We start from the raw sequence: 49114 nt of genomic DNA, 5'->3' as shown, positions 1-49114 counted from the left end.
CAGAACCCGAAACGCCACTCACGACCCCGGCGACCGGAGGCGAAGGCTCCTTTCACCGCGTCAGACGCGGCGAAGGGAGCCTTCACCCCACCGCCAGCCCGCGAACAGAACTCGCAGGACGGCACTAGGCAACCTGTGCCCGGAGAGCGTTCAGTGCGCGTGGTGGCCGCCGTGACCCTCGTGCTGCGCGTGGACCTTCGCGTGCCCCAGCCCGCGCCCGATCATCCACTTGTTCACCGGCACCGTCAGCACGAACGCGACGGCCAGCGCGAACGCCAGCGCGCCCCAGAACAGCAGGCTCGCGAGCCCGGCCTCCATGGCACCCGGCACCACCAGCATGACTCCGTTGTCGACGATCTCCATGACCGCGATCGACACGGTGTCGGCCGCCAGCGCCACCTTCAGCGCGGTGCCGAACGGAAGGCCCGACTTCAGCACGCCGCGCATGGTCAGCGCGTAACCGAAGACGAAAGCGAGCGCCACCGCGAGGATGATCGTCGCCACGTTGCCGAGGCCGAGCGCCGTGCCGATCACCATGCCGAGGACCTCACCGATCGCACAGCCGGTAAGGCAGTGCAGGGTCGCCGACGCCGCCATCGACCAGCTTGCTCCATGCCTCGTCTCGTTCATGCGAACACCATACCCCCCACCCGTATAAACGGCCCAGTGACCCGCGTCTCGCGGTCGCTCACCGTCACCCCCGTAGGCCGACCCGGTAATCAGCCCAGGTCGATGAACTCACTTCCGTAACCCTTTGCGCTCATCCGGTTGACCGGGGTAACCGAAGACCCCTAGTTTCGCCGGAGGTCTCCACCGCGCGTAGACCGATCGGCTGGTTCAGGTAGTTCCGTGACTATGGGGTGGAGATGCGAGGGCCGACGAAGACGCTCGTCGTTGCCACTGTGCTCGCTTGGGGCATGGTGTTCGGGCTGACCGGCTGTGGCGGTGGTGAAGGGCCGGCGGAGACGGCGGCGAAGCCGATCCGGATCGCGTTCGTACCGAAGGTCGCGGGCATCCCCTACTTCGAGGCGATGAACACCGGCGGGCAGGCCGCGGCCAAGCAGCTCGGTGTCGAATGGACCTCGATCGGCCCGGTCACGGTGGACCCGGCTGCGCAGGTCTCGATCGTGCGCGGCCTCGTCGACCAGCAGGTGGACGTCATCGCGATCGCGCCGAACGATCCGAGAGCGATCGCCCCCGCGATCACCGAGGCGCGGGCCAAGGGCGTCCATGTGATCACTTCGGACACCGACGCGCCCGGCACCGATCGCGAACTCTTCGTCAACCAGGCGACCCCGGAGGGCATCGGCAAGGCGCTCACCGACGCCCTGATGAAGAAGATGGGGAACGCGGGCAAGTACGCGATCGTCTCCTGCGGCGAGACCGCCGAGAACCTCAACGCGTGGATCGCCGTTCAGCGCGCGTATACCGCTACGCAGTACCCCCATGCGCAGCTCGTCGAGACGGTCTACGCCGGCGAGGACAAGGACAACGCCACCGCGCTGGCCAAGGGGCTGATGGCCAAGTACCCCGACCTCACCGGCCTGGTCGGCGAATGCACGTCCTCCGCGCCAGGGGTCGCCGAGGCGGTGCGGTCGCAGCAGAAGATCGGCCGGGTCTTCACCGTCGGCGTCGGGACGCCGCAGGCGATCAAGCCGTACCTGCTGGACGGTTCCGCGTCGCTGTCGGTGCTGTGGAACGTCGAATCGCTCGGCTACCTCACCGCGTGGGCAGGCAAGCAGATCGCCGAGGGCAAACGGCTCAGCCCGTCGAACAAGGTCAACCTCGAACTCCCCGCGATCAAGTACGAGGAAGCGACGAAGACCGTACTCCTCGGCGACCCGCTGCTCATCACGCGCGAGAACGTCGACCAGTTCAAGTACTGACTCACCGGCCCCGCCGGACGGCACCCGCCGCCGCGCCGCCACCGACGATCAGCACCAGAGCGGTCAATCCCCACCGCCGCTTCTCCTTCGTACGGGCAAGCGAATCGGTCTCCGCCGCTTCCTCCTTCCGTTCCCTGGGCGCGGCGGTACGAGACGGCTTGGGCACGGAAGCGGGCGGCGGGACCGCCTGAGGCGCCGGAGCGGGCGCTGGACTCGACGACGGCGTCGGAGAAGGACTCGAACTCGGCGACGAAGGCGAACTGGGCGAAGGCGTAGACGAGGGGCTGGGGGACGGAGTCGAAGAAGGCGTCGAGGTCCGAGGGGGAGTCGGCGCGGGCGTCGGAGTCGGTTGGGGCGGCTCGGGTTTCGGCGGCTCGGGCGCGGTGAGGCAGCCCGCGGCGTCCGAACCCGCCAGCGGCGGCCCCGAACGCACCACGGTCACCTGCCCGCCGCGATCGAGGCGGTAAAGCACGCTGCGCCCGCCGATCCGGTTCGCCATGGCGTACAGGGCGCCGTCGCGGCCGAGCACGACCGAGCCGTAGACGTCGGCGGGCGGGAAACGCGCGTCTTCGGCTTCGCGGACTTTGCCGGACGCCGGATCGATGGTGATCACGGCGCCCTTTCCGCGCCAGGTGGTGGACACGCCGTAGAGCAATCCGTTGTGGTACGCGAAATCGTTGACATCGTGAGCGAGCGTGATCGGCCGCAGGAACACCGTCCTGATCACCCGCAGGTAGCGCTCCCCCGACGACAAGTCCACTGTGTACAGTGTGCCGTTCCTGAGCAGGTACCAGGAGTTCCCGCCGATCGCGCCGGCGGTCACCCCGGCGACGGGGCTCCACACCGGCAGCCGGTTCCCGGCACGGGTGATCGGCCCGAGGTCCTGGGTCTTCCCGTCACGGTCGATCGTCACCGCGTGCGCGCCCCGGCCGAGTCCTTCCGCGACACCGAATACCAGGTTCCGCGTCGCGGAGTAGCCGAGCGCGTTGAGCCGGTAGCCCGGCTCGGTCACACGTGAAGTGGTGCCCGATCCGGCGTCGAGCCAGCGCAGCTTCGACTTCCCGTGCGAGCCGGTCTCCGCCTGCACCACCAGGCAGGGCTCGGCGGCGCGCGCGGCCATCGGGGCCAGCAAGGCCGATGCCCCCACCAGGCCGGCGACGGCCACCGTCGCCGCCGTCCGCGTCACCCGGTCCACAGTGCGCACCGGTTCAGGCGATCCTCGCCAGGGCGGAGGTGAACGCGTCCGGCGGGATCCGCACCCCACCGCCGAACGGGTTCTGGAGCTGGTAGATCGCGAACAGCAGCAACGTGACCGTGCCAGCCAGGGTGGACACGATCACCAGGTGCGCGGCCAGCCGGGTACCGCCGAACAGGTTGGGCAACAGCGCCGAGACGAGGCTGCCGAGAATGAGCGCGAACCAGACGACGCCGCCGACCCGGCCGCCGACGACCGCGTTGAGCCGGTCCTGCCGGGCTTCGTAGACCTGCCAGAGCTGGGTGGACGCCTCGGCCTTGCGCTCACGGACCCAGTCGTCGTCGGAGGGGGCCTTGTCCACCGCCTTGCGCAGGTTGTCGAGCTGCGTCCAGCCGAGATCGGGGAGGCTCGTCTGTCCCCCGGCCATCAGCGGCCACTCCTTCCTTTCGACCGTGGTGATGTACTCCGCGCTCAGCCTCCGCACTTCGTCCTTGACCTCGGTCCCCAGCGAATCGGCGGCCCAGACGGCGGCGACCAGGCTGTCCGCCTCGTGGTACGAGCCCTCGCGCGCCGCGCTCGCGGAGTCGAAGAGCGAGATGAGGATGAACGCGACCAGGACGGCGTGCAGCCCGCCGACGATGGTGAACACCTGGCCGGCGGCGTCGTTGTTGTCGGGCCGTCCCTCGTCCCAGCCGAACCTGCGGACGAGGTAGCCGACGAGGCCCGCGAGGGCCGCCGCGCCGACGACCCAGGCGATGCCGGTCAGGTAAATACCCATTCGCGTCCTTCCGACGGAGACTGCTGAAGCTAGTTCACCCTTACACAAGCGAAAAGACCGGTTGAATCAATTCATACCAGTGGCGGAAGAGCCCTAGCTGATCATCACCGGCTCGGCCGAATTTCTCAGCACTCGAAACAATTTCCGACACACGCCGGAAAGGCGCGTCACCGGTCGGAGAGTATGGCTTCACGACCGAGTGAGCAGCCACCACGAGACGTCACCGACCTCGCCGTAGACCGACATTTCAAGCAGCTCCGAGGCTCGAACGGCCGCCTCCAGCTCACGCGTCCGGGGCAGTCGGGCAAACAGGTGAACCTCTCCGTAGACCCGATCGAGTTGTTTGTCCGGGCATTACCCCTTGCTATGTTGACTTTGCCACTACCCCACTCCAATGGGTATCCACGAATTGCGAAGAACAGCAGTTCACCGGGTCGACAGGAAAGGGAGTCCGTTGACGACCATCGAGACCCGTACCGGAGCCCGGCCTGCCGGTGAAGTGCTGACCTGGAGCCGGATTCTGCTCGACCCGGCCCTGCGCGAGGCCGTCGACGGCCTGCCCGAATCGATGCGGCTGATCGCCGGCTACCACTTCGGCTGGTGGGACGAACACGGACGTCCGTCCACTTCGGACAGCGGGAAGGCCTTGCGGCCCGCGCTGGCGCTGCTGTCGGCACAGGCGGTCGGCGGGCACGCCGAGATCGCCGTCCCGGTGGGTGTCGCGGTGGAGCTGGTGCACAACTTCTCACTGCTGCACGACGACGTGATGGATTCCGACACCACCCGGCGGCACCGCCCGACGGCCTGGACCGTTTTCGGCACCGGCGCGGCGATCCTCGCCGGGGACGCCCTGCTGTGCCGGGCCTTCGAGGTGCTGGCCCCGTTCGGGCAGACGGCGCTGCGAGTGCTCAGCACCGCCGTGATCGACCTGCTGGAGGGCCAGAGCGCCGATCTGAAGTTCGAGGAACGCGGTGACGTCGACACCGCCGAATGCGTACGGATGGCCGAAGGGAAGACCGGCGCGTTGCTCGGGGCGTCGTGCACGCTCGGGGCGCTGGCCGGGGAAGGGAGGCAGGATCAGATCGACCGGCTGACCGAGTACGGGAGGGCACTCGGGCTGGCGTTCCAGCACATCGACGATCTGCTCGGGATCTGGGGAGATCCGGCGGTGACCGGCAAACCGGTCCACTCGGATCTGTCCAACCGGAAGAAGTCCCTGCCGGTGGTGGCCGCGCTCCACTCGGGGACGAACGCCGGGCGAGAACTGGATGCCTTGTACCGCAAGGAAAACCTCGACGCCGCGGAATTGCCCCACGCGGCCGAGCTGGTGGAACGGGCGGGCGGCCGGGCTTGGAGTCAGGAGCAGGCCGACGCGCTCCTGACCGGCGCGCTGCACCATCTCGCCGTCTCGAACCCGGTGCCCCGCCCAGGCGCCGAGCTCGCGGCCCTCGCGAAACTGGTGGTACGGCGACGGTATTGAAGGCGGGCGCGGTAAGGCAGGGGTGGGTGGGATGAGCCCACCCCTGTCCCTCTGGTCAGCGGCCGGGGCGGGTCAGCCCCCGGTCGCCCGCGCCGCGGCTGAGGACGACTTCGTCGGTGGCCTTGAGCGCTTCCGCGCCGGCGTTCCCGCCCTGCCCCGCGGTCAGGTCGAGCAGGCGGATGGGCGGGCCGAGCTGGACCAGCGTCGGGACGTATTCGGCCTTGTCGACCTTCCAGCGTTCGCCGTCGCGCACGAACCGGAACCGCGCGGCCGCGCCCTGTTCGGTCGAACCCTTCGGCTCCGAATGGCGGGCGACGCTGTTGCCGAGGCCGTAGGCGACCCACTTGCCGTTGATCTGTTCGAAGGGCTGCACGACATGCGCGTGATGGCCGATGATCAGGTCGATCGAGTCGTCGCCGAGGAGTTTCTTCGCCAGTGAGCGCTGTTCGGCGGTCGGGTCGTGCTGGTATTCGGTGCCCCAGTGCAGGCTCGCCAGGACGACCTGCGCGCCCGCCTTCCGCGCGGCCTTGGCCTCGGCGATCACGTCTTCGGCGTCGATCTGGTTGACCAGCCACGGTTTGCCGGCGGGCACCTTGATCCCGTTGAACCCGTACGAGTAGGAGAGCTGGGCGACCTTGACGCCGTTGACGTCGACGATCAGCGGCTTCTTCGCCTCTTCGGCCGAACGCGCCGAACCGGTGTGCTTGATCCCGGCCTCGTCGAGTTCGTCGAGGGTCCTGGTCGCGCCGTCCACGCCCTGGTCGATCGTGTGGTTGGACGCCGTCGAGCAGTTGTCGTACCCGGTGTCCTTGAGCGCGCCGGCGAGCTCGGGCGGCGCGCTGAACGACGGGTAGCCGCTGTACGGCCCGCCCTTCGGCGCGAGCGGGGTCTCGAGATGGCAGATGCCGAGGTCGGCGCCGGAGATCAGCGGTTTGATCCCGGCCAGCAGGGGCCGGTAGTCGATCTTGCCGCCGCCGTCCGCCTTCGCCTGCTCGGTCAGCGCGGGGTGGATCAGCACGTCGCCGGTCGCGACCACGGTGAACGACCCGTCCGGCGCCCGGCTCGCCACCGGCGCCTCGGACGGGGCGGGCGGCTGAGGCTGTTCCGGAGCGCTGCTACACCCCGCGAGGAGGAGGGCGGCGCCGAGGAGGGCGGTGGTCTGGCGGGCACGCGAGCTGAACATCTGTTCCCTCGATCGGGTGAAGGTCCCTCCATCCTGCCTTACGGCCGGTCACTGGACAGCGTCACGCCTGATCGCGGAGTATCGCTGCCATGTCCGCGCACTCCCGGTGGGGCCTGATCGGTTTCGTCGTCGTCGCGTTCTGGGTCACCGCCGCGTGCGGTTCGTCGCCCGACCGGACGACGGCGGACGACACCGCCGGGGCGATCGCGAAGGCGATGACCGACGGCGCCAATCGCGCGCTTCTGGCCTTGACCTGCCCACGCACGCCGGACAAGCCCGCCGCTCCGGACGAGCTGGTCTCCGGCGAAACGCCGGTCGCCGTCGGCAGTGTCGACCAGAAGGGGCAGGCCGCCATGGCGGTCCTGAACGACCAGCGGAACGAGAAACGCGCGTACGGCGTGCTGCTGATCGAAGGCGACGACGGGAACTGGTGCATCTTCGGCTTCCGCAACTGCCCGCGCGACGTGAAGGTGACCAGCGCGAACTTCGTGACGGTCTGCCGCGGCTGACTCGGGACGATCCGTTGTGATCGAACGCCGCACTCACGTGATCAGAGACGTAACTCGCGTGCTCAGAGGCCGCACACCGTGATCGCCCTCCAATCACGCGAGTTCGCTCTTCGATCACGCGAGTTACGCGTTCGAGCACACGTCCCTCAAGCCAGGCAGTCGCCGGGCTCTCCCCGGCGCAGCGCCGGGTCCTCCTGCGGGAAGGTCCGCGCCACCCCCGGCCCGCTGGTGCGCGTCTCGAACCGGACGGTCACCCGTCCGTGGCCCGCGCCCTGCACCCACCCGGTTCCGTACGACTCGTGCACGACGTCGTCCCCTGGCCGCCAGCTCGACGACACCACCGGCGCCGGCGCCGGGGCGCGCTCGACCACGGGCGTCTCGGCGGCCGGGACCGACAGGGTGAACAGTGGATCCTGATGCGGCACCGAAAGCCCGGAGAACGCCACCCCGGCCAGGCGCACCCCGCCGAACTCGGTCGGATCGATCAGCAGCCGTTCCGCCATCGCCGCGAGCTGGTCGAACTCGTCGGTGGGCGAGGCCATCGTCTCCGACCGCGTCACGGTGCTGAAATCGGTGTGCCGCAGCTTCACCACCACCGTCCGCGCGACCCGTTCGGCGTTGACGAGGCGCCGGTGCGCGTGCACGGCGAGGTCGCGGACCTCGCGGCGCAGGCTCACCAAGTCGATCAGGTCACGGTCGAACGTCGTCTCCGCGCTGACCTGCTTGAGCTCCGCGCGGTCGGACACCGGCCGGTCGTCGACACCGGTGGCCAGCCGCCGCAGGTCACGCCCGACCACACTGCCCAAAGTGGACACCGCGTCGGCGTCGGAGAGCGCGGTCAGCTGGCCGAGCGTCCGGACTCCGATCGCCCGCAGTTTCCCTTCCGCCACCGGCCCGATCCCCCACAGCACCCTGGTCGGCAGCGGCGCGAGGAAGTCGCGTTCGGTGCCCTGGTCGACGACGAGCAGCCCGTCCGGTTTCGCCAGATCCGACGCGACCTTCGCGACCTGCTTTCCCGACGCCGCCCCGATCGACGCCACCAGGCCGATTTCCGACCGGATGTGCTCCCGCAGGCGCGTACCGAACTCCCGCACCTCGTCCGAGGAGGCACCGGCCAGTGAAGGCGGTTCCGCGAAGGCCTCGTCGAGGGAGATCCGTTCCAGCACGGGCGCGTACTTCGCGACGAGGTCGAACACCTGGGTGCTCAGCAATTCGTACAGTTTGAACCGCGGCGGCAGGATGACCCCGCTGGGCGGCAGCAGCCGACGGGCCTGCGACATCGGCATCGCCGATTTGATCCCGTGTTCGCGTGCCTGGTAGCTCGCCCCGGCGACCACGCCGCGCGGCCCCGCCCCGCCGACCAGCACCGGGCGGTGCGCGAGAGTCGGCCGGGTCAGCTGTTCACAGGATGCGTAGAACGCGTCCATGTCGAGGTGGATGACCCACCGGTCATGCCCGCCCATCGCCTGGCACCTCGAGAAGACGATGCAGGGCCTTCGTGTACTCCTCGAACGCGGCCCGGCCACGGGTGGTCAGCTCGACCAGTGTCACCGGCGTGCGGTGCTCGAACGCCTTCGTGATCTCGACGTAGCCGGCGTCCTCGAGTTTGCGCAGATGCGTCGACAGGTTGCCCGGTGTCATGTCCAGCAGTTGCTGCAGCCTCGGGAAAGTGATGCGGTCCCCCGGCCCCAGGCTCGACAGCGCCACGGTGACCCGCAGCCGCGCCTGCGCGTGGATCACCGGGTCGAGCTGGGGCAGCCCGTCTTCGCTCATCGCGCTCGCACCAGGAAGACCAGCGACGCCACCAGGAAGCCACCGCCACCCGCGAGGCTCAGCACGAGGAAGTTGTGCGGTCCCCCCGCCAGCACGCTCGCCGCGCCGCACGCGATGATCCACACGCCGAGGCCGTACTGCAGTCTGCTCTGCCACAGCATGCCGCCGGCGAGGTACATCAGGCCGGTCAGCATGAGCGAGGTCCCGGACCACAGCAACGGGATCAGGTCGGTGTCGAGGCCGAGGCGGATCAGCGCGGTGTTCACCACGGCCAGCCCGCCGAACGCGATCATCCAGCTCCACCCGTACATCGCCCCGACGAGCCGGGACGGCCCGCGCACCCCGCGGCCGGTCCGGATGCCGTAGATCGCGGAATACACCATGGCACCGGCGAAACCGGCGACGGTGATCGCCCCGGCGGCCCACAGCGGCATCAGCGCGGTCGGCGGGGCGGAGAGGTAGATCAGCCCGAAACCGAACAGCCACACCAGTCCCCAGACGGCGAGCAGCACCGCCGGATTCGGGCCGATCTCGCGCCGGGTCTTCTCCGCCTGCGTGGCGATGAGCGCGAGCGACTCCTCGGGCGTCATCGGCCGCTCGTCGCCGTCCCGTTCATCCTCCACCACTTCGGAAAACTAACACGCGTTCACAGTCTCGCCGTGTCGAGCCGGAACCTCGCCATCACCACGAGCGCGGGGATCACGAGCCAGGCCGCGAGCACCCCCACGGCGGTCAGCGTGCCCGGACCGCCGAGCACCGGCGCGCGGCCGATCTCGCCGAGCCAGTATGTCGGCATGAGCTGCCCGGCGGTGTTCATCCAGCCGGGCAGGACCTGCAGCGGGATCCACAATCCGCCGAACATGCCCAGCGGCAGCATCAGCGCGCCGGTCACCGCCTGGACGGTGTCGCCCTTGCCGAACAGGCCGATCATCAGGCCCAGCACGGCGAAGGGCAGCGTCCCGAGCCAGAGCGTGCCGAAGATCGTCAGCCACTGGCCGGTTTCGAGGCGGATACCGCGGATCATCCCGGCCGCGAAGATCACCAGCAGGACGGGCAACGCGACGAACAATCCCGCCGACACCTTGACCATCAGATAACCCGGCGCCCGCATCGGCGTCAGCCGCAGGGTGCGTTGCCAGCCGTCGGTGCGCTCGGTGGCGACGCGGGTGCCGGTGAACAGCGCGGCGGTCATGGCGCCGTACGCGGCCATGTTCACCATGGTCACCGTCGCGGTCGAGATCCCAGGAGCGATGTCGCGGGCGCCGAAGATCCCGCCGAACAACAGGAACATCGCCAGTGGCATACCGATGGTGAACAACGCGAACTGCGGGCTGCGGACGATGCGCTTGATCTCCAGCGCCAGGTAGTTGAGGTTCATCGCAACGCTCCTTCAGCCACGTCCGTGGTCAGCGCGACGAAGGCTTCTTCCAGTCCCACGGCGGTGATTTCGATGTTCGAGGCGAGCGGGAACTCGCGCAGCAGGCCGCGGATGGCGGCGTCGGAATCGGCACAGCTCAGCTCGGCGTGCCCGGCGCGCAGCATCGCGCGCGACACCCCGGGCAACGTGGCGAGCGTGGCTTCGGTGGCATTCGGGACGACGGCACGCAGCACGCGTCCGGCGACCGCGGCCCGCACCTCGCCGACCGGACCGTCCGCGACCACCCGGCCGTGCCGCATCAGCACGACACGGTCCGCGTAGTCCTCGGCTTCGGCGAGGTAGTGCGTTGCGAAGAGGACCGTGCGGCCCGTGTCGGTGTACTCGCGCATCGACGCCCAAAACCGGCGCCGTCCGTCGACGTCCATGGCGGCGGTCGGCTCGTCGAGCACGAGCAGGCCCGGATCGCCGACCAGCGCGAGCGCGAACCGCACTCGCTGCTGCTCGCCGCCGGACAGCTTCCCGCAGCGGCGATTCGCGTATTCGGTGACGCCGGCGCGTTCGAGCACCTCACCGACCGGCAGCGCGTTCCGGTGCAGCGAGGCGAACAGGCCGACGAGTTCGGTGACCGTCGCGTCCCTCAGCAGCGTCCCGTTCTGCGCCATCGCGCCGACCATCCCCCGGTCCATCGCCTCGGCCGCGCTGAGCCCGGCGACCCGGACCTGACCGGCGTCCGGCCTGCTCAGACCCAGCAGCATGTCGATGGTGGTCGATTTGCCCGCGCCGTTCGGCCCGAGCAGCGCCACCACCTCCCCCGGTGCGGCCCGCACGCTGACGTCGTCGACGGCCAGGACGTCGCCGAAGCGCTTGACCAGCCCCTGGAGGCTGAACGCGTCCGCCATGACTTTCCCCCTTCGAGCACTCTGAAACACAAAGCTCACATCCACTTTGTAACACAAAGTCCCCTGCCGTGGAAACCCGGAGTCGGATGGCTTGCGCTCGTCGAAGACCTGCTTCACCGCGGCCTGGGTCTTGCCGAGGTGATAGACGCCGTCATGCGAAGCGACCCAGCCGAACCAGATGTCGAGGTTGACGTCGAACGCCACATCCTGGTTCAGATTGGCCTCGTACCAGACGGTGCGAGGGTCCACAGTGGAATCGAGGACCATCCGGCGGACGTGCCGTGGGAACAACGTCCCGTAGACCTGGCCGAGGTAAGTGCCGTAGGAGTACGCCGAGCGACTTGCGGATACTTTCCATGTCCTTGACCGTGTCGGTCGTCTTGATGTTCTCCAGCAGCGCGCGGCTGTTCTTCTCCGCGCACGCGTCGGCGCAGGACTTCGAACACTGCAACCAGGTCTGCTCCAGCTGCCGCGTCGTCGGCACGTAGTTCGGCCGGTTGTAGTCCATGTAGTTCGGGACGCAGGAGAGCGCGGGCTTGCTGGAGCCGACGCCGCGCGGGTCGAAACGACCCAGTCGTAAGCGTCGCCGGCGTGGTTCGGCACGCGCGTCCCGCGGGGTCGCGAGCAGCAGCCCGGAGCCGCCGGGGTTGGTGAGCATGACGCCCTGGTACCGCGCGTCGGGCGTCTTGTGCTTGACGCGGCTGAGCACGAGCTGGATCTTCTCGCCGCACGGCCGCGAATAGTCCAGTGGGACGGGCAGGTAGCCGCATTCGGCACCGGCCTTGATCAAGGTCTCGTCGGTACAGGCGCCCCGGTCGATCGTCTCGGCGGGCCGCGTCTCTTCCGCCGCGACGTCGGGCGCGGTCACCGCGCCCGGCGTATCCACGTCCATGACGTGCGGAAGCCTTCCGGCGAAGGTCCTACCAACGGCGGGTCCCGATCGCGGCGAACCGGGCAACCCGTTAATCCCTTGGGCGGTCTCGCGGGGTCCGTTAGGCTGTCGATCATGATCTACTTCATCCGCATGCGCACCGCCTGAGACGGCGTGACCGCAGGGCCTCCCGCGATCGGGAGGCCCCCTTTCTGCGCGCCGTCTGACGTTCGTTCACGAATTCAGACAGGACATCATGCAGAACAAGCACATCGCCATGATCGGCAGCACCGCGCCGAGTCACATCTATCCGTCGCTGGCGATCATCCGTGAGCTGGTCGCTCGCGGGCACCGGGTCACCTACGCCGTGGGCGAGCCGCTCACCGGGTTGATCGAGCCGACCGGGGCCGAGGTCGTCGCGCACCCGTCGATCCTCCCGCTCGGCGACCAGGCGGCGTGGCCGGAGGATCCGGCGTCGCAGATGCGGGTCTTCCTCGACGAGGGCATCCAGGCGATGCCGGTGCTCACCGATTTCTACGACGAGAACCGCCCGGACCTGCTGCTCTACGACATCGGAGGGCTCCCGGCTCCGCTGCTGGCCAGGCGTTACGGCGTTCCGGCGGTACAGCTTTCGCCGACCTATGTCGCCTGGGAAGGCTACGAGGAGGACATGGGCGAGATGCTGACCGCGATCCGGACCTCACCGTCCGGAAAGGACTATTTCGCCACGTTCACCCGATGGCTGAACGAGAACGGCATCGAGGCCGACGCCTGGGACTGGATCTCCCATCCACCCCAGGTGCTCGCGCTGCTGCCGAAGGCGATGCAGCCGAACGTCGAACGGGTGCCGTCCACGGTCCGGTTCGTCGGCCCGGCGCTGGACCCGGAACGCCTCGCCGACCGGAGCTGGGCCCCGCCGCCGAGCGGCAGGAAGGTCCTGCTGATGTCGCTCGGCACGGCGTTCACCGACCAGCTCGACCTGTTCCGCGCTTGTGTGGACGGGTTCCGTGATTCGGACTGGCACGTGGTCATCTCGATCGGTCAGACCGATCCGGCCGCGCTCGGGCCGCTGCCGGGGCACATCGAGGTCCACCCGTTCGTGCCGCAACTCGCGGTGCTGGAGGCCGCGTCGGCGTTCATCACGCACGCCGGCATGGGCGGCAGCACGGAATCGCTGTGGTACGGCGTGCCGACCGTCGCGATCCCGCTGGCCACCGACGGTTTCGGCAACGCCGCGAAACTGGCGGAACTCGGCGTCGGTGAGCAGCTTCCGGCCGACGAGGTGACGGCCTCGACGTTGCGGGCCGCCGTCGAGCGGGTCGCCGGATCGCCTTCGGTGGCGGCGCGGCTCGCCGAGGTGCGGGCCGAGACGCGCGGGAACGGCGGCATCGACAAGGCCGCCGACGCCGTGGAGTCCTTCCTCGCCTAGCCCCCGAACGCTATGAAAGGTCCTTTCCTTGCAAAATTTGCAAGGAAAGGACCTTTCATAGCACGCGCGAGAGCCTCAGGTGCCCCGGATCTCGTTCAGGTAGTTGTAGATCGTGTACCGCGTGACGTCGAGTTCCCCGGCGAGGTGGTCCACGGAGTCCTTGATGAGGAAGAACCCCGCCTCGTCCAGTTCACGGACGACGGCCGCCTTGTGCCGCTTCTTCATCAGGTCCACCGGGATCCCGGCCTTCGCCACGGCGCGCCCGACCAGGAACCGCTGCAGGCTGTCGACGTCCGGCGGGAACGTCTCGGGTTCGTGCCCGTCGGCCTTCGGCGCGCCGTCGGACAGCCGGTTGACGCACAGGCAGCCGATCGCGACCCCGTCGACGTCCCGCAGGAACAGCGTCGACGAGCGGATCGCCCGGCCGTCGGGGCCGTGGGTCTCGTAATTCGTCAGGTCCTGCGTTGTCCCGCGACGGACCAGGCCCAGCAGCAGATCCGTCATCGGCCCGCCGACCGTCCGGCCGGTGAGGTCACCCGCGATGGCGACGATCGAGTCGGGCAGCCTGCTCAGGTCGTGCAGCAGGACTTCGTTGCCCGGCCCCAGCATCGCCGCGAGCGCGTGCACCGCCGGGACGAGCGCGGTGAGCAGATCCCCCGAAGCCGCCGATGCGACGACAGGCGCCTCTAGAACGCGAGCCGGCTTCTTCAGCCGTTCCAACGCCGAACGCACCTGTTCCGCCGCACTCGCCGGAGTCGACGCGTGCGGCGACAGCCGGACGTGTTCGGGTCGCACGGTCGCGGCGATCCCGGCGCTCGCCAGCGCGGAACCCACCTGTTCGGCCGCGTGCCCCGGCAGGGTGAAGGCGAGGATCCCCGCCCGCCGGTCGACGGCCGAAACTACTTCCCCGCCAACGGATTTCACGGCCTCTTCGAGTTCGTCGACCCGTTCGGCGATCCGTCCGGCGATGGCTCCGACGCCCGCTTCCTCGACCAGCTCCAGCGCGGCCGCGAACGCACCCGACGTGATCGGGCTCAGATTGGAGATCGACCACGAGGCCGCGGTGTCGTCGGCCGGATGGATCTCGTCGTCGAACAGTCCCGGATCGCGGGCGCCGGTCCAGCCGGACAGGATCGGCTCCATCCGCTCCAGCGCGCGGTCGGACAGCACGGCGAAACCGGTGCCCCAGCCCGCCCGCAGCCACTTCTGCCCGCCGACGACGAGCACGTCCGCGACCTCCCACGGCGCCTCGGTCACCCCGAAGCCCTGGATCCCGTCGACCACGAGCAGCCGGTCCCCCACCGCCTCCCGGATCGCCGCCAGATCGGCGCGGTACCCGGTGCGGAAGTCGACCGCGCTCACGCTGACCAGCGACGTCTCCGGCGTCAGCGCCGCCTTGACCGCGTCCGCGGTGACGTTCCCCAGCGGCAGCCGCCGCACGGTCAGCCGTCCCGCCTGTTCGGCGCGCGCCCACGGGTAGGTGTTTGCCGGGAACTCCGCCGCCGACACCAGTGCCTCGCCGCCTGGCGCGTTGAACGCCGCCTGGAACAACCCGAGACTGGTGTGCGGCAACAGCACCGTGTGGTCGGTGTCGCTGCCGGAAAGCCGCGCGGCGGCGGCCTTGGCCCTGATCTCCTGCCGCATCAGGTCGTCCACAGTGGACGGACCGGCCTTGGTCGAGGCGTCCAGCAGGCTCGCCGTCGTGTCGAGCACGGCGTGCGACGGCGGGCCGAACCGCGCGAAGTCGAGGTACCCGGCCGGCTCGTCGAACTGCAGCAGGTACCGAGGGGAGATCCGCGTCATGCGAGGACCCGTGCCAGGAACTGCCGGGTCCGCTCGTGCTTCGGAGCGCTCAGGATCTCCCCCGGCGGCCCGGTCTCGACGACCATGCCGTCGGCCATGAACACCACCTCGTCCGCGGCCTCGGCCGCGAACCCCATCTCGTGCGTCACCACGACCATCGTCATCCCCTCCGCGGCCAACGTACCCATCACCGCCAGCACCTCGCCCACGAGCTCCGGGTCGAGCGCCGACGTCGGCTCGTCGAACAGCATCAGCTTCGGTTTCATCGCCAGCGACCGGGCGATCGCGACCCGCTGCTGCTGCCCGCCCGACAGCTGCGCCGGATAGGCGTCGGCCCGGTGCGCGAGGCCGACCCTGTCGAGCAGTTCGAGCGCCTGCTCTTTGGCCTCGTCCATGGGGACACCGAGCACTCGCACCGGCCCTTCGACGACGTTCTGCAGCGCCGTCCGGTGGCCGAACAGGTTGAACCGCTGGAACACCATGCCGATGTCGCGCCGCTGCCGGGCGACCTCGCGTTCCTTCAGCTCGTACAGTTTTCCGTTGCGCAGCCGGAAACCGATCGGCTCGCCGTCGACCCAGACCTGGCCGGCGTCGATCGTCTCCAGATGGTTGACACAGCGCAGAAAGGTGCTCTTGCCCGCGCCCGACGGGCCGAGCAGGCAGACCACCTGTCCTTTGTGGACTTCGAGGTCGATTCCGCCGAGCACCTCGGTGTGGCCGTAGCTCTTGCGGACGCCGACGGCTTTGAGCAGCGGCTCAGACACGTTCACTCCTCACCAGCGGCGCGGTGCGCAAAGCCTTGGCAGCACGGGAGAACGCGTTCTTCGACCGGTCTTCGGAGTCGAAGGCGCGCTCCAGATAGTGCTGGCCGACCCCGGCGACGGTCACCACGACCATGTACCAGACGGCGGCGGCCAGCAGCGTCTCCATCACCAGCAGGTTGTTGGACGAGATGTTGTTGGCGGCGTGGATCAGCTCGGTCACGCCGATCACCGACGCCATCGACGTCCCCTTGAGCATATTGATGAAGTCGTTGCCGGTCGGCGGGATGATCACCCGCATCGCCTGCGGCAGCACCACGCGGCGCAGCGTCGCGCCCGGCGACATCCCGATCGACTTCGCCGCCTCGGTCTGTCCACTGTCGACACTGTTCAACCCGGCGCGGACGATCTCCGCCATGTACGCGCTTTCGTTGAGCGCCAAGCCCAGCAGCGCGGCGGTGAACGCGGTGATCAGCACGTTGGTCTGCTCGTGCAGCAGGTAGCCGCCGAACGGCAGCGGAATCGAGATGACCTCGAAGACCAGCGCCAGGTTGTACCAGATCAGGATCTGCAGCAGCACGGGAAGCCCGCGGAACAACCAGATGTAGCCCGCCGCGAACCAGCGCGCCACCGGATTCGCCGAGCGGCGCATCAGGGCGATCACGATCCCGATGACGATCGCCGACCCCTGCGCGATCACCGCGAGCAGCACGGTGTTGAGCAGGCCGACCGCCATCACCCGATACCACAGGAACTCCGGGACGGAATCCCACTGGATCTGCGCGTTCGCGAGCGCGATCCCGAGCAGGACCAGCAGCGCGAGGATGACGACGGCGCTGACCCAGCGGCCCCAGTGCCTCAACCGGACGATCGGCAGTGGCTCAGCTTCCGCCATTGAGCTTCGCCTCCTTGACCGCGCCTTGCTCGACGCCCCACGCCTGGAGGATCTTGCCGTAGCCGCCATCGGCGATCAGCGACTGCAACGCCTTCTGGATCGACTCCGCGAGCGGCTTGTTCTCCTTGTTGACGCCGATGCCGTACGGCCCGCCGTTGATCGGCTCGCCGGGGACGACCTCGAAGAACTTGCCCTCGCCCGCGGTCCGCGAGATGTACACCGCGCTGGGCAGGTCGTTGAGGATGGCGGCGACCCGGCCGGTGCGGAGCTGGTTCTGGTTCTGGGTGTCGGAATCGGTCGCGGTCACGGTCAGCGCGGGTTTGCCCGCCTGTGCGCACTTGCCGTTCTGCTCTTCGGCGAACTTCTGGTGGCTCGTCCCCTGCACGACCGCGACGTTCTTGCCGCACAACGTGTCCGCGCCGGAGATCTGGTCGGGGTTGCCCTTGCGGACCATGATCGTGATACCGGAGGAGAAGTAGTCGACGAAGTCGATCTGCGCCTGGCGGGTCTTGGTGTCGTTCATCGCGGCCATCGTGAGGTCGACGCGGCCGGACTGGAGGCTGGTGATCAGCGAACCGAACGCCATGTCCTGGTGGTGCACGGTGACGCCCAGCTTCTTGCCGATGGCCTTGGCCAGGTCGACCTCGTAGCCGATCGGGGTCTTGCCGTCGGCGGCGTAGAAGTTGTTGGGCGCGGACTGCAGATTCGAGGCCAGGTGCAGCATCCCGGCCTGTGCGTACTTCGCGGGCAGGGTGCCGGCGACGGCGGCGTCCTTCTGGACCGACTCGATCAGCGCGGTCGTGTCCGGGATGGCGGCGGGCGCGCCGGGGGCGGCGGGCTCCTGGCCACCGGCACCGTCGGGCCCGCCTCCGCAGGCCGCGGTGACGAGCGCGACCACGCCGGTGAGCACGGCCAGGCGCCAGGTTCGGGTCAGGGTGAGCGGCGTCGACGGCATGACGGACCTCCACGGGGGCTTCAGGTGGTCGCCGACGCTACAACTGGCTGTTGAAGAGGTCAACAACCAGTTGAAATTCTGTCCGGTGGATGTCCGTTTCGCACGTGAAGGTCGAGTTCCCTCGGCTGAGCCGAGGGGAGGGAGCCTTCACGCGCGCTCGCTGCAACTGCTGATGCAGGTGAGGCCAAGGCAGTGAAGGCCTCCTTCCCTACCCTCAAGGTAGGCAAGGAGGCCTTCACGGACCCTGGATCAACCGCAGCCGGAATCCACAGAGGTACCTAAGTCACGTCAGACCGCGACGTAGTTCCCCGACAGGATGATCAGAACCTGCACGGTGATGCCGGTGCCGTAGTAGTCCCTGGCGTTCGGCGACCAGGTGGTGATCGACGTCCACAACTTGTCGAGCCAGGCCTGGCTGCCGGGGTCGTTCATCGCCGCGATGGCGAACGACGCGGTGAAGCAGGGATGCTGCCCCGACTCGCCCGGCAGCTTGGAGCCGGACAACGTGTAACCGGTGGTGATCTTGGCCGGGTTGCCGCCGGTGTTCTGCTGGATCCAGGTGTTCATCTTCCGCACCTGCCCCTGCGCCGGGCTGCCCGAGACGGTGATCCCGTCGACACCGAGCCGCCACGGGTCACGGCAGGCGTTGTAGCCGTAGTGCGGGTCGTGGTCCTCGAGGAATCCGTCCGGAGCGGGCTTGGGAGTGGAGTTGGTGTTGACGACGAAGTCCGGAATCAGGCCGGTCTTCGGCGCGTACTGCTGCTGCAGCTGCGTGACCGCCTTCTCCTGCCGGGTCCGGACCTGACCCCAGAAGGAGTCGCCGGTCGCCTTCTCGAACGCGCGAAGGTGCCCTGGCATCCAGTCCGAGGAACGCGAGCTGTTGATGTACTTGCCGCTGTCGGCCCAGTCCGCCAGCCGCATGAACTTGGTGTCGGGGTTGACCTCGCTGCGCTTGATCGCCTTGATGACGCGCAGCGCCTCGGCCTTGTAGTTGACCGAACCCCCACTGCCCCACACCTTGTCGGCGAGGAGCAGGCCGTACGCGATCTCAAGGTCGCCGTCGGTCGCCGCGTCGCTGCCGTTGACGCTCTGGCAGCTCTCGTTCTGCTCGGCGGCGTGCAGATCCTTGTCGATCACGGACGGGTGTGCCTTCACGAACTTCAGGATGCCGTCGAACACCGTGCGCGCCTGCGGGTCCTTTCCCGCCATCATCGCCGCGATGGTCATGCCGTAGCCCTGACCCTCGGCCACGAAGGCGTGGTCGGCGTCCGGCGCCTTGACCGCGTAAGTGCCCGCTCCGCACCTGGTGGTCAGGAAGTTCTTCTTCCAGTAGTCGTAGTACTTGGCGAGCGCCGCGTCCTGCGCCGACTGGGCGACGGACGGGCGCAGAACGCCTGGCAGGTAAGGGGTCCCCTGCGTGGTCACCGCGGTGGCGGGGGTGGTCGTGGCGACCAGCCCGGCGGTCAGCGCGGCCGCGGCCAGCACTGTCCGAACGGTCTTTCTCATCGGCTCCTCCGGAAACGTCGTTGATGGCGGCGGCGCGTTTCGAGAGTGACAGCCGGGTCGGGCAAAAACAAGAGAGTTAAGAAAGTTTCCTTACTATTACCTCAAAGGACGCCTTCGTGACGCGTACTTTAGCGTTGGCGGCATGACGATCGACCTGAGCACGCGCGGCGAGCCTTTCCGGGACTTCTGGACCGAACGGCATCTCGCCACCCTGACCACGGTTCGCCCCGATGGGACCCCGCACGTCGTCGCGGTGGGGGTCACGGTGGATTTCGAGACCGGGATCGCCAGGGTGATCACGTTCCGCTCGTCCAAGAAGGCCCGGCTGATCAAGGAAGCGGGCGAACAGGGCATTCCGGTCGCCGCCTGCCAGATCGACGGACCTCGGTGGTCCACTTTGGAGGGACGAGCCGTGTTGCGCGAAGACCCGGATTCGGTGCGCGACGCCGAGAATCGCTACGCCGCGCGCTACCGGCAGCCCAAGCCGAACCCGGAACGCGTGGTCGTCGAGATCACCGTGACCCGGGTGCTCGGCAACGCCTGAAGGGGCTGAAGGGGACTTTCCCCTCGTCTCACGCGGTGAAGGGCGCTTTCACCGCATCGCATGCGGGGAAAGCGTCCTTCAGCCCCCGAGCACCAGCCGGGTGTATTCGTCGAGGATCTCGCCGAGGTCGGTGAAGCCGCCCGCCGAGGCCACCTGCTGATACCCGACCAGCATCGCCAGCCCGAGCGAGGTCACGACCTCGGCGCGGCGCCGGTCGGGGATCAGTTCGGCCACCACCTTCCCGACCGTCTTCACCCGAGCGTCATCGACGCGTTTCTGTGCCACGCGAACGGTTTCGTCGTTCGCCGCCCAGGCACGGATGGCCGCCTCCGCCCGATGCCGGAGGCCTCGCGTCAGGCTCATCAACGCGGCGAAATCCGCCTCGGGGCCGCCCGAACCGAAGTCCAGCTCCCGCAGGATCCGCACCTGCCGCTGCGCCCAGAACTCGAGCAGCGCGCCGACGAAACCGGGCCAGCCGCCGAAATGGTGGTAGAAGGATCCGCTGGTGACTCCGAGGCGTTTGCCGAGCGTGCCGACATTGAGCCCCGCGAACCCGGACTCGGCGAGGATGTCCAGCGCCGCGTCGAAGTACTTCTCGCGGCTGACGATCGACGGCATCAGACGGCCCGTTCCCGCCCTTCCCAGTACGGGCGCCGCAAGGTGCGCTTGAGGATCTTGCCGGTCGCGTTGCGGGGCAACGCTTCCACGATCTCGACCGTACGCGGGCATTTGTAGTGCGCCAGGCGTTCCCGGCTGTACTCGACGAGTTCGTCGGCGTCGACCCGCCGCCCGGGCGCGGGCGCGACGACCGCCTTGATCTGCTCTCCCCAGCGCTCGTCGGGAATCCCGATGACGGCGACCTCCCCGACCGCGGGATGTTCGGCGAGGACCCGTTCCACTTCGGGCGAGTAGACGTTCTCGCCACCGGTGATGATCATGTCCTTGACGCGGTCCTCGATGAAGACGAAGCCGCCGTCGTCGACCCGGCCGACGTCGCCGCTGCGGACCCAGCCGTCGACGATCGTCTCCGCGGTCGCCTCGGGTTTGCCCAGATAGCCCGCCATCGCCTGGTCGGTGCGGAACCACAGCTCACCCGGCGTCCCCGGTTCGACGTCTTCCAGGGTCGCCGGGTCGACGACGCGCATCCGGACCGCCGGCAGCACCGTGCCCGCCGACGCCAGCCGCTCCGGCCGGGCCGGGTCGCGGTGCGCCTCCGGATCGAGCGCCGTCACCACGCCCGACAGTTCGGTCATGCCGTAGACCTGCACGAACCTGGTGTCCGGCCAGGCCGCGAGCGACTTCCGCAGCAACGGGAGCGGCATCGGCGACGCACCGTAACCCAGGTACTTCAACCGCGAGAACGCGGCGACGGCCTGCTCCCCCGCCTGCATGATCCCGGCGACCACGGCCGGCACCAGGAACGCGTGCGTGACGCCCTCGGCCAGCGCGCCCAGCAGGGACTTGCCGTCGGGTTCACGGGTCATCGTCGTCGGCTGCCCATAATGGAAACCGATGATGGCGTAACAACTCCCGCCCACGTGGAACAGCGGCATCGCGACCAGGTTGCGATCGCCGTCTCCCATCGGGAACTGGGCACCGGCGTTTCGGCTGTGCGCCAGCAGGTTCCGGTGGGTCAGCACCGCACCCTTGGGGAAGCCGGTGGTACCGCTGGTGTAGATGATCAACGCGCCGTCGTGTTCACCGACCTCGGGAGACAGCCCCGCGGGCTCCGCCCCGGCCAGGAAGTCCTCGTACTGGTCGTCCTCTCCGCCGACGACGATCACCCGCTCGACCGACGGCAGCCGATCACGCAGCACCTCGACGGCGGCCAGTGATTCCGGACCGGCGAAGACGATCCGCGCGCCACTGTCGCCGAGCACGTACGCCAGTTCCTCCGGGGCGAGGCGCCAGTTGACGACCGCGTTCGCCGCCCCGAGCGAGGACGCACCGAAGGTCACCTCCAGACAGGCCGGCGTGTTCTTGTCGACGAAGGCGACCCTGTCGCCCCTGCCGACCCCGGCGGCCGCGAGCGCACCGGCGACCCGCCTCGCCCGCTCGTCGAGTTCGGCCCAGGTGAGCCTCCGTCCCTGGAACGAGAGGGCTTCACGCTCGGGGATCGTCTTCGCCCAATACGCGAAAAGCTCACCGAGAAGCCGTACATCCGGACGCGCGTCGTCGGGCATGCCGGACCCCTTTCGCCTGGTCAGAGCCGCCATAGAGAGGTCTATGGTGACTCGGGGACCGGCAGGCGTCAAGCCACGAACAGGCTGAGCAGCCCTTCGACCGAGCGCACGATCACCCGGGCGGCCGCGCGTTCGGCGTGCGCGGCGTCGGCCCGTTCCGCCTCCTGCCGCCACCGGACGAGCGCGCTTTCCGCTCCCGCGTGGATCTCGGCCGGACCCGCGTCCGGTTCGAGACCGAGCCGCTCGGTGGGCGCGAGTCCCTGCGCGCCGAGCAACCGGACGGCCTCCTCGGCGACCTCTCCGGTCAACGCCGTGCGGCCGCCGCGGATACCGGCGATGAGCCGGAGCTCCCGGAAGTCGTGCGCCGCCGCGGCGAAACGCTCCACGCGCGCGGCGAGCCGGTCGCCGTGCGGAAGGGGTTCCGCGGCGAGAAGGCCTTCCAGCCGCACCACCGCCGTGCGCGCCTTCAACGCCTCGGCCCGCGCGACGAAGCACCCCGCGAGCGTGTCCCTCAGGTCGCCGAGACCGCTGCGGTGCACGAGTTCCGCCGAGAGTTTCAGCCTGTTCTCGCAGCCGGTGCGGATCAGGGTGATCGCCAGCCGGACCCCGTAGAGCCCGAACCGCGACACGAGGTGCTTCCTCGATTCCGGCGGGACCCCCACCGGGAACGGATCGTCCACAAAGGAATCGACGGAGAGGAGATACCGCTCCAGTTCCGGCCGGGAGACCGACGCCAGCGCGCGCAGCACCTCGAATTCGTCATCCCGCAGCGCTCTCCCCGCGTAGCCCAGTTGCCCGGCGACCGCGATGACTCCCTGGAATCCCGCGCAATCCGGGTTCTCGCGCCAAGCCCGCCGTGCCAGCTGTTTCGCGGTGAGCAAGGCGTCGATCCGGCCCGCGCCGACCTCGTCCGCCCTGCCGAGCACCAGTACGGAGTTCACCGCCGTCTGCCGCGCGAACGCCGAACCGCCCACCGGCCGGGTGCCCGCGAGTTCGTCGGGTTCGAGATGGCGCACCAGCCGCACCGTCGCGTCGACGTGTTCGGCGGGAGCCGGAGTGTCGAACAGCTCGATTTCGCGCAAGGCCCGCGTCGGCCATTCCGCGAGCGCGGAGACCAAAGTGGACTTTCCGGTACCCGGTGTGCCGGTGAAGCCGACCCGCAGCGGTTCTTCCAGTCGCTCCAGGCATTCCAGCAGCATCGACACCGCGTGCGGGCGATCCCGGTAGTGCGCCGCGGCTTCGTTCAGGAGTTCCCGGACGTCGGCGGTCACGCCGAAAGCTCCCGGCGCGGCGTGGCGCCGGTGCCGAGCGCCCCCGCCTTCCGGTGCAGGGCGGCGAGGCGGTCGATCTCCTTCTTGACCCGCTGGGTGCGCCGGTCCCGTTCGGCGGATCCGGCGATGATCAATTCCCGTTGCCGCGTCAGCTCTTCCGACAGCTGGTCGGACACCGCGGCGAAATGGTCGCGCAGGCGCCGCTGCACCTGACGGACCTCGTCCTTGATCTCCTTGCTGAACCGGATGAACACGTCGTCGACGTGACGCTGCGCGGCGGCCTTCGCCAGCGCCTGACGTCGCTGCAGCCGCGTCCCGCCCTCGTCGCGCACGCTTTTGGTCGCGAACGCGACACCGGCGCCGAGCGACACCGGGTTGATCAGCGGCAGCCCGGCGAGGCTGGTGACCAGGCCGAACATCAGCACGCCGCCGTAGGAACCGCGCAATCCGGTGAAGAGTTTCTGCCCGATCTTGAACCGCTCGATCTTGGGCGCGCCGACCTCGGGGATCGAGTCCACTCCGGACCCGGTCAGCGGCAGTTCCGGCGCCTGTCCGTAGTGCGGCCCGAAGGTCGAGGCGACCGCTTGCGCGATCCACTCCGACCGGTCGGACACCCAGTTGTAGTTCGTCTCGACGGCCTCGGCGAGATTTTCTTCCAGCCAGGTCTGGAAATCCGGCCAGATCTGCACGGGATCGCCTTCGTCGAAGGTGCGGTCGATATGCCGCACGATCATCCGCGTCCGCTCACGCAGGTCGTATTCGGCGTCGGAGATCAGGTCGGTGATCTCGTCCGACAACATGTTCTGCCAGCGGACGTTCTGCCGTCGCAGTTCCTCGGCGCGCCGTTGCGCCTGGTGCAGCAGCGTGACCTGGTCGACCCCGTTGTCCTGCGAGACCGCGTTGAGCCGTGTCTGCAGTGTCTCGACCAGTTCGACCGCCGCCGCGCGCACGCTCACCGCGGCGGCGAGGGCGCGGGTGCGTTCGATCGGGCGCGCGGCCTGCTCTCCCACCCAGTTCAGCAGTTCCGGGAAACCGGACCGTCCGTTGAGGACGGCGTCACCGGCCTTCGCGGCGGCCTGGCGCACCGTCGCGGAAACCGGGAAGACGTCGGCGACGACACCGGTCTCCGACAGCGCGGCGCGATTGCGGGCGGCGAGTTCCCGCCAGTCCGGGCTCACGTCGATCTTGGTCAGTGCCAGCACCAGCGCCGGGCACCAGGTGCGGATATGCCTTGCCAGCGCGAGTTCCGCGGGCTGGAGTTCCTGCGTCGCGTCGGAGACGAGGATCACCGCGTGCGCGTCGGCGAGGACGTCGAGGGTGGCGGCGGTGCGCGGCGATCGGGGATCCCCTATCGCCGGGGTGTCCACCAGCACCAGTCCCGTGCCGAGCAGTTCGCGCGGCAGGCCGACTTCGACCCGGCGCAGGGAACCGGGCGGCCGGACTTCGAGTTCCTTGGCCAGGTCACCGACCGGCACACTTTCCCTGGCGTGCCCGACCAGGGTCGCGGCGGGATCGGCGGCGTACCCGATCTCCGTGGGAACGGCGGGTGTACTCGCGTCCCCGACCGCGCAGACCGGCGCGTTCAACAGCGCGTTGAGCAGGTAGCCCTTGCCCTGCTTGGGAAAACCGACCACCGCGATCCGGGTGCCCGGCGCTCGCTCGTCTCGTCTGCGCCGGAGGCGTTCGGCCAGGTCGGCGCGACCGTGGGCGGCACAGGCGTCCAAGGTCTCGTTGAGCACGTCGAGCCAGGCGGGGGCTGTCACGGGGATGCAGTGTTCCCTTAACCAAGCGCGGAATCAATGTGGCATAGGCCAACAACGCCGTGCGGGCCCCGCGACCTGGTGCGGTCGCGGGGCCCTGACACACAGAGCTGAAAAATGTTCGTATCAGCCGATGTGGATGTCGTTGTTCGACGCGATGTCGCCGGTGCCGATGTTGACGTCGCCGATGGTGCCGATGGTGCCGGTGACGTCGGAAACCGTGTCGTGGACCTCGGTGACGCCCGCGTGGTTCGCGACGTTGGCGACGTCGTTGGCCACGTTGCCCGCGACCTCGCCGGTCACGTCGCCGTGGTTGTTGGCGACGTCACCGTAGTTGTTCGCGACGTCGTGCACCTTGGTGGTGACGTCCGCGACGTCGACGTGACCGATGGTGCTGGTCAGGTCGCCCACCTCGGAGAGGAAGTTCGGGGCGTCGCCCGCGCCACCGTCGGTACGCGGCAGGTCACCGGCCAGGTCGCCGACGGCCGGGACCGAGTCGACGGCCGGAACCTGGACGGCGTCCACGGCCGGGACCTCGGGGACCAGGCCGGTCGCGGTGTCGACGGCGCCGTTGGCGATGTCGCCGGCCTGGCCGACGGGCGCGGCGTCGAGGCCACGAGAAAGGTCGTCGGTCAGCGCGAAGCTGCCGACGGTGTTCTGCGCGAGGGCGGTCACGCCGGCGGCGGCGTTCGACACGTCGGTCACGTCGGAGACGGCCGGGACGGCGGGCAGACCCGGGACGTCGACCGGCAGGTCGCCGACGGCGGGCACGGCCGGGACGGCGGGCAGGCCCAGCTCCGGCAGGCCCGGCACGGCCGGGACACCCGGGAGACCGGCCTCGGGCAGACCCGGGAGGGCGTCGGCACCGGGGACGGCGACCGGCAGGCCGGCGGTCAGCGCGGTGAGCTGGTCGATCGCGCCCTGGACGCCGTCGGCGCACTCGCCGTCGGTGGAGTTCGCGACGCCGCCGAAGCCCGCCAGGTTGTCGGCGGTGGCCGCGGTGTTCCCGGTGAGGCTGGTGGCGGTGTCGACCGGCACGAAGTCGAGCACCAGCGGGACGACCTCGTGCACGTCGGCGGCGTTGATGTCACCGAGGCCGGCGTCGGCCAGCACCTGCTGCGGGTCGTTGGCGAACGCCGCACGGGCCGCGGTGTCGTTCAGCAGGTTCAGCGTGAAGTCGTGCAGGGTCTGGACGGAACCCATGAAAGAACTCTCCTGGAGGTCTAGGTCGGTGGGGCTCGCACAGCGGCCGGAGGGCACGGCTGAGCGCAGGTCACCGAAGTTAGTGAGCCGGCGCCATCGGGCACATCGGGGATCACTCCGGGTCGTCGCTCAGTCAGCCAATAGGGGATCGGTATGACATCGTTAGGGCGTTAGGGGCTTAACCGAGACGCACTCGGTTGGGTTTAATGCCAACCCTCACCCGGATGGGTCAAGCCGTTCAGGTGAGTGGCCCTATTTGGTCCTTAGGGGCTGGTCAAGCGAAGGAGGATGCTCGTTGCCCTACGTCCTCGGCATCGATATCGCCTCGACCCGCACCACCGCCGCCACCTGCGTGGACACCGGCGACGGCTGGGGCGTGCCCGAGCCGTCGTGGCTCGGCGCGCGCGGCCCGGCGGCGGCGTCCGCGGTGTTCCTCGACGACGACGGCTACCTGCTCACCGGGGACGCCGCGGTCGAGGCGGGCCGGTCCGCGCCCGCCCGCCTTCTCACCGGGTTCCACGAACGGGTCGGCGACGACGTCCCCGTGATCGTCGGCGGCGAGCGGTTCCCGCCCGAATCCCTCAGCGCGGTCCTCGTGGACGCCGCGGTGGACCAGGCTGCCGAACGCTTCGGCGAGAAACCGCGCCACATCGTGCTCACGCACCCCGTCGGCTGGGGTTCGTTCCGCCGGGACCTGCTGCGCCGGGCACTGGCCGAGGCAGGATTCCCCCGTGCCGCGCTGGTGGCGGCGCCGGTCGCCGCGCTGCACGCGTACCTCGCCCCGCACGGCGACGTCACCGCCGGTGTCTGCGAATTCGGCCCGGACGGCGCGGTGGTCACGATCGCCGCCGCCGGGGTCAACGGCTGGCAGCCGGTCAAAACGGTGGAAGGCGTCGAGCCAGGTGAGGCCGTCGGCAAGGTCTTCGAACTCGCGCACGGCACCGGGATCCCGCCGCAGGCGCTGGCAGGCATCGTGCTCTGCGGCGAGGCCCCGCCGGTTCCCGGCCGGACACCGTGCCCCCTCTTCGCGTCGAGTGACCCGGTGCTAACGGTGGCGACCGGGGCGGCCAACATCGCCGCGCGACGTGACATTCCTCAACCCGGCGGTGCCGGAACGAACGCCGTCGCGACCATCGAAACCACCCTGCTCCCCCGGGTCGACATGCCCGAAGAGCTCATCGAGCGACCCGAACGGCCGCCGGTGGACATCACCCCCTTCCCCTTGCCAGAACGCACCGGGGCGGCGAAACTGCTCAGCCGGCGCAAGCCTCTCGTCGCCGGGGCCGCGGTCGTGGTCCTGGCCGCGTCCACCCTGCTGCTCACCCTGACCACTCGAGAAGCCACCGCGGACAAGGGTCCCGAAGCCCCTCCCACCACTTCGAGCTCGTGCGCGCCGCCCACCCCAGGTGCCACGCCGTCCACCCCCGAAGGTCGCTGTTGAACGCACTGCTCGACAAGCCCGGCATCATCCATCCGGGTGCCCGGCGCCTGCTCGACGAGGTGACCACCGCTCCGGAACTCCCGGTGCGGGTCACCGTCGTCGCCCCCGGCGGGCACGGCAAGACCCATCTGCTCGGCCAGCTCGGACGTCACTACGCGGACGCGGGTGTCGAAGCGCTGCTGGTCGACGACGCCGATCAGCTCGACGACGACGAGATCGCGAAGATCAAGGCACAGGCCGAAGAAACCACGGCGCCCGTGGTGCTGGCGTTCCGGCCGGCGGCGCGGACGACGACCCTGCGCGTCCTCGCCGACTCCTTCGGCAGGTCGGTGACGTTGGGCGCGTTCGGTGTCGACGACGTCCGGCGGCTCGTCGAGCACGCCGGCGGAGACGCGGCCACGGCGCAAGACGTCCACGCCAGGACCGGCGGTGTCCCGGGATTCGTGCTCCGCGCGGTCACCGGCAGGCTCGCGGATTTCCGCGGTGAGCTGGAGCAGCTGGACGACGACGTGCACCGCTACCTGATCGCGGCGGAGGCGGGCGCGGGCCGGAATCTCGATCTGCTGGCGGCGTTGCTGAACCGCGATCGCGAAGGCTTGCCCGAGATCTTCGACAGTGCCAGGGCGACCGGTCTGCTCGGCGAGGACGACGTCCTGCTGCCGATCGCCGCCGAAGCCATCCGGACCTGGGGTTCGCCGGGGCGGCGGCTGACGGTGTTGCAGCGGTTGGTGGAACTCCAGCTGCGGGACGGGCTTCCGGTGCTGGAGCTCGCTCGTTCCCTGCTGGGCACGGGAAGTTCGGGCGCGAGCGCGGCGGCGGCCTTCGAGGCGGCCGCCCGTGAGGCGATGTCCGACGACACGAAACTCGCGGCGCGGTTCTACGAAGCCGCGTCCGAGGCCGGTGGGCGCGGCGCGGCGCTCACCGTCGGCTGGGCGCACGCCGCGGCGCTGGCCGGGGACCTCGACACCGCGCTCCGGCTCGGCGACGGCATGCTCGGCAGCACGTCGGACACCGACGCCAGGGCAGCGGGCGCCGAAGTGGCGGCGACCGTGCTGGCGCATCGCGGCGAACTCGCGCACAGCGCCGAGCTGTACCAATGGTCCGGCCGGGCGGGCTCGAAGGCGTTCGCCGCGATCGCGTTGCTCGGCACCGGAAAACTCGAAGCCGCCCGAGGCGTGCTGGAGACTCCGGAAGTCCCGACCCTGTTCGCGGGCGCCGCTTCGCGGATGGCGCGGGCGATCACCGGCTCGGTGTCCGGCTGCGGCGCGGAGACGTTGTCGGCCCTGCTGGGCGCGGCCTCGATGCTGGAATCGGCGGGCGCGCCGGCTCCGCTCCCGGACAGCCCGGCGGCCCTCGCGGCGTTGGTGGGCCTGCATTCCGGCGAACTCGCGCTGGCCGAGTCGGTGCTGAGACGCGCGGTGGACGGGCGGATCGGCGGCGACCTGCTCGCGAAACGGCACCGGCTGCTGCTCGGCTGGGTCGCGATGACCGCGGGCGACCTCAAGACGGCCGCCGAAGCCCTGATGCCGCCGGACGGTCTCGAAGCGCGCGACGAACTCTTCGCCGCCACCCTGCAGTTGGGGCTGGCACGGCGAGCGAGCGATCTTCCCGGCCTGCAACGGTCCTGGGACCGGGCGTACCAGGCGTCGATGCGCCAACAGCCGGACCTGTATTCGCTGCTGCCACTGGGGGAACTCGCGATCGCGGCCGCTCGGGGCGGCGCGAGCGCCAAACTGGCAGGCCAGCTGGAACGAGCGCACTCCGTGCTCGACGCGCTCGGCAACCCTCCACTGTGGACGGCCACCCTGCGCTGGCACGAACTCCACGCCGCCATCACCGTCGAAGATCACGCGTCGGCGGGCGAACATCTGGCCGCGCTCAACGACTTCGCGTCCTGCGGCCGCTATCCGGCCGCACTCGCCGCCGCCGCGACCGGCTGGCTCGCCGTCCTGACCGGAACCGTCGATCCCGAGGCGATCACCGCGTCCTCTTCGGAACTGCACGAACTCGGGCTCTGCTGGGACGCTTCCCGGCTGGCCGGGCAGGCGGCGATCCGGACGTCGGACCGGAAGGCGATGGTCCAGCTGCTCGAAGCGGCGCGGCAGTTCCAAGGGCGGGCGCCGGAACCCACCTCGGCCACCGGGCTGAACGCGCTGAGCGAACGGGAACTGGAGGTCGCGCGGCTGGTCGTCGACGGGCTGACGTACAAGCAGGCCGGCAGCAAACTGTTCATCTCAGGGAAGACCGTGGAGCACCACATGGCGCGGATCCGCGGGAAACTCGGCGCCGGGGACCGGCGTGAACTGCTGGCCATGCTGCGGGAGTTGCTTCCCGCGAGCGAGGGCTGACGCGAGCGAGGGCTACCTCGTGGCGAGGTAATCGTCCTCGGCGGTGTAGTTGAGCATCGGGGCGAAGTACTCGTGGTCGAACGCGGGCGGTAGCCGATCGGTGGAGGCCAGCCAATCCAGCTCGGCGATCACGGTGGTGGCGTAGTCTCCGACCGGCCGGTAGCCCAATCGTCCGGCCGCGGTCATGTCCAGCCGGATACCCGGGAGGCGGTCCCAGGGGTGCCGTCCGAGTCCGGCAGGGGCGTGGTCATCGAGGAGTACTTCCTCCCAGCGATGGCCGAGGTGTTTCGCGACGGTTCTCGAGATGGCCAGTGCGTCGGGTGCGTCCGGGTCGGCGCAGTTGAGAACACGCCTGCCGGGGTTTTCCGCGACGGTTTCGATCAACGCGGCGACGTTCACGGCCGCACTCGGGTGGTCGACGCCGCGACCACCTCGGGACAGGAGAAGGACTTCGCGCCGGTCGGCCACGCGTTTGACGAACACCCATTCGCCAGGCTTGACCGACCCCTCACCATGGACTTTGGACGGCCGAAGCACGGTGACCGGGTATCCGCTGTCGAGCAGGACACGTTCCGCGGCCACCTTGCCGGCGCCGTAGCCGTCGCGAGTGCGGTAGTCGATATCCCCGCGTGGGGCCATGGTGGGCTGCGACTCGCGGATCGGGCCGTCGAAGGACGGCGCGACGGCCGAGTTCACATGGTTGCCCACCGCGTCGACGTACACGGCCTTGCTGGAGATCATCACCGTGGACCCCACATCGTCCAGCAGCGGCAGCAGTTCACGGGCGTGTGCGGCGGTGAAGCACAGACAGTCGACCACGAGATCCGCTCCCGCGCCGATCGCCGGTGCCCGGTCCGCGGCGACGAACCGGGCACCGGCGATCGCCATGTCCTCGGGCATGCGCGAGGAATCCCGGCCGACAACGGTCACATCCCAACCGACGGCCAGCAACCGGCGCGCCGTGGCGCGACCGATCAGCCCGGTACCACCGAGAACGACCGCGCGCGACATCGATCAACGATAACGCCCTTCGTCCGCTGAGGGTTGGTAGACAGGGCAGGTGAACGCCTTCTACCACCTGTGCTTCGTCGTTCGAGACATCGAGCAGGCGACCGAGGACCTCACCCGCACTCTCGGCGTGACCTGGAGTCCGGTCCGTGCGGGCACCCTCGGGGATTGGGACTACGACATCGTGTTCTCGGCCGACGGGCCACCGTTCTTCGAGGTGATCCGAGGTCCCGCCGGCAGTCCGTGGGACGCAACCGGCGGTTCCCGCTTCGACCACATCGGCTACTGGTCCAAGGACGTCATGACGGACAAACAGCGCCTGGCGGATCGAGGCGCGCCGATCGAGTTCGACTCCTGCCCTTACGGTCGTTCCTTTACCTACCACCGGCTCGACAGCATCGGGGCAAGAATCGAGTTGGTCGATCTCGCGGTCCAGCCGGGCTTCCGCGACGTCTGGGCCCAGGACGTGGCGACGATGCCGCCACTCGACTTCGACGATCCGGCCGCCGGGCCGTGACCGATTTCCGGCGGACGTGGAGACGCACTACCGACGTCTGGCAGCACAACGGCATCGGCCGCTGGAGACCGAAGCCGCTTTCCGGCGAGCGTCGCGTGGTATCGGGCGGGCGCCGACAAGTGAAGCATTCCGGGCAGGCAGGTGAGTGCGTTTCAGATGCAGCCACATCCGTGCCGGCCGGCGGTGAAGACCATCCGGCCGTCAGCGACCGTCATGGTGCTTCCGTCGAAGCTCCACCGCTGCAGCTTGTCGTCTTCGCCAAGCCAGATGAGTTCTCCGCCGGCGTCGACGTACGGTGCCAGTGCTCGCCAGAGATGTACGTCGTCCCCCGCGGCGCGCGTTCCGCCGATCAATTCGACGCCGTAGACCTCGCCGTCGGGTTCCGTCATCGCCTCGTATCGGAAGGCTCGCACCATCTCGGTCAAGGACCGCGCCGACCGGATCTCGGCGGGATCGGTGAACGCCCAGTGTGGTCGCCTGCCGAAGGTCCCGTCCGGATAGTCGACCCGCGACCACCCGCTCTTGAGGTCGTCGCGCTGGTTCAGCGCGCGTATCGCATTCAGCGCGGGGCTTGTCCGGGCAGCGGGGATGACCACCTCCCCCTTGGTGAGTCTGACGTCGTAGCCCACTCACCCATTCTGCCCCGGCGGTGTGCATGGTGGACGGTGGCGCATCCGCACAGGGGGCGCCGAAGTGGCCGGGAGCGGGACACGCCCCCGGCCACCGATCCGCTACTCGGGCAGCGTGTCGGTCCACTCGGCGGTGATCTTGACGCCGGCGGGGTTGGCCACCTTGCTCACCGCTCCGTCCCTGGTGACGAAGACCGACGTCCCGTTCACCCGTCCGGTCTCCGGATCGACGACGAGCCGCTCACCCGTGGGCAGCGACAGGCCCTGCCCGCCCGGCACCGCGCCGAGGTTCTCGACACCTGGATAGCCGGCGATCGCACGGAAGGCCGTGGCCCGGACCTCCGGCGTGGCAGGCAGGGTGGACACCAGCGAGATCAACGACTGGAAACCGGCTTGTTCCCGATCGCTCGCGGTGAACTTGCCCGCGCTCGTCCTGGCGTCACTGCGCTCGAGGGCCTCGGCGATCCAGGCCTTCAACGCGGCCGGGTCCGTCGGCAGGCCACGCAACTGCTCGAGGGTCAGATCGACGGCGACCAGCGAAAACGGGGTGGCGGTAAGCGCCCCGACCGGCATGACCTTGCCGCCCGTCTTCGCTCCCCGCATCCACGACTGACCGTCCGGCTTGATCCAGTACTCATACGCGCTCGAAGCGGCAGCGCCGTCCGCCTCGGCCACCTTCACGTGCCAGTAGCTGCCGGATCCCTCGGGGGAACGCTCGGCGGCGGTGGCGGCCGCGAGCAGGATCTCCTGCCCACTGACCGTTTGCACCGGCGGACCGTCGACCGATGCGGCGGGCATGACCGCGATCGCCACGGCGGCAGCGGCGGCCGCCGCGAGTCCGGCTCCCGCGATCCGCCATCCGGTCCGCCGCTGGGAGGTCCGGCCACCGCGAATCCGGTTCTGGAGCCGGTGCCGGCTGCGGTCGACCACGTCCTGGGACGGCTCGTCGACGGCCAGCGCGGAGCGCAGTGTCTGCAAGTCATTCATCGAGTGCCTCCGGGGTGAGGATGAAGTTGAGCTTCTTGCGTGCACGGTTGAGCCGGGAACCGACCGTGCCGGAGGAAATCCCGAGCGCCGCGGCCACTTCCTCGTATCCGAGCTGGCCGAGCGCCACGAGCAACAGCACGTCCCGTTCCCCGGCGGACAGCCGCGACAGCGCGTTCGCGAGCTGAGGAAGCAGTCGCCGTGCGGCCACCGACGCGACCACCCTGCTCTCATGCCCCTCGACCGCCGATGCGACCTTCACCCGTGCCAGCGCCCGATAGTGGCGAGCCTCCCTGCGGCGGTGCCTTGCCACCAGATTCGTGGCGATGCCGAACAGCCAGACCCGCACCTCACCGCGTTCGGCGTCGAACGTGCCACGCCGGTCGAACGCGACGAGGAACGTCTCCGCGGCGATGTCCTCCGCCGTCTGCGCGTCCAGCCGCCCGGCCACATACCGGTAGATGGCCGCGAAGTAGCGATCGTGCACTTCGGTGAACAGTTCCGGGTCCTGCGGCAGCCGGGCGGCAAGGTCGGCGTCGGTCACCTGCTCGCCCGTTCCCGCTGTCATGTGTCCGCCTCTGACATGTGGGTCCTTCCCGTCGACGGATCAGCTTTCACCACCACTTCGCCGTCGGCCGGTTTCTTCTTCCCATATGCCGCCCGCTGACCCCGGCACGGACGCGGCGACGCGTCCGATCGCACCATGGCTTGCGCGGATCAGGTGCGCTCAGAGGCGGCGACCGGTGGCCGCCTCCCACCATTCGGCGTGCCAGGCCTGTTGTTCGGCGACAGTCACGATCCGCTCGAGTTCGGCATCGGCCAGCGTATCGACGAGGCCGGCTTCCGAAGTCCCGTGGCCGGTCCGCATGACGTAGATCCGCAGACCGCCGCCCATATCCCTGGACATCCCGCTCGGGTATGTGTCACGGCGGGCCCCTTGAACGGCGATCGCCCAGCCCTCGGGTTCCAGCTGACGTCGCAGCCGGACGAGTGACTCGAACAGGTCCATGGCGGTGGCCGTATACCGGTCGCCGTCGAGGAACAGCTCGATCCGATAGAGCGGACGTGGCCCATCGTAGCCGTCAAGCCAGCCCCGCAGCCGCGCCTGTCGTCGCTCAGCGCCCCGCGCCACAAGCACTTCTCGGTCTTCCAGCAGCCTCGGACAGTCCTCGCTCACTCACCTATTCAAGCAGCCGAGCCGGGGCTGTCAGTGGTGATCCGGGTGCACGAAAGTCCCGTTCACTCTCCGCGTAAATTCGATCACGCTCCTGATAGCGATCGAACATGAGTTCGAGTATGATCAGGGACATGACCACAACTCTCCCTTATAACCCGAAAGCCGCTCGCTTTCTTGACACCGCGTTCGACGAAGAGCTTTCACTTCGCCGGACACAGGCACGTCAGGTACGAGCGTTAGCCGACTTCGCCGCTCGCGGCGGATCACGAAGATCTGTGACCGAGGAGGTCGCCTTGCGCTTCTCGGTCACCCGCAATCACGCGTTCCTGCTCGTCGAGACCTCCTGCACCCTTGTCGCTCGCCTGCCGAACACGCTGGCGGCGTTGGAGCGTGGCGATATCGACCTGTACAAGGCTTCCAAGGTCATGCAACTGACACGGGAAGTATCGGACGAAGTCGCGGCGCAGGTCGACGCCTGGCTGACCACACGCCTCGCCGGCCGTGATCCCGGCGCGATCCGGGGCTCGGTGAGTCACGCCGTGCAGAAATTCGATCCCGACGGCTATCGCGAACGAGCCGCCAAGAAACGCGCGTTACGGCATATCTCGTTGGAACACCACGGCGAGACCATGTCCACACTCTCCGGCCATCTTCCGGCGGAAGTCGCCAGTTCCCTTTACGCGTCGTTGAGCCGAGCCGCGCGAGCCCGGCGGAACAACGACAAATCCCGCACCCTCGACCAGCACCGCGCCGATATTTTCGCCGAACGCCTGCTGGCCGAGGACGGACACGGCAAGCCGCGGGCACACATCCATGTCTATGTCGACTTCTTGACTCTCGTCGGCGCGTCCAACGATCCCGCGACACTCGCCGGGTACGGTCCCATCCCCGATTGGCTGGTCCGCGAGATCGCCTCCGACCCCGACTCGACCTGGTCGCGGCTGATCACCGACTCCGCCACAGGCCAACTGCTCGAAGCCGGCGCAGACAAATACCGGTCACCGGCGTCCTTGGCGCGGTTGATCAAGGCGCGGGATCGCGAGTGCACGCAACCGGGCTGTCACCGGCCTGCCGAATTCTCCGATATCGACCACATCACCTCCTGGGCTCGCGACGGCAAGACCAACCAGCACAACTGCCACAGCTACTGCACAGGCCACAACCTGCTTCGCGAGGAGCCTGGCTGGTCGGCCGTGCCCACCGGCGACGGCGGCATGATCATCACCACGCCGAGCGGCCATACCTACGAGACGGCGCCAGAGCCGTTCCACGAACCACGTACGGGTCCCGATGACGACGATGAACCTCAAGACTGAGCAACGCAGAGGCCCCGAAGGTCCGCCGGCGGCAACGAACTCAAGCCCGTGTCTCCAACGCCTTCAACGCCGCCCTGGCCACCCGTCGCGAAGGGTCCTCGACCATCGGCCTCACGGAATCGACCGGAACGGCATCCAGAATCCGAAGTGCCCCAACGGCTTGAGCCCGCACCCTGGCCACGGGATGCCTCAGCAACGGATACAGCAGCGGCCCATCCTCTGCCCGCCCCGACTCCGCAAGTCCCGCGATTGCTCCGAGAGAAGGATTCGCACCGGAAACCGCGGACCGGTACCAAACGACGGCGTCGACGCCTGTACGCCTGGCGGCATCCCGTGCGAGCGCACGGATCAGCGTGGAAGGGTCGTCCAGCAGACCGGCGATCTCCTCCCAGTGGCCAAGCCGTGCGAGTCCGGTCAGCGCGCTGATCCGTACCTCGCCACGGCGGCAGGCGGCCAGCTTGCGCAGGACGTCGACGCGACCCGTCCAGACGGCGTCGCGGGCAACCGCCTCACCGGCTCGCACGCGGATGCTCTTGTCGGAATGCGTCAGAGCGAGCCGGATCAGCTCGTCGAGTTTGAGATCGCCCCGCCGAGTGCGCACCTCGAGCACGAACCTCGGCACCGCGGAGTTCACCGAGCACATCAGCTGCTCGAGCACCGCCGCGGGGACGTCGTAAGCAGCCGCGTACAGCTGTCGCACGCCGAAGCCGCCGCGGCGACGCCGCCCCAGGTGAAGCATCGTTTCGGCAGCCGGCCGCAGGTAGGTCGCCGGGTCATCGTGCAGCAGCCGGACGACACCCGCGCGGGCGACGTCGCTGACCGGAGACGCCCAGTCCGTCATGCGCAGCAGCAGGAACGGAAGTGTCTCCGGGCGAGGGTTCGCCAGCAGTCGCGTGACCGCCAGTTCCCGGACCCGGCCGTCGTGATGCGAAGCCGCGATCGCGGTGGTCAGCCGTCCTGCCTTGCCGGCTCTGAGCGAAAGGGCGACGTCATCCAGAGCCCGCTCGTACCGCCAATACCCGTCGAGAGTCGCGATGAGCGCCGGTGTTTCAGTGATCTTCTCGAAAGCGGCCGCGATTTCGGCGGCATCGCCGGACTTGTCGACGCGCACGAGCGCGTCGACGAGCACGTCCACGCGGAACCCCCGGCTCTCCAGCGTTTCCCGGAGTGCCTCGGCCACGGACTTCTTTCTCCCGAACATCACCCGGTGATCCTCTCCCATCTCGTGCGCGCCGCGCTCATCCTTTTCGCGGGTAGACGCCCGGCCACAAGGGGCGTAGGAACAGGAGAATGGTTGAGGAAAGGTCCAGACGAGTTTTCCTGTCCACCTCGGCGGCGCTCTCGGCGGCCGCCCTCACCGGTGTACCGGCCCACGCCGAAGAACCGGAAGTTCGAGGCCCCGGCGAACGCCTCTCTCCGCAACGCCCCGACGCCGAACTCCGGGCGATCCTCCGGGAGATCGACGAACATCGCATCGAGGCCACCGTACGCAGACTCGCCGCGTTCGGGACCCGGCACACGTTGTCCTCGCAGACCGATCCCGTCCGCGGAATCGGCGCCGCCCGTGACTGGATCTTCGCGGAGCTGACGAAAACCGCGCAGAGGTCGGACGGCCGAATGACGGTCGAATTACAGTCCTATCTACAGCAACCCGCTCCACCGCGGATCCCGGTCGCGACCACGATCACCAACGTCGTCGCCACCTTGCGCGGCTCCACCACGCCGGAGCGGATCTACGTTGTGTCGGGCCACTACGACTCGCGGTGTTCGGATCCGCTCGACGCGACGAAGGACGCTCCGGGTGCCGACGACGACGCTTCCGGTGTGGCCGTCGCGATGGAACTCGCCCGGGTGCTCGCCACCCGCCGGCCGGCGGCGACCATCGTGTTCGCGGCGGTCGCGGGCGAGGAGCAAGGCCTGTTCGGCGCGCGGCATATGGCCACGCTCTACAAGGCAGCGGGCGCGAACGTGCAGGCGATGTTCACCAACGACATCGTCGGTTCGAGCCGGGCGGACGACGGCACGAGGGATCCGCGCACGATCCGGTTGTTCGCCGAAGGTGTGCCGACGTCGGAAACCCCCGCGCAGGCCGACATCCGGCGCGCGGTCGGCGGGGAGAACGATTCGCCCTCTCGCCAGCTGGCGCGGTTCGTGCGGTCGGTCGCGGAGAACGACGCGACCGGCATGACCGTCCGGGTGATCCACCGGCGCGACCGCTACCTCCGGGGTGGCGACCACATCCCGTTCCTCGAACAGGGCTATCCGGCCGCGCCGTTCACCGAACCGCACGAGGACTACGCGCACCAGCACCAGGACGTGCGAGTGGAGAACGGCAAACAGTTCGGTGATCTGCCCGAGTTCTGCGACTTCCCGTTCATCGCCAGGGTCGCGCGGGTCAACGCCGCCACCGTCTGGTCGCTGGCGACCGCGCCCGGCACTCCCGAAGACGTCCGGATCCGGACCGACCGGCTGACGAACGACACCGATCTGGTGTGGCGGCGCGGGACGGACCCGGATCTCGCCGGTTACGAGGTCGTGTGGCGGGAGACGACAGCGGACGACTGGACGCACGCGATCAAGGTCGGCGACCGGACCGAGGCTAAAGTGGATCTGTCGAAGGACAACGTGTTCTTCGGTGTGCGCGCGGTCGGGCAGAACGGCCGCCGCGGTCCGGTCGCGTTCCCGGCGCCCTTGAGTTGAGGTCACGATGACTGTCACCCCCGACGACCTTGACGCGGCGATCGCGAGCGTGACGGACAGCCTGCGCGAGGCGTCGGGCCGTGACTGGTCGGCGGCGTCGGGCACCGGCGAACTGAACGCCTGGCGCACCGCCGAGCATCTCGGCGACTGCCTCATCTCCTACGCGGGACTGCTGATCGCCCGGCCGTCGACGCCGCGGTTCGTCTGCTTCGAAGCCGTCGCCGACCGGGCCGCGACCCCGTCGGAGATGCTGGAGTTCGTCACGGTGGGCGGCGGCGTCCTGAGCGCCACCCTCCGCACGGTGGCCCCGGACGTCCGCGCGTATCACCCGAGCGGCCGCGCCGACCTCGAAGGATTCGCCGGAATGGGCTGTGTCGAGGTCCTGGTCCACAGTGAGGACATGGCCCGCGGGCTCGACGTCACCCTCGATCCGCCGCGCGACGTCTGTTCGCGGGTGCTCGCGCGGATGTTCCCGGAGGTGGACGTCACCGGCGTCGATCCCTGGACGGCGTTGCTGTGGGCGACGGACCGGACGGAGTTGCCGGGCCGCCCGTCCCGAGTCGGCTGGCAGTGGCGCGGCGCGCCGCTCAGCGAGGCCTGAAAGCCACCACGGCGGCCTGGACACCGTCCCGCCAGACCACAACGGGCTCCTCGACCGGCCCCGCTCCCATGGCCCGCAGGTGCCAAGCGGCCGGAGGATGCCATTCGGCCGAAGGCGAATCGCCGAACAACCGGGCCCGTTCCACCACCGCGGGGCCGAGCACCGGATCCGCTGCGGCCTGCGCCCACCAAACGCTCCAAGGACTCTCGCCGTCGTCGCCAGGGGCCGCCGCGACCTCCACGTCCGGCATGTCGTCCACAGTGGCCACGAATCCGCCCGCACGCACGAGCCCGGCGAGCTCGGCGTACAACTCGGTCAGCCGCCCGGGCGGCAGGTAATGCAGCGCCATGACCGCCAGAACGGCGTCGAAGCCGCCATCCGGCAGGTGCGTGACCCACTCCGGGTCACGCAGATCGGCCCGGACCACTCCCACCGACGACGGCAGGAACGCACCGGCGATCGTCAGCATCACCGGATCCAGATCGACCAGCGTGACCTCCGCCCCGGGAACGCGCTCGAGCAGCCGAGCACAGAGCGTGCCCGTGCCGCCACCCACATCCAGCACCCGCGGCGCCGGATCGCCACAGCGCGACACGACCAGGTCGATCATCCGCTCGATCGCCCGCTCGCGTCCTGGCTGATACTTCGCCATGAGGCGTTCCCAGCGGTCGTTCCAGTCCCCAAGAGCCATACTGGCAATGATAATCGATATCAACTAAACAGCGTTCCGTCACCGGTCGCCTCCGAGCAGTGGGCGAGGTACGGCCGATCGGCCCAACTTGGCCGCTGACGCGTTTGCCCCGCCAGAGGCCGGGAACTTATCCGATATGTCCAGATGGCGAACCACCAGCAGGAGCAACACCGCCGTGCGGGTCATCACCGGCATCGGCGCGCTGTTCGCTTTCATCGAGTTGCTGTACATGGTGATGGTGCTCGCGGGAGCCAACGCGGGCAACGGTTTCTTCATCTTCATCCAGGCACTGGCCAAACCGCTGGCGTTGTTCTGGCCGGGACTCTTCCCGGTGAGTGACCCGAATCTCGCGGTCATCCTCGACTACGGCCTGGCCGCCGCGTTCTGGGTGATCCTGGCGGGTGTGATCGCCCGTTTCGCGGCCCGCTGACCCCCTGCGGCGGCGATCGGCGTCCCGTTCGGCGACACTGGACGGATGAGCGACGGCAGATGGTTCGACCTGAACCCGCTTCCCGAGCTGTTCGGCCTGGCCGCCGCCGGGCGGGCGCTGCTGCCCAACGTGCCCGTCACCCCGGCCGCGATCCTGAAGACCGTCACCGAACAGCTGGTCGGGCGGCGATTGACGGCCAAGGTGGACGGGCACGACGTCGGACTCACCCTGACCGGGCTCGACTACGAGACCGACAGCCTCAGCCTCGCCGCGACCGGCAAGGTCGGCGACGTCCGCATCGTCGTCGAGGACGTCGACTGGCCGGAGACGCCGCTCGAACGCATCACCGTGCTGGCGTCGAACGTCCGGCTCCGCTCGCTTCCGTCCCCGGCCGCCATCCCCGAGCAGGTGAAGATGGCGATCCGGGTGTCACCGGAAGTCCTCCAGGCGCGCGTCGCCGAGGTCCGGCCGGGCATCATCGTGACTCCCGGCGAGGACGGGCATTTCCACGTCCGCTGGGAAAAGCGGCCCCGCTGGGGACATCTCGCCCTGGAGTCCACCGTGGAGGGCGACGCCGTCGTCCTCCGGCCGATGGCCGTCCACATCGGACGTCGGCGGTTCGGGCCGCCGACCCGTCTCAAGCCGATCGTCCTGCCGCTTCCCGAACTCCCGCAAGGCATCCGGCTCACCGCGGTCGAGGCGCACGACGGCCACCTCGTCCTGCACGCGCTGGCGGAGGAATGGCCGGAGAAGCTGTCCACCATCCCGCTCGGCGACCTGCTCGGCTGGGTGACGACGGCGGTGGCCACCTTGACACTGCCGGGGCTCGGCGGCCGTTGACCGGAGATGGCCCCCGTCACCACGGGGCGGCGGGGGCCATCGTCGGGTCATGGATCAGCTGTGCAGCCGCCCTTGCGCGACGGGCAACGCGGTCGCCTTCGGCATCGCCGCGGGAAGCGCGGCACTCTCCGCCTGCGTCCCGGCCTGGGCCCGCACGAGCCCGGTCGAGTTCCCGCACACCCTCTTCTTCTCGGCCGAGGTCATCTTCTTGCCGACGGTCCTGGTCTGGCCGACGACACCGGGAGCCGGGCCTTCACCGCTGAAGTTCCAGACGTACCACTGGTGGTGTCCCCACTTGCGCTTGTCGTACCACATGTCGTAGGACCCGCTGGACACCTTCATCACCGGTGAGCGGTCCAGGCCCGCCCAGTAACCCGGGTTGACCTCGATCCGGGTCTCGACGTTCTCGCTGGTCTCCCAGCCCCATTCCTGGCCCCACGTCCGCTTGTAGGCGACCGTCCACTGGACGAGGAACTCGAAGCCCGCGCTCACGCTGAGCTCGTTCGACACCGTGTTCTTCCCGCTGCGCGTGTCACGCTTGCCGATCACCTGGGTGATCTTGTTGGCGCTGCAGTTGAACACCGTGTCCACGCGGCCCCAGTCGCCGTAGAAGTCCTGGCCGCGCTGGTCGACGTGCGCGTTGCAGGTCTTGGTGGCGCGGCCGCAGTCCCGGAGCAGTTCGGCACGGGAGGGCCCTCGCTTGTACAGCACCGAGCTGCCGCGGTCGTTCATGTTCGGCCCGTAGTTGGCGCTGTCGTTGGCGTACCAATCCTGGATGTCGCCCTGCCGGTAGGCGTCCGCGTACATCGTGATGTGGCAGTTGTTGAAGGTCTGGAAGGAGGAGATCTTGTCGTTCCAGTCGTTCCCGAGGTAGTCGAGGTACTGGACGGTCCCCTCCGTGCACGGCGACCCGTGGATGGCGAGGCTCGAACCGCCGAAGTTCCAGTGTTCGTAGAGCACGCTGATCACCGTGGCGGCCGCCCCGACCTTGCCGGACTCTTCGATCCGCGCGGCCATCCGGCCGTTCTCTGCGGTACCGGGTTTCGCCGCCGTCTCCGGCACACCGGTCACCTTGCCACCCGACGCCGCGGCGATCGACTCGCCGAAGCTGTCATAGCACCGGATCGCACCGGTCGCCGCATCGGCGACGCAGTGCTTGTCACGCTCTCCGGCGTTCGCCGGGACAACGCCGGCGAGACACATCACCACAGCGGCAAGGAAGGCCGCCCCGAGTCTGTACTTGTGCACGTCTGAACTCCCTGGAGCCAACGGAAACCGACCACGACCTGATCGGCTTCACCAGTGCACCACGGGAAATCCGCCTTGCCCATGCAGAATCACCGGCAGACCTGTTTTCGGTTACCGATGATCGGGACTGTCAAACGGATTCTCCGCGCTCGCGCAAATAGCGCGTGTGATCGGCCTGCTGATGGACGTCACCCTCGTAGAACCGCTCCGCGATGCGGTGCGCTTCGGTCTCCAGCAGTTCCAGTTGCGTGAGGAGTTCATCGGACGCGCTCGGCTCGCCGCCCGCCCGGCGTTTGACGGCGAACCACCACGGCAGATTCAGGTAGGTCTCCACCGACAGCGGCAGGTCGGTTCGCGCCAACCGGGTGCCGGCGTGCTGGACGTCCGGGTTGGCCGCCCACCGCTCCGGCCGCGAAAGCAGGTCGTCGAGCACCTCGGCGATCCGCCGCACACCGTCCACAGAGGACTCCGGCATCCGCTGCGCCCGCGCGGTCACCTTGCCCACCAACGAGTCGAGGTCAGCGCGCAGTTGCCCGGCCTCGGCGACGGCGTCCGCAGAGACCAGCCGGACCCGCTCGGGCGGCGCGAGCAGGGCGAACACCGCGTACAGCCCCGCGACGACGAGCGGCCACAGTCCGCCGACGACGCCGGTCAGGTACAGGGCGAGCCCGATCAGCCCGCCGACGCAGCCGGCGAGGTTCTTCGTGGAGCCGAGATACCCGATCACTGGTACCCGCGGATTTCCTGGAACACCTTGGGCAGGACGTCACCTCGCGCGTCGAACACGTTGCCGCCGGTGCGTTTCGCGACTTCGCCGAGTTCGGTGGAATCGCCTTCGCCGAAGATCACGGTGAACACCGGGATCTGCCGCACGGCCTCCGGCAGCGACGGGAACCTCTTCTCGAAGTCCGAGAACTTGGCGCCGTTCGCGTTCTGCCCGTCGGTCATCAGCACGATCGAGGTGAACCGATCGGGATCACGCGCGACCAAAGGGCCCATGATGTCGTACGCGCGCTGAAGGCTGTCGTAGATCGCCGTACCGCCGTTCGCGTCGAGCCCCTCGGCGAACCGCTTGATCTTGTCCAGCGCGGGTTGTGGATCACCTTCCGGGACGGTGAACGTCTCCGGCCTGCCGGGCACGGTGTCGAACGGCAGCATCGTGACCTCTTCACGGCTGCGGAACCGGCGGTACCGGCCGGTCAGCGAACCGTCGGCGCCGGTCAGCCCGATCAGCGCGGTGCGCAGCGATTCGATCCGGTCGCCCGACATCGAGCCGGAGGTGTCGAGCACGTACAGCGTCCGCGACGGCCGCCGGATCTTGTCGAAGTAGGCGCCCAGCAACGCGTCGACCGCCTGCTGCGTCGCCGGGAACGGCAGTTCGACGAGGTCCTTCTGCGCGAACTGCTGCCCGAGTTGGACGCCTGGCACGACGGGGCGGCGCTGCGTGGTCTCCATGATCTTGCGCTGGGTGTCCGGCGTCCGCAGCCGCTCGGCCAGCTTGCGGTGCGCGTCCCGCGCGTCGGGATTCGCGCTCTGCACCAACGTCAGCGGGTAGTCCGCGGTGACCACGCCGTCGGACGGGTACACCAGCGTCAGCGGCTCGGGAAGTTTCCCGCTCGCGTTCATCGACAGCAGGACGGACTCGTAGTTGATCAGGCCGTCGACCTTCTTGCCGGGATCCTGGCCGGTCGCCCGTCGCTGGTAGGCCTCGGAAAGCCAGCCGGACGAGCCCGCGGACATCGCCTGCGCGCTGAAGAACTCGGTCAGTTTCGGGGTGACGGACGCGATCTGCTGCGCGTCGACCGCGTTGCCCGCCCCCGCGAGCGCCGACGCCACCCCGACCAGTGCCGAGAAACCGGAGTTCGACGCCGACGGATCGGTCATGCCGTAGGTGAAGGCCTTCTTCCCGGCCTGCTCGGCGATCTCGCCCCAGCCCACCGGCCGTCCGGTCCAGCCGAGCCGTTGCGCCGACGACGCGGACAGCCCGAGGACCACCGGCGAGCTCATGATCTTCACCTGCTCGCCCAGCCGTTTCGCGGCCTCCGGAACTGCCGCCGGGTAGCGGTTCGACGAGAACCAGACGGCGTCGTACTGGCCGTCCACCTTGCCGTTCGCGAGCGCTTCGGTGCCCTCCAGTGTCCCGGTGAACTGGAACTTCACCTTCACCCCGGTCGCGGCCGCCTCCTGTTCCAGCAGCGGCTGCAGGTCGGCCAGCTCACTGCCCGCGAGCACCCGTAACGTGCCAGGCTCGGCCTTCCCCAGGTTCTGCGTCCCGCCTTCGCTCGAATCGCAGGAAACCAGTGACAGTGCGCAAACCGCGCTGACCGCCAAGACCGCCCAGCGTTTCACGATGCCCCCTCGGCCGTCGCCGTCTCGTGAGAGCGGCGCAGATGGTCTTCGGCCCGCCGGATCTCCCCGGACAGCGCCTCCACGGTCGCCGCCATCGTCGAGACGGCCCCCGCCTTGAACTCGTCGATCGCGTCGATGCTGCGGTAGATCCGCTCGAACGACTCGCGGATCGTCTCCACCGCTACGGCGGGATCACTGCCCGCGCGCTGGATCTCGGCGCTGCGCAGTTCCAGCATTTCCGCGTTGGCCCTGATCAGCCCGTCGGTGGTGGCCTGCACGGCCTGGACCTCGTCGAGGACGTCCCGCTGACCGGCGAGCGCCCCGCTCACCAGCAGCGCGACCCGCAGCGCCGCGACCGTGGTCGACACCGCCCGTTCGATCCCGCGGATCAGCTCGTCGTTGTTGCGCCGCACCAGATCCAGCGCGAGGTAGCCCTGCGCGCTGACCGCGAGCTGGGTCAGCAGATCCTGATGCCGTTGCCGGATCGGGTGCAGCGCGTCGGCCCGTAGCGACTTGGCCCGCGCGGGATCGGTGAAGTCGAAGATCCCGGCCTGGCGTTCGACCGCGGTGTCGACGGCTTCGGCGAACGCGGCCGCTTCCGACAGCTTGCCGAGCGTCGTCCAAAGCCGCTCCCGCTCGCCCTTGAGCGCGGCGTTGTCCCGCCGCAGGACGTCCTGCCGCGCGCGCAGCTCCAGTACCAGCGCGTTCACCGGCTCGTTGGCGGCGCGGTAGCGGTCGAGCGCCTTCTTCGCACTGCCCGCGACCGGGATCATCCCCAGTAGTTTGCGGCCGGTGATCGGCAGTTTCGCCGGGTCGATCTCCGCCACGGTCCGCCGGAGCCCGGCCAGGCTCACCGCCGCCTGTTGTTGCGGTGACCCGATTTCCGCCAGCGCCCGCGCCGACCGATCCAGGAGCACGCCCGCGACGGTCGCCGCGGCCCGCATGTCGGACTCGCCGACCGCGAGCAGCTCGTCCAGGACCCGGGTGAACTCCGGCGATCGGACGTCGAGCGCTTCGAGGCGCCGGGCGAAGTCTTCGGCGCGCTTCGCGACCTCGGCGTGGACCTCCGGCGCGAGGGTGACCAGTCCGGCGGCCCGCTCGGCCGGGATCGCCTCCACCGGTTCGGGTGGAGTGAGCGTGAAATCGTCCATCAGTACTGCTTCTTCACGGCGTCGAGCAGCCGCTCCAGTGTTTCGAACGACGGTGGTTCGACGGCGTCCACCAGATCCGCGGGCACCGGCGCCTTTGCCGCGGCGACGACGTCGGCGAACAGACGCGGATCCCCGGTGCGGAAGCCGAAGGTGGCGGCGAGTTTCCCCAGTTCCGGGTCGGTCGCCAGCAGCCTGCCCACCTGGTCGCCGTTCGGCTTCAACGGGACCAGCGTGTGCTTCGAGTACACCGTCGGCGCCGTGTAGAGCAGGCGCATGTCCGGCCGGATCGAACCGTCGGCGCGGACCAGCCGGTCGACGAACTGCGACTCGTAGATCAGCGCCATCGGCGTCTTGCCCATGCCCGCGGCGAGGTAGTCCTCGAACGGGCCTTCGGTGCTGTTCTGCGTGTAGCCCTGGTCGATGAACAGCTTCGACACCGCGGGCAGCACCTTCGCCTCGGCCTCCGGCGTGCTGACCACGTTGTTCCCGTTGGCGACGAAGGAGACGATCGACAGGTACATCGCCGCCGAGTTCGATTCGCGCGGGTCCGTGGTCGTGAGCAGCACGTTCTTGCGGGCCGGGAAGGCGGTGTTGCCGGGGAGCTGGTCCCAGCGCGTGCCCTTCTGCGCCAGTTCGAGGTACTTCGCGATGTCGAGCACCTGGTAGTCCCCGGCGCCCTTGCGCACGATCCCGTTGGCACTCAGGAGGTTCACGATCGGCTCGAAGGTCGCGACCGCCATCGGCGACTGGAACGGCGTGTGCACGCCGGTCACCTGGTGATCGCGCTGGATCCGTTGCGCGGCGGGCGACGAGGACGGGAACGCGAACTCGTACTTCCCGAGGTCCATGTTCGCGATCTGCCGCGAGCCCGCGGAGTCGACCTCGACCTTCAGCCCGTGCTCGGCGAACGCGTCCGCCACCCGTTTGTCGGAGAAGAAGGCCAGCTTCTCCGAACCGATGACCCCGCGCACCGTGGTGAGCTCCGTGTTCTCGTCGCCGCCCCGATCCCAGACGATCACGGCGACCACGGCCAGCAGCAGCACCACTGCCAGGCCGATCGACAGACGGCGTTTCACCGGCCCACCCCCTCGTTCACCAGCTCGATCTTTCAGCCCGTTCGACTCTTTTGACGCGCGGGTGAGCCATTTCGAAGTGAACGATCGATGAACGAAAGAAGTCGTCAGTTCCTGGCGAACCGTTGGGGTGGAAAGAAAATCAGATCACGGACTGCTCCGAGACCGGCAGGCACACGGTGAAGCGGGTGTCACCGGGCGCCGAGTCGACCCGGAGGTCGCCCTGATGCCGCTCGACGACGATGCGCCAGGAGATGTCCAGGCCGAGCCCGGTCCCCTGCCCCACCGGCTTCGTGGTGAAGAACGGCTCGAAGATCCGCTGCCGCACCTCCGCCGGGATCCCTGGTCCGGTGTCGCCGATCTCGACGTGCACGTGATCGTCCACCCTGGACGTCCGCAGGGTCAGCGTGCCGTCGGCCCCCATGGCGCCGAGAGCATTGTCGATGATGTTCGTCCACACCTGATTCAGCTCGCCCGCGTACGCCGGGATCCTCGGCACCGCGTGGTCGTACTCCTTCACGACCCGGATCCCCGGCCCGATCTTGCCGGCGAGCATGACGAGGGTCGAGTCGAGTCCTTCGTGGACGTCGATCCACTGGTGTGGCGCGCGGTCCATCTGGGAGTACTGCTTGGCCTTGCCGACCAGTACCGAGATCCGGGTCGTCGAATCCTCGATCTCGCCCATCAGCATCTCGGTCTCGAGCGCGTACGCCAGCCAGCGGACGGCGCCGTCGAGGAAGGTCTCCCCGACCGAGTCGAGCAGCCGGTCCAGATCCGGCACGGTGAGTCCCGCGCGGACGTAGATGTCGGCGAGGTCCCAGCCCTGGTCGATGCCGTGGCCGTCGAACCAGTCGCCGATCTCGTCCTCGCGGTCGGCCTGCTGCATCGCGGTCAACTTCGGGGCTGAGGCGACCTGTTTGACCAGCTGCTCCTGGATGTCCAGCAACTGCTCCAGCAGCGCCGGATCGACGTTCTTCTTCGCCAGCATCGCGAGCTTGTGCCGCATCCCGGCGACCCGCTCCCGCAGCGACGCCGTCGCGCGGACGGCCGCGGCCGCCGGATTGTTGAGTTCATGGGTCAACCCGGCGGAAAGCTCGCCGAGCGCCAGCAGACGGCGCCGCGAACCGATCACCGTGTCGCTGTTGCGCCAGCCGAGGTACATGCCCTCCAGCAGATGCGTCGCCATCGGGAACCAGCGGCGGAACTCGGTGGCGAACTCGGCAGCGGGCAAGGTCAGGAAGGTGAGGTCGCTGATCGCGTGCACCGAGGCGCCGTAGGTGTGTTCGGTCTCCTGGTGCACGAAGAACTGCGTCGCACCGCAGTAGGCGCCGCGCTGATCGGACCGGATCGTCTCGACCTCGGTGCCGCCGACGAGCCGCGTCATCCGCAGCGCGCCCGACAGCAGGAGATAGAAGCAGGTGGCCGGTTCGCCTTCGCGGATGACCGTCTCGCCGCCGGTGTAGTGCTCCAGTACGGCGTGCTCGTCGATCCAGTCGAGCTGTTCCTCACTGAGGTGCTCGAAAAGGAAGAGCCCGCGCAGTTCCTCCCTGGGCAGAACGCTCATTGCTCCTCCAGATATCGGTGGACGAGGGTGACCGCCATGGCGCCTTCGCCGACGGCCGACGCGACACGCTTCACCGACGCCGCCCGGACGTCACCCGCCACGAACACGCCGGGGATGGACGACTCCAGGTAGTGCGGGTCGCGGTCCAGCGGCCAACCGGGCGGCGGACCGCCGTCGGTGAGCAGATCGGGGCCGGTCCGCACGAAACCGTGGTCGTCACGCTGGATCTCGGTGCCGAGCCAGTCGGTGCGCGGGGCGGCGCCGATGAAGATGAAGAGGTGACCGGTGGGCACGGTCTCGGTGGTGGAGCCGTTCTCGCACAGGGTCAGCCGTTCGAGGTGATCGTCGCCGTGCGCCTCGACCACCGTGGTCCGGGTGCGGACGTGGATATTCGGTATCCCGGCGATCTGCTCGATCAGGTAGTGCGACATCGACGCTTCGAGCGACTGGCCGCGGACGAGGATGGTGACGTCGGCGGCGTGCTTGGAGAAGAACACCGCCGCCTGGCCCGCCGAATTCGCGCCGCCGACGATGTAGACGTGCTCGCCCTTGCACTCGGGCGCTTCGGTCGCGGCCGAGCCGTAGTACACGCCGCGGCCGGCGAGCTCGGCGACGCCCGGAGCCTCCAGCGCCCGGTAGGTGACGCCGCTGGCCAGCACCACGGAATGCGCCGAGATCTCGGTCCCGTCGCCGAACATGACCACGCGCGCGGAACCGCGTGCCTCCAGGCCCACGACGTCGCGGGCGGTGAGCACCTCGGCGCCGAACTTGAGCGCCTGCCGTCG

46 protein-coding genes and 1 pseudogene (1 of these 47 running past the window's edge) are annotated in these 49114 nt (G+C 69.0%); 13 read left to right on the top strand and 34 right to left on the bottom strand.

Features of this window, described 5'->3' with window-relative positions; all coding sequences use genetic code 11:
- Positions 1–150: 150 nt before the first annotated feature.
- Positions 151–597, bottom strand: coding sequence for a DUF4396 domain-containing protein (locus ACFVM3_RS12215; RefSeq protein ID WP_378438050.1), 447 nt, complete (start codon positions 595–597; stop codon positions 151–153).
- A 269-nt stretch (positions 598–866) separates the two neighbouring features.
- Here ACFVM3_RS12215 and ACFVM3_RS12210 point away from each other — a divergent pair, with 269 nt between their 5' ends.
- Complete coding sequence (locus ACFVM3_RS12210; protein WP_378438044.1) at positions 867–1886, top strand: autoinducer 2 ABC transporter substrate-binding protein; 1020 nt, start codon at positions 867–869, stop codon at positions 1884–1886.
- Position 1887: 1 nt separating this feature from the next.
- Here ACFVM3_RS12210 and ACFVM3_RS12205 read toward each other — a convergent pair whose 3' ends face one another.
- Entirely contained in the window at positions 1888–3090 is a 1203-nt protein-coding gene (locus ACFVM3_RS12205) for a DUF6923 family protein (protein ID WP_378438042.1), read from the bottom strand.
- A gap of 4 nt (positions 3091–3094) precedes the next feature.
- Positions 3095–3859, bottom strand: coding sequence for a hypothetical protein (locus ACFVM3_RS12200; RefSeq protein WP_378438040.1), 765 nt, complete (start codon positions 3857–3859; stop codon positions 3095–3097).
- A 454-nt stretch (positions 3860–4313) separates the two neighbouring features.
- On the opposite strand from ACFVM3_RS12200, the gene ACFVM3_RS12195 reads away from it, so the two are divergent.
- Positions 4314–5339, top strand: a complete 1026-nt coding sequence (locus tag ACFVM3_RS12195; protein WP_378438039.1) for a family 2 encapsulin nanocompartment cargo protein polyprenyl transferase — start codon at positions 4314–4316, stop codon at positions 5337–5339.
- A gap of 55 nt (positions 5340–5394) precedes the next feature.
- Here the strand turns inward: ACFVM3_RS12195 and ACFVM3_RS12190 are convergent, their stop codons facing one another.
- Complete coding sequence (locus ACFVM3_RS12190) at positions 5395–6522, bottom strand: CapA family protein (protein WP_378438037.1); 1128 nt, start codon at positions 6520–6522, stop codon at positions 5395–5397.
- Between the two features lie 89 nt (positions 6523–6611).
- Between ACFVM3_RS12190 and ACFVM3_RS12185 the strand changes: the two genes are divergently transcribed.
- A complete protein-coding gene (locus ACFVM3_RS12185; RefSeq protein WP_378438035.1) occupies positions 6612–7031 on the top strand; it encodes a hypothetical protein in 420 nt (139 codons plus the stop codon).
- 146 nt (positions 7032–7177) lie between these two features.
- Here ACFVM3_RS12185 and ACFVM3_RS12180 read toward each other — a convergent pair whose 3' ends face one another.
- The 6 genes and pseudogenes from ACFVM3_RS12180 to ACFVM3_RS12155 all read right to left on the bottom strand — a co-directional run.
- Positions 7178–8494, bottom strand: coding sequence for a DNA polymerase IV (locus ACFVM3_RS12180; RefSeq protein WP_378438033.1), 1317 nt, complete (start codon positions 8492–8494; stop codon positions 7178–7180).
- Complete coding sequence (locus tag ACFVM3_RS12175; RefSeq protein ID WP_020634259.1) at positions 8481–8804, bottom strand: transcriptional regulator; 324 nt, start codon at positions 8802–8804, stop codon at positions 8481–8483. Before ACFVM3_RS12175 ends, ACFVM3_RS12180 begins: the two co-directional genes overlap by 14 nt.
- Complete coding sequence (locus ACFVM3_RS12170; protein WP_378438031.1) at positions 8801–9430, bottom strand: hypothetical protein; 630 nt, start codon at positions 9428–9430, stop codon at positions 8801–8803. Before ACFVM3_RS12170 ends, ACFVM3_RS12175 begins: the two co-directional genes overlap by 4 nt.
- A gap of 20 nt (positions 9431–9450) precedes the next feature.
- Entirely contained in the window at positions 9451–10182 is a 732-nt protein-coding gene (locus tag ACFVM3_RS12165) for an ABC transporter permease (RefSeq protein ID WP_378438029.1), read from the bottom strand.
- Positions 10179–11081 carry an ABC transporter ATP-binding protein gene (locus ACFVM3_RS12160; RefSeq protein WP_378438049.1) on the bottom strand — a complete coding sequence of 301 codons (903 nt, stop codon included), beginning with the start codon at positions 11079–11081 and terminating at the stop codon, positions 10179–10181. Before ACFVM3_RS12160 ends, ACFVM3_RS12165 begins: the two co-directional genes overlap by 4 nt.
- A gap of 81 nt (positions 11082–11162) precedes the next feature.
- Positions 11163–11973: pseudogene (locus ACFVM3_RS12155) on the bottom strand (alpha/beta fold hydrolase); the annotation flags it as partial.
- 235 nt (positions 11974–12208) lie between these two features.
- Here ACFVM3_RS12155 and ACFVM3_RS12150 point away from each other — a divergent pair.
- Positions 12209–13381 carry a macrolide family glycosyltransferase gene (locus ACFVM3_RS12150; RefSeq protein ID WP_378438027.1) on the top strand — a complete coding sequence of 391 codons (1173 nt, stop codon included), beginning with the start codon at positions 12209–12211 and terminating at the stop codon, positions 13379–13381.
- A 75-nt stretch (positions 13382–13456) separates the two neighbouring features.
- Here ACFVM3_RS12150 and ACFVM3_RS12145 read toward each other — a convergent pair whose 3' ends face one another.
- The 5 genes from ACFVM3_RS12145 to ACFVM3_RS12125 all read right to left on the bottom strand — a co-directional run bounded on the left by ACFVM3_RS12145 (position 13457) and on the right by ACFVM3_RS12125 (position 19301).
- On the bottom strand, positions 13457–15184 hold the full coding sequence (locus tag ACFVM3_RS12145) for an aminotransferase class V-fold PLP-dependent enzyme (protein WP_378438025.1): 1728 nt from the start codon (positions 15182–15184) through the stop codon (positions 13457–13459).
- Entirely contained in the window at positions 15181–15948 is a 768-nt protein-coding gene (locus ACFVM3_RS12140) for an amino acid ABC transporter ATP-binding protein (RefSeq protein ID WP_378438023.1), read from the bottom strand. Before ACFVM3_RS12140 ends, ACFVM3_RS12145 begins: the two co-directional genes overlap by 4 nt.
- Positions 15941–16840 carry an amino acid ABC transporter permease gene (locus ACFVM3_RS12135; RefSeq protein WP_378438022.1) on the bottom strand — a complete coding sequence of 300 codons (900 nt, stop codon included), beginning with the start codon at positions 16838–16840 and terminating at the stop codon, positions 15941–15943. Before ACFVM3_RS12135 ends, ACFVM3_RS12140 begins: the two co-directional genes overlap by 8 nt.
- Positions 16827–17795: an ABC transporter substrate-binding protein gene (locus ACFVM3_RS12130; protein WP_378438020.1), complete on the bottom strand. Its 969-nt coding sequence runs from the start codon at positions 17793–17795 to the stop codon at positions 16827–16829. Before ACFVM3_RS12130 ends, ACFVM3_RS12135 begins: the two co-directional genes overlap by 14 nt.
- A gap of 288 nt (positions 17796–18083) precedes the next feature.
- Positions 18084–19301 carry a glycosyl hydrolase family 8 gene (locus ACFVM3_RS12125; RefSeq protein WP_378438019.1) on the bottom strand — a complete coding sequence of 406 codons (1218 nt, stop codon included), beginning with the start codon at positions 19299–19301 and terminating at the stop codon, positions 18084–18086.
- Positions 19302–19443: 142 nt separating this feature from the next.
- Here ACFVM3_RS12125 and ACFVM3_RS12120 point away from each other — a divergent pair, with 142 nt between their 5' ends.
- Positions 19444–19845: a PPOX class F420-dependent oxidoreductase gene (locus tag ACFVM3_RS12120; protein ID WP_378438017.1), complete on the top strand. Its 402-nt coding sequence runs from the start codon at positions 19444–19446 to the stop codon at positions 19843–19845.
- 78 nt (positions 19846–19923) lie between these two features.
- Here the strand turns inward: ACFVM3_RS12120 and ACFVM3_RS12115 are convergent, their stop codons facing one another.
- The 5 genes from ACFVM3_RS12115 to ACFVM3_RS12095 all read right to left on the bottom strand — a co-directional run bounded on the left by ACFVM3_RS12115 (position 19924) and on the right by ACFVM3_RS12095 (position 26262).
- Positions 19924–20463 carry a TetR/AcrR family transcriptional regulator gene (locus ACFVM3_RS12115; protein WP_378438015.1) on the bottom strand — a complete coding sequence of 180 codons (540 nt, stop codon included), beginning with the start codon at positions 20461–20463 and terminating at the stop codon, positions 19924–19926.
- On the bottom strand, positions 20463–22028 hold the full coding sequence (locus ACFVM3_RS12110) for a long-chain-fatty-acid--CoA ligase (RefSeq protein WP_378438013.1): 1566 nt from the start codon (positions 22026–22028) through the stop codon (positions 20463–20465). Before ACFVM3_RS12110 ends, ACFVM3_RS12115 begins: the two co-directional genes overlap by 1 nt.
- 68 nt (positions 22029–22096) lie before the next feature.
- Complete coding sequence (locus tag ACFVM3_RS12105) at positions 22097–23299, bottom strand: GTPase (protein WP_378438011.1); 1203 nt, start codon at positions 23297–23299, stop codon at positions 22097–22099.
- Positions 23296–25062, bottom strand: a complete 1767-nt coding sequence (locus ACFVM3_RS12100) for a dynamin family protein (RefSeq protein WP_378438009.1) — start codon at positions 25060–25062, stop codon at positions 23296–23298. The genes ACFVM3_RS12105 and ACFVM3_RS12100 overlap by 4 nt, the downstream gene beginning before the upstream one ends.
- A 123-nt stretch (positions 25063–25185) precedes the next feature.
- Positions 25186–26262 (bottom strand): IniB N-terminal domain-containing protein, encoded by a 1077-nt coding sequence (locus tag ACFVM3_RS12095; RefSeq protein WP_378438008.1) that lies wholly within the window; start codon positions 26260–26262, stop codon positions 25186–25188.
- A gap of 295 nt (positions 26263–26557) precedes the next feature.
- On the opposite strand from ACFVM3_RS12095, the gene ACFVM3_RS12090 reads away from it, so the two are divergent.
- Positions 26558–27703: a molecular chaperone DnaK gene (locus ACFVM3_RS12090; RefSeq protein WP_378438006.1), complete on the top strand. Its 1146-nt coding sequence runs from the start codon at positions 26558–26560 to the stop codon at positions 27701–27703.
- Entirely contained in the window at positions 27700–30051 is a 2352-nt protein-coding gene (locus ACFVM3_RS12085) for a LuxR C-terminal-related transcriptional regulator (protein ID WP_378438004.1), read from the top strand. Before ACFVM3_RS12090 ends, ACFVM3_RS12085 begins: the two co-directional genes overlap by 4 nt.
- 12 nt (positions 30052–30063) lie before the next feature.
- Here the strand turns inward: ACFVM3_RS12085 and ACFVM3_RS12080 are convergent, their stop codons facing one another.
- Positions 30064–31062, bottom strand: a complete 999-nt coding sequence (locus tag ACFVM3_RS12080) for an NAD-dependent epimerase/dehydratase family protein (RefSeq protein WP_378438002.1) — start codon at positions 31060–31062, stop codon at positions 30064–30066.
- A gap of 49 nt (positions 31063–31111) precedes the next feature.
- On the opposite strand from ACFVM3_RS12080, the gene ACFVM3_RS12075 reads away from it, so the two are divergent.
- Positions 31112–31576: a VOC family protein gene (locus ACFVM3_RS12075; RefSeq protein WP_378438001.1), complete on the top strand. Its 465-nt coding sequence runs from the start codon at positions 31112–31114 to the stop codon at positions 31574–31576.
- A gap of 152 nt (positions 31577–31728) precedes the next feature.
- Here the strand turns inward: ACFVM3_RS12075 and ACFVM3_RS12070 are convergent, their stop codons facing one another.
- From ACFVM3_RS12070 to ACFVM3_RS12055, 4 genes are all read right to left on the bottom strand, one after another.
- Positions 31729–32205 (bottom strand): hypothetical protein, encoded by a 477-nt coding sequence (locus ACFVM3_RS12070; protein ID WP_378437999.1) that lies wholly within the window; start codon positions 32203–32205, stop codon positions 31729–31731.
- A 102-nt stretch (positions 32206–32307) separates the two neighbouring features.
- Positions 32308–33192, bottom strand: coding sequence for a CU044_5270 family protein (locus ACFVM3_RS12065; RefSeq protein WP_378437998.1), 885 nt, complete (start codon positions 33190–33192; stop codon positions 32308–32310).
- Entirely contained in the window at positions 33185–33757 is a 573-nt protein-coding gene (locus ACFVM3_RS12060) for an RNA polymerase sigma factor (RefSeq protein WP_378437996.1), read from the bottom strand. The genes ACFVM3_RS12065 and ACFVM3_RS12060 overlap by 8 nt, the downstream gene beginning before the upstream one ends.
- A gap of 159 nt (positions 33758–33916) precedes the next feature.
- Positions 33917–34366 carry a hypothetical protein gene (locus tag ACFVM3_RS12055; RefSeq protein WP_378437994.1) on the bottom strand — a complete coding sequence of 150 codons (450 nt, stop codon included), beginning with the start codon at positions 34364–34366 and terminating at the stop codon, positions 33917–33919.
- Positions 34367–34497: 131 nt separating this feature from the next.
- Here ACFVM3_RS12055 and ACFVM3_RS12050 point away from each other — a divergent pair, with 131 nt between their 5' ends.
- A complete protein-coding gene (locus ACFVM3_RS12050) occupies positions 34498–35682 on the top strand; it encodes a DUF222 domain-containing protein (protein ID WP_378437992.1) in 1185 nt (394 codons plus the stop codon).
- 40 nt (positions 35683–35722) lie between these two features.
- Here the strand turns inward: ACFVM3_RS12050 and ACFVM3_RS12045 are convergent, their stop codons facing one another.
- Positions 35723–36886, bottom strand: a complete 1164-nt coding sequence (locus ACFVM3_RS12045; protein ID WP_378437990.1) for a hypothetical protein — start codon at positions 36884–36886, stop codon at positions 35723–35725.
- A gap of 86 nt (positions 36887–36972) precedes the next feature.
- On the opposite strand from ACFVM3_RS12045, the gene ACFVM3_RS12040 reads away from it, so the two are divergent.
- Both ACFVM3_RS12040 and ACFVM3_RS12035 read left to right on the top strand, forming a co-directional pair.
- Entirely contained in the window at positions 36973–38382 is a 1410-nt protein-coding gene (locus tag ACFVM3_RS12040; protein WP_378437989.1) for a M20/M25/M40 family metallo-hydrolase, read from the top strand.
- 7 nt (positions 38383–38389) lie between these two features.
- Positions 38390–38983: a hypothetical protein gene (locus ACFVM3_RS12035; RefSeq protein WP_378437987.1), complete on the top strand. Its 594-nt coding sequence runs from the start codon at positions 38390–38392 to the stop codon at positions 38981–38983.
- On the opposite strand, the gene ACFVM3_RS12030 is transcribed toward ACFVM3_RS12035, so the two are convergent.
- Positions 38970–39674, bottom strand: a complete 705-nt coding sequence (locus tag ACFVM3_RS12030; protein WP_378437986.1) for a class I SAM-dependent methyltransferase — start codon at positions 39672–39674, stop codon at positions 38970–38972. The two genes, ACFVM3_RS12035 and ACFVM3_RS12030, sit on opposite strands and share 14 nt — an antisense overlap.
- A 175-nt stretch (positions 39675–39849) precedes the next feature.
- On the opposite strand from ACFVM3_RS12030, the gene ACFVM3_RS12025 reads away from it, so the two are divergent.
- A complete protein-coding gene (locus ACFVM3_RS12025; protein WP_093932065.1) occupies positions 39850–40104 on the top strand; it encodes a hypothetical protein in 255 nt (84 codons plus the stop codon).
- A gap of 45 nt (positions 40105–40149) precedes the next feature.
- The gene (locus ACFVM3_RS12020; protein WP_378437984.1) at positions 40150–40944 is read left to right on the top strand and encodes an LmeA family phospholipid-binding protein; all 795 of its coding nucleotides are present in this window, start codon (positions 40150–40152) and stop codon (positions 40942–40944) included.
- Between the two features lie 54 nt (positions 40945–40998).
- Here ACFVM3_RS12020 and ACFVM3_RS12015 read toward each other — a convergent pair whose 3' ends face one another.
- The 7 genes from ACFVM3_RS12015 to ACFVM3_RS11985 form a co-directional block, all read right to left on the bottom strand.
- Entirely contained in the window at positions 40999–42192 is a 1194-nt protein-coding gene (locus tag ACFVM3_RS12015) for a peptidase inhibitor family I36 protein (RefSeq protein ID WP_378437982.1), read from the bottom strand.
- Positions 42193–42322: 130 nt separating this feature from the next.
- The gene (locus tag ACFVM3_RS12010; protein WP_378437981.1) at positions 42323–42919 is read right to left on the bottom strand and encodes a hypothetical protein; all 597 of its coding nucleotides are present in this window, start codon (positions 42917–42919) and stop codon (positions 42323–42325) included.
- A complete protein-coding gene (locus ACFVM3_RS12005) occupies positions 42916–44541 on the bottom strand; it encodes a VWA domain-containing protein (RefSeq protein WP_378437979.1) in 1626 nt (541 codons plus the stop codon). The genes ACFVM3_RS12010 and ACFVM3_RS12005 overlap by 4 nt, the downstream gene beginning before the upstream one ends.
- On the bottom strand, positions 44538–45692 hold the full coding sequence (locus ACFVM3_RS12000) for a toxic anion resistance protein (RefSeq protein WP_378437977.1): 1155 nt from the start codon (positions 45690–45692) through the stop codon (positions 44538–44540). Before ACFVM3_RS12000 ends, ACFVM3_RS12005 begins: the two co-directional genes overlap by 4 nt.
- Entirely contained in the window at positions 45692–46768 is a 1077-nt protein-coding gene (locus ACFVM3_RS11995; RefSeq protein WP_378437975.1) for a hypothetical protein, read from the bottom strand. Before ACFVM3_RS11995 ends, ACFVM3_RS12000 begins: the two co-directional genes overlap by 1 nt.
- Before the next feature lie 139 nt (positions 46769–46907).
- Positions 46908–48329 (bottom strand): ATP-binding protein, encoded by a 1422-nt coding sequence (locus tag ACFVM3_RS11990; RefSeq protein WP_378437973.1) that lies wholly within the window; start codon positions 48327–48329, stop codon positions 46908–46910.
- Positions 48326–49114, bottom strand: partial view of an FAD-dependent oxidoreductase gene (locus tag ACFVM3_RS11985; protein ID WP_378437971.1) — the 3' end only. Its footprint extends 867 nt past the window's final position; the window shows 789 of its 1656 coding nt (coding positions 868–1656); its start codon lies beyond the right edge, outside the window; it ends in the stop codon at positions 48326–48328. The genes ACFVM3_RS11990 and ACFVM3_RS11985 overlap by 4 nt, the downstream gene beginning before the upstream one ends.

It is taken from the genome of Amycolatopsis sp. NPDC057786 (genome assembly GCF_042797905.1).
In the GTDB taxonomy this organism is placed as follows: domain Bacteria; phylum Actinomycetota; class Actinomycetes; order Mycobacteriales; family Pseudonocardiaceae; genus Amycolatopsis.
The sequence above is the reverse complement of the archived record's forward strand: the minus strand, read 5'-3'. Positions and strand labels throughout refer to the sequence as shown.

Bases quoted from the DNA above. Each gene is read 5' to 3' on its own strand.
- ACFVM3_RS12020 (WP_378437984.1), top strand. From the start codon at position 40,150: ATGAGCGACGGCAGATGGTTCGACCTGAACCCGCTTCCCGAGCTGTTC.
- ACFVM3_RS12035 (WP_378437987.1), top strand. From the start codon at position 38,390: ATGACTGTCACCCCCGACGACCTTGACGCGGCGATCGCGAGCGTGACG.
- ACFVM3_RS12185 (WP_378438035.1), top strand. From the start codon at position 6,612: ATGTCCGCGCACTCCCGGTGGGGCCTGATCGGTTTCGTCGTCGTCGCG.
- ACFVM3_RS12145 (WP_378438025.1), bottom strand. From the start codon at position 15,184: ATGACGCGGATCTCCCCTCGGTACCTGCTGCAGTTCGACGAGCCGGCC.
- ACFVM3_RS12200 (WP_378438040.1), bottom strand. From the start codon at position 3,859: ATGGGTATTTACCTGACCGGCATCGCCTGGGTCGTCGGCGCGGCGGCC.
- ACFVM3_RS12150 (WP_378438027.1), top strand. From the start codon at position 12,209: ATGCAGAACAAGCACATCGCCATGATCGGCAGCACCGCGCCGAGTCAC.
- ACFVM3_RS12165 (WP_378438029.1), bottom strand. From the start codon at position 10,182: ATGAACCTCAACTACCTGGCGCTGGAGATCAAGCGCATCGTCCGCAGC.
- ACFVM3_RS12180 (WP_378438033.1), bottom strand. From the start codon at position 8,494: ATGGGCGGGCATGACCGGTGGGTCATCCACCTCGACATGGACGCGTTC.
- ACFVM3_RS12000 (WP_378437977.1), bottom strand. From the start codon at position 45,692: ATGGACGATTTCACGCTCACTCCACCCGAACCGGTGGAGGCGATCCCG.
- ACFVM3_RS12030 (WP_378437986.1), bottom strand. From the start codon at position 39,674: ATGGCTCTTGGGGACTGGAACGACCGCTGGGAACGCCTCATGGCGAAG.
- ACFVM3_RS12190 (WP_378438037.1), bottom strand. From the start codon at position 6,522: ATGTTCAGCTCGCGTGCCCGCCAGACCACCGCCCTCCTCGGCGCCGCC.
- ACFVM3_RS12040 (WP_378437989.1), top strand. From the start codon at position 36,973: ATGGTTGAGGAAAGGTCCAGACGAGTTTTCCTGTCCACCTCGGCGGCG.
- ACFVM3_RS12060 (WP_378437996.1), bottom strand. From the start codon at position 33,757: ATGACAGCGGGAACGGGCGAGCAGGTGACCGACGCCGACCTTGCCGCC.
- ACFVM3_RS12080 (WP_378438002.1), bottom strand. From the start codon at position 31,062: ATGTCGCGCGCGGTCGTTCTCGGTGGTACCGGGCTGATCGGTCGCGCC.
- ACFVM3_RS12135 (WP_378438022.1), bottom strand. From the start codon at position 16,840: ATGGCGGAAGCTGAGCCACTGCCGATCGTCCGGTTGAGGCACTGGGGC.
- ACFVM3_RS12115 (WP_378438015.1), bottom strand. From the start codon at position 20,463: ATGCCGTCGATCGTCAGCCGCGAGAAGTACTTCGACGCGGCGCTGGAC.
- ACFVM3_RS12050 (WP_378437992.1), top strand. From the start codon at position 34,498: ATGACCACAACTCTCCCTTATAACCCGAAAGCCGCTCGCTTTCTTGAC.
- ACFVM3_RS12175 (WP_020634259.1), bottom strand. From the start codon at position 8,804: ATGAGCGAAGACGGGCTGCCCCAGCTCGACCCGGTGATCCACGCGCAG.
- ACFVM3_RS12095 (WP_378438008.1), bottom strand. From the start codon at position 26,262: ATGGGTTCCGTCCAGACCCTGCACGACTTCACGCTGAACCTGCTGAAC.
- ACFVM3_RS12125 (WP_378438019.1), bottom strand. From the start codon at position 19,301: ATGAGAAAGACCGTTCGGACAGTGCTGGCCGCGGCCGCGCTGACCGCC.
- ACFVM3_RS11990 (WP_378437973.1), bottom strand. From the start codon at position 48,329: ATGAGCGTTCTGCCCAGGGAGGAACTGCGCGGGCTCTTCCTTTTCGAG.
- ACFVM3_RS12110 (WP_378438013.1), bottom strand. From the start codon at position 22,028: ATGCCCGACGACGCGCGTCCGGATGTACGGCTTCTCGGTGAGCTTTTC.
- ACFVM3_RS12160 (WP_378438049.1), bottom strand. From the start codon at position 11,081: ATGGCGGACGCGTTCAGCCTCCAGGGGCTGGTCAAGCGCTTCGGCGAC.
- ACFVM3_RS12210 (WP_378438044.1), top strand. From the start codon at position 867: ATGCGAGGGCCGACGAAGACGCTCGTCGTTGCCACTGTGCTCGCTTGG.
- ACFVM3_RS12215 (WP_378438050.1), bottom strand. From the start codon at position 597: ATGGCGGCGTCGGCGACCCTGCACTGCCTTACCGGCTGTGCGATCGGT.
- ACFVM3_RS12130 (WP_378438020.1), bottom strand. From the start codon at position 17,795: ATGCCGTCGACGCCGCTCACCCTGACCCGAACCTGGCGCCTGGCCGTG.
- ACFVM3_RS12120 (WP_378438017.1), top strand. From the start codon at position 19,444: ATGACGATCGACCTGAGCACGCGCGGCGAGCCTTTCCGGGACTTCTGG.
- ACFVM3_RS12065 (WP_378437998.1), bottom strand. From the start codon at position 33,192: ATGAATGACTTGCAGACACTGCGCTCCGCGCTGGCCGTCGACGAGCCG.